The 52,584-nt window shown below is 70.3% G+C and carries 58 protein-coding genes and 4 pseudogenes (1 of these 62 only partly in view); 28 read left to right on the top strand and 34 right to left on the bottom strand.

Going from position 1 to position 52,584, the window contains the following annotated elements:
* Positions 1-387: 387 nt before the first annotated feature.
* The 4 genes from ACFWUZ_RS29995 to ACFWUZ_RS30010 form a co-directional block, all read right to left on the bottom strand.
* A complete protein-coding gene (locus ACFWUZ_RS29995) occupies positions 388-2,625 on the bottom strand; it encodes a catalase (protein WP_384379755.1) in 2,238 nt (745 codons plus the stop codon).
* 132 nt (positions 2,626-2,757) lie between these two features.
* Complete coding sequence (locus tag ACFWUZ_RS30000) at positions 2,758-3,168, bottom strand: SDR family oxidoreductase (protein ID WP_384379758.1); 411 nt, start codon at positions 3,166-3,168, stop codon at positions 2,758-2,760.
* Positions 3,169-3,338: 170 nt separating this feature from the next.
* A complete protein-coding gene (locus ACFWUZ_RS30005) occupies positions 3,339-3,962 on the bottom strand; it encodes a flavodoxin family protein (protein WP_384379761.1) in 624 nt (207 codons plus the stop codon).
* Positions 3,963-4,223: 261 nt separating this feature from the next.
* Positions 4,224-4,637: a DUF4190 domain-containing protein gene (locus tag ACFWUZ_RS30010; protein WP_384379764.1), complete on the bottom strand. Its 414-nt coding sequence runs from the start codon at positions 4,635-4,637 to the stop codon at positions 4,224-4,226.
* A gap of 278 nt (positions 4,638-4,915) precedes the next feature.
* Here ACFWUZ_RS30010 and ACFWUZ_RS30015 point away from each other — a divergent pair, with 278 nt between their 5' ends.
* The 4 genes from ACFWUZ_RS30015 to ACFWUZ_RS30030 all read left to right on the top strand — a co-directional run bounded on the left by ACFWUZ_RS30015 (position 4,916) and on the right by ACFWUZ_RS30030 (position 7,538).
* Positions 4,916-5,104: a DUF6381 family protein gene (locus ACFWUZ_RS30015; RefSeq protein WP_384379767.1), complete on the top strand. Its 189-nt coding sequence runs from the start codon at positions 4,916-4,918 to the stop codon at positions 5,102-5,104.
* A gap of 163 nt (positions 5,105-5,267) precedes the next feature.
* Positions 5,268-6,059 carry a TIGR04222 domain-containing membrane protein gene (locus ACFWUZ_RS30020; protein ID WP_384379770.1) on the top strand — a complete coding sequence of 264 codons (792 nt, stop codon included), beginning with the start codon at positions 5,268-5,270 and terminating at the stop codon, positions 6,057-6,059.
* Positions 6,060-6,395: 336 nt separating this feature from the next.
* A complete protein-coding gene (locus tag ACFWUZ_RS30025) occupies positions 6,396-6,854 on the top strand; it encodes a hypothetical protein (protein WP_384379773.1) in 459 nt (152 codons plus the stop codon).
* Between the two features lie 180 nt (positions 6,855-7,034).
* Positions 7,035-7,538, top strand: coding sequence for an N-acetyltransferase (locus ACFWUZ_RS30030; RefSeq protein ID WP_384379776.1), 504 nt, complete (start codon positions 7,035-7,037; stop codon positions 7,536-7,538).
* A 165-nt stretch (positions 7,539-7,703) separates the two neighbouring features.
* Here the strand turns inward: ACFWUZ_RS30030 and ACFWUZ_RS30035 are convergent, their stop codons facing one another.
* Positions 7,704-8,654 carry a hypothetical protein gene (locus ACFWUZ_RS30035; protein ID WP_384379779.1) on the bottom strand — a complete coding sequence of 317 codons (951 nt, stop codon included), beginning with the start codon at positions 8,652-8,654 and terminating at the stop codon, positions 7,704-7,706.
* A 296-nt stretch (positions 8,655-8,950) separates the two neighbouring features.
* On the opposite strand from ACFWUZ_RS30035, the gene ACFWUZ_RS30040 reads away from it, so the two are divergent.
* The 4 genes from ACFWUZ_RS30040 (at position 8,951) to ACFWUZ_RS30055 (ending at position 10,048) form a co-directional block, all read left to right on the top strand.
* Complete coding sequence (locus ACFWUZ_RS30040; RefSeq protein ID WP_384379782.1) at positions 8,951-9,115, top strand: hypothetical protein; 165 nt, start codon at positions 8,951-8,953, stop codon at positions 9,113-9,115.
* A gap of 10 nt (positions 9,116-9,125) precedes the next feature.
* Entirely contained in the window at positions 9,126-9,269 is a 144-nt protein-coding gene (locus ACFWUZ_RS30045) for a hypothetical protein (protein WP_384379785.1), read from the top strand.
* A gap of 282 nt (positions 9,270-9,551) precedes the next feature.
* Positions 9,552-9,818 (top strand): hypothetical protein, encoded by a 267-nt coding sequence (locus ACFWUZ_RS30050; RefSeq protein WP_384379788.1) that lies wholly within the window; start codon positions 9,552-9,554, stop codon positions 9,816-9,818.
* 20 nt (positions 9,819-9,838) lie between these two features.
* Complete coding sequence (locus tag ACFWUZ_RS30055; protein ID WP_384379791.1) at positions 9,839-10,048, top strand: hypothetical protein; 210 nt, start codon at positions 9,839-9,841, stop codon at positions 10,046-10,048.
* Between the two features lie 178 nt (positions 10,049-10,226).
* On the opposite strand, the gene ACFWUZ_RS30060 is transcribed toward ACFWUZ_RS30055, so the two are convergent.
* Positions 10,227-10,454, bottom strand: coding sequence for a hypothetical protein (locus ACFWUZ_RS30060; protein ID WP_384379794.1), 228 nt, complete (start codon positions 10,452-10,454; stop codon positions 10,227-10,229).
* Positions 10,455-10,977: 523 nt separating this feature from the next.
* A complete protein-coding gene (locus ACFWUZ_RS30065) occupies positions 10,978-11,475 on the bottom strand; it encodes a carboxylesterase family protein (RefSeq protein WP_384379797.1) in 498 nt (165 codons plus the stop codon).
* A gap of 380 nt (positions 11,476-11,855) precedes the next feature.
* On the opposite strand from ACFWUZ_RS30065, the gene ACFWUZ_RS30070 reads away from it, so the two are divergent.
* Together ACFWUZ_RS30070 and ACFWUZ_RS30075 are read left to right on the top strand one after the other, a co-directional pair.
* Positions 11,856-12,380 (top strand): helix-turn-helix domain-containing protein, encoded by a 525-nt coding sequence (locus ACFWUZ_RS30070; protein ID WP_384379800.1) that lies wholly within the window; start codon positions 11,856-11,858, stop codon positions 12,378-12,380.
* 381 nt (positions 12,381-12,761) lie between these two features.
* The gene (locus ACFWUZ_RS30075; RefSeq protein ID WP_384379803.1) at positions 12,762-15,107 is read left to right on the top strand and encodes an Orn/Lys/Arg decarboxylase N-terminal domain-containing protein; all 2,346 of its coding nucleotides are present in this window, start codon (positions 12,762-12,764) and stop codon (positions 15,105-15,107) included.
* A 37-nt stretch (positions 15,108-15,144) separates the two neighbouring features.
* Here ACFWUZ_RS30075 and ACFWUZ_RS30080 read toward each other — a convergent pair whose 3' ends face one another.
* Positions 15,145-15,438 carry a hypothetical protein gene (locus tag ACFWUZ_RS30080; RefSeq protein ID WP_384379805.1) on the bottom strand — a complete coding sequence of 98 codons (294 nt, stop codon included), beginning with the start codon at positions 15,436-15,438 and terminating at the stop codon, positions 15,145-15,147.
* Between the two features lie 555 nt (positions 15,439-15,993).
* Between ACFWUZ_RS30080 and ACFWUZ_RS30085 the strand changes: the two genes are divergently transcribed.
* Positions 15,994-16,584, top strand: coding sequence for a hypothetical protein (locus tag ACFWUZ_RS30085; RefSeq protein WP_384379808.1), 591 nt, complete (start codon positions 15,994-15,996; stop codon positions 16,582-16,584).
* A 582-nt stretch (positions 16,585-17,166) separates the two neighbouring features.
* Here the strand turns inward: ACFWUZ_RS30085 and ACFWUZ_RS30090 are convergent.
* The 3 genes from ACFWUZ_RS30090 to ACFWUZ_RS30100 all read right to left on the bottom strand — a co-directional run bounded on the left by ACFWUZ_RS30090 (position 17,167) and on the right by ACFWUZ_RS30100 (position 20,535).
* Positions 17,167-18,276 carry a mechanosensitive ion channel family protein gene (locus ACFWUZ_RS30090; protein WP_384379811.1) on the bottom strand — a complete coding sequence of 370 codons (1,110 nt, stop codon included), beginning with the start codon at positions 18,274-18,276 and terminating at the stop codon, positions 17,167-17,169.
* A 445-nt stretch (positions 18,277-18,721) separates the two neighbouring features.
* Positions 18,722-19,978: an MFS transporter gene (locus ACFWUZ_RS30095; RefSeq protein WP_384379997.1), complete on the bottom strand. Its 1,257-nt coding sequence runs from the start codon at positions 19,976-19,978 to the stop codon at positions 18,722-18,724.
* A 17-nt stretch (positions 19,979-19,995) separates the two neighbouring features.
* Positions 19,996-20,535, bottom strand: coding sequence for an ArsR/SmtB family transcription factor (locus ACFWUZ_RS30100; protein ID WP_384380000.1), 540 nt, complete (start codon positions 20,533-20,535; stop codon positions 19,996-19,998).
* A gap of 490 nt (positions 20,536-21,025) precedes the next feature.
* On the opposite strand from ACFWUZ_RS30100, the gene ACFWUZ_RS30105 reads away from it, so the two are divergent.
* A complete protein-coding gene (locus ACFWUZ_RS30105) occupies positions 21,026-21,208 on the top strand; it encodes a hypothetical protein (protein WP_384379814.1) in 183 nt (60 codons plus the stop codon).
* A 15-nt stretch (positions 21,209-21,223) separates the two neighbouring features.
* Here ACFWUZ_RS30105 and ACFWUZ_RS30110 read toward each other — a convergent pair whose 3' ends face one another.
* On the bottom strand, positions 21,224-21,847 hold the full coding sequence (locus ACFWUZ_RS30110) for a TetR family transcriptional regulator (protein WP_384379816.1): 624 nt from the start codon (positions 21,845-21,847) through the stop codon (positions 21,224-21,226).
* A 99-nt stretch (positions 21,848-21,946) separates the two neighbouring features.
* On the opposite strand from ACFWUZ_RS30110, the gene ACFWUZ_RS30115 reads away from it, so the two are divergent.
* Both ACFWUZ_RS30115 and ACFWUZ_RS30120 read left to right on the top strand, forming a co-directional pair.
* Positions 21,947-22,138: a hypothetical protein gene (locus ACFWUZ_RS30115; RefSeq protein ID WP_384379819.1), complete on the top strand. Its 192-nt coding sequence runs from the start codon at positions 21,947-21,949 to the stop codon at positions 22,136-22,138.
* A complete protein-coding gene (locus tag ACFWUZ_RS30120) occupies positions 22,135-22,488 on the top strand; it encodes a hypothetical protein (RefSeq protein WP_384379822.1) in 354 nt (117 codons plus the stop codon). The genes ACFWUZ_RS30115 and ACFWUZ_RS30120 overlap by 4 nt, the downstream gene beginning before the upstream one ends.
* 67 nt (positions 22,489-22,555) lie before the next feature.
* On the opposite strand, the gene ACFWUZ_RS30125 is transcribed toward ACFWUZ_RS30120, so the two are convergent.
* The 3 genes from ACFWUZ_RS30125 to ACFWUZ_RS30135 all read right to left on the bottom strand — a co-directional run bounded on the left by ACFWUZ_RS30125 (position 22,556) and on the right by ACFWUZ_RS30135 (position 25,203).
* A complete protein-coding gene (locus ACFWUZ_RS30125; RefSeq protein ID WP_384379825.1) occupies positions 22,556-22,795 on the bottom strand; it encodes a hypothetical protein in 240 nt (79 codons plus the stop codon).
* Between the two features lie 886 nt (positions 22,796-23,681).
* Positions 23,682-24,422: a nucleotidyltransferase domain-containing protein gene (locus ACFWUZ_RS30130; protein WP_384379828.1), complete on the bottom strand. Its 741-nt coding sequence runs from the start codon at positions 24,420-24,422 to the stop codon at positions 23,682-23,684.
* A 280-nt stretch (positions 24,423-24,702) separates the two neighbouring features.
* The gene (locus ACFWUZ_RS30135) at positions 24,703-25,203 is read right to left on the bottom strand and encodes a hypothetical protein (protein ID WP_384379831.1); all 501 of its coding nucleotides are present in this window, start codon (positions 25,201-25,203) and stop codon (positions 24,703-24,705) included.
* Positions 25,204-25,351: 148 nt separating this feature from the next.
* Between ACFWUZ_RS30135 and ACFWUZ_RS30140 the strand changes: the two genes are divergently transcribed.
* Positions 25,352-25,825, top strand: a complete 474-nt coding sequence (locus ACFWUZ_RS30140) for an SPW repeat protein (RefSeq protein ID WP_384379834.1) — start codon at positions 25,352-25,354, stop codon at positions 25,823-25,825.
* A gap of 177 nt (positions 25,826-26,002) precedes the next feature.
* Here ACFWUZ_RS30140 and ACFWUZ_RS30145 read toward each other — a convergent pair whose 3' ends face one another.
* Positions 26,003-26,398, bottom strand: coding sequence for an ATP-binding protein (locus ACFWUZ_RS30145; protein WP_384379837.1), 396 nt, complete (start codon positions 26,396-26,398; stop codon positions 26,003-26,005).
* A 675-nt stretch (positions 26,399-27,073) separates the two neighbouring features.
* Positions 27,074-28,324: a PP2C family protein-serine/threonine phosphatase gene (locus ACFWUZ_RS30150; RefSeq protein ID WP_384379840.1), complete on the bottom strand. Its 1,251-nt coding sequence runs from the start codon at positions 28,322-28,324 to the stop codon at positions 27,074-27,076.
* Positions 28,325-29,447: 1,123 nt separating this feature from the next.
* Here ACFWUZ_RS30150 and ACFWUZ_RS30155 point away from each other — a divergent pair.
* From ACFWUZ_RS30155 to ACFWUZ_RS30175, 5 genes and pseudogenes are all read left to right on the top strand, one after another.
* Entirely contained in the window at positions 29,448-29,798 is a 351-nt protein-coding gene (locus ACFWUZ_RS30155) for a MerR family transcriptional regulator (protein ID WP_384379843.1), read from the top strand.
* Positions 29,799-30,043: 245 nt separating this feature from the next.
* Entirely contained in the window at positions 30,044-30,247 is a 204-nt protein-coding gene (locus tag ACFWUZ_RS30160; RefSeq protein WP_065965692.1) for a cold-shock protein, read from the top strand.
* Between the two features lie 261 nt (positions 30,248-30,508).
* Positions 30,509-30,922 (top strand): ATP-binding protein, encoded by a 414-nt coding sequence (locus ACFWUZ_RS30165; protein WP_384379847.1) that lies wholly within the window; start codon positions 30,509-30,511, stop codon positions 30,920-30,922.
* Between the two features lie 335 nt (positions 30,923-31,257).
* Positions 31,258-31,602, top strand: coding sequence for an STAS domain-containing protein (locus ACFWUZ_RS30170; RefSeq protein WP_384379850.1), 345 nt, complete (start codon positions 31,258-31,260; stop codon positions 31,600-31,602).
* Positions 31,574-31,741 (top strand): annotated as a pseudogene (locus ACFWUZ_RS30175) (HTH domain-containing protein); the annotation flags it as partial. The gene ACFWUZ_RS30170 and the pseudogene ACFWUZ_RS30175, both read left to right, overlap by 29 nt.
* A gap of 61 nt (positions 31,742-31,802) precedes the next feature.
* Here ACFWUZ_RS30175 and ACFWUZ_RS30180 read toward each other — a convergent pair.
* Together ACFWUZ_RS30180 and ACFWUZ_RS30185 are read right to left on the bottom strand one after the other, a co-directional pair.
* Positions 31,803-32,156 (bottom strand): annotated as a pseudogene (locus ACFWUZ_RS30180) (transposase); the annotation flags it as partial.
* A 168-nt stretch (positions 32,157-32,324) separates the two neighbouring features.
* The gene (locus ACFWUZ_RS30185; RefSeq protein ID WP_384379853.1) at positions 32,325-32,663 is read right to left on the bottom strand and encodes a hypothetical protein; all 339 of its coding nucleotides are present in this window, start codon (positions 32,661-32,663) and stop codon (positions 32,325-32,327) included.
* Positions 32,664-33,580: 917 nt separating this feature from the next.
* Between ACFWUZ_RS30185 and ACFWUZ_RS30190 the strand changes: the two genes are divergently transcribed.
* The 5 genes from ACFWUZ_RS30190 to ACFWUZ_RS30210 all read left to right on the top strand — a co-directional run bounded on the left by ACFWUZ_RS30190 (position 33,581) and on the right by ACFWUZ_RS30210 (position 36,596).
* Entirely contained in the window at positions 33,581-34,030 is a 450-nt protein-coding gene (locus tag ACFWUZ_RS30190; protein WP_384379856.1) for an SRPBCC family protein, read from the top strand.
* Between the two features lie 467 nt (positions 34,031-34,497).
* Positions 34,498-34,860 carry a hypothetical protein gene (locus ACFWUZ_RS30195; RefSeq protein WP_384379859.1) on the top strand — a complete coding sequence of 121 codons (363 nt, stop codon included), beginning with the start codon at positions 34,498-34,500 and terminating at the stop codon, positions 34,858-34,860.
* Positions 34,861-35,064: 204 nt separating this feature from the next.
* Positions 35,065-35,289: a hypothetical protein gene (locus ACFWUZ_RS30200; RefSeq protein WP_384379862.1), complete on the top strand. Its 225-nt coding sequence runs from the start codon at positions 35,065-35,067 to the stop codon at positions 35,287-35,289.
* 245 nt (positions 35,290-35,534) lie between these two features.
* A complete protein-coding gene (locus ACFWUZ_RS30205) occupies positions 35,535-35,756 on the top strand; it encodes a hypothetical protein (protein ID WP_384379865.1) in 222 nt (73 codons plus the stop codon).
* Between the two features lie 396 nt (positions 35,757-36,152).
* Positions 36,153-36,596 carry a hypothetical protein gene (locus ACFWUZ_RS30210; RefSeq protein ID WP_384379868.1) on the top strand — a complete coding sequence of 148 codons (444 nt, stop codon included), beginning with the start codon at positions 36,153-36,155 and terminating at the stop codon, positions 36,594-36,596.
* A gap of 209 nt (positions 36,597-36,805) precedes the next feature.
* Here the strand turns inward: ACFWUZ_RS30210 and ACFWUZ_RS30215 are convergent, their stop codons facing one another.
* Positions 36,806-37,447, bottom strand: coding sequence for an NADPH-dependent F420 reductase (locus ACFWUZ_RS30215; RefSeq protein WP_384379871.1), 642 nt, complete (start codon positions 37,445-37,447; stop codon positions 36,806-36,808).
* Between the two features lie 111 nt (positions 37,448-37,558).
* On the opposite strand from ACFWUZ_RS30215, the gene ACFWUZ_RS30220 reads away from it, so the two are divergent.
* Entirely contained in the window at positions 37,559-37,945 is a 387-nt protein-coding gene (locus tag ACFWUZ_RS30220) for a winged helix-turn-helix transcriptional regulator (protein WP_384379874.1), read from the top strand.
* A gap of 292 nt (positions 37,946-38,237) precedes the next feature.
* On the opposite strand, the gene ACFWUZ_RS30225 is transcribed toward ACFWUZ_RS30220, so the two are convergent.
* Complete coding sequence (locus ACFWUZ_RS30225) at positions 38,238-38,543, bottom strand: transposase (protein WP_384379876.1); 306 nt, start codon at positions 38,541-38,543, stop codon at positions 38,238-38,240.
* 293 nt (positions 38,544-38,836) lie between these two features.
* Between ACFWUZ_RS30225 and ACFWUZ_RS30230 the strand changes: the two genes are divergently transcribed.
* Positions 38,837-39,688, top strand: coding sequence for a GNAT family N-acetyltransferase (locus ACFWUZ_RS30230; RefSeq protein ID WP_384379879.1), 852 nt, complete (start codon positions 38,837-38,839; stop codon positions 39,686-39,688).
* 34 nt (positions 39,689-39,722) lie between these two features.
* Here the strand turns inward: ACFWUZ_RS30230 and ACFWUZ_RS30235 are convergent.
* From ACFWUZ_RS30235 to ACFWUZ_RS30255, 5 genes and pseudogenes are all read right to left on the bottom strand, one after another.
* Positions 39,723-39,830: pseudogene (locus ACFWUZ_RS30235) on the bottom strand (IS630 family transposase); the annotation flags it as partial.
* Positions 39,831-40,380: 550 nt separating this feature from the next.
* Positions 40,381-41,100 carry a transcriptional regulator gene (locus tag ACFWUZ_RS30240; RefSeq protein WP_384379882.1) on the bottom strand — a complete coding sequence of 240 codons (720 nt, stop codon included), beginning with the start codon at positions 41,098-41,100 and terminating at the stop codon, positions 40,381-40,383.
* Between the two features lie 24 nt (positions 41,101-41,124).
* On the bottom strand, positions 41,125-42,276 hold the full coding sequence (locus ACFWUZ_RS30245; RefSeq protein WP_384379885.1) for a pyridoxal-phosphate dependent enzyme: 1,152 nt from the start codon (positions 42,274-42,276) through the stop codon (positions 41,125-41,127).
* A 416-nt stretch (positions 42,277-42,692) separates the two neighbouring features.
* Positions 42,693-43,133, bottom strand: a complete 441-nt coding sequence (locus tag ACFWUZ_RS30250) for a pyridoxamine 5'-phosphate oxidase family protein (protein ID WP_384379887.1) — start codon at positions 43,131-43,133, stop codon at positions 42,693-42,695.
* A gap of 191 nt (positions 43,134-43,324) precedes the next feature.
* Complete coding sequence (locus ACFWUZ_RS30255) at positions 43,325-43,774, bottom strand: VOC family protein (protein ID WP_384379890.1); 450 nt, start codon at positions 43,772-43,774, stop codon at positions 43,325-43,327.
* 96 nt (positions 43,775-43,870) lie between these two features.
* On the opposite strand from ACFWUZ_RS30255, the gene ACFWUZ_RS30260 reads away from it, so the two are divergent.
* Entirely contained in the window at positions 43,871-44,491 is a 621-nt protein-coding gene (locus ACFWUZ_RS30260) for a TetR/AcrR family transcriptional regulator (protein ID WP_384379893.1), read from the top strand.
* On the opposite strand, the gene ACFWUZ_RS30265 is transcribed toward ACFWUZ_RS30260, so the two are convergent.
* The 8 genes and pseudogenes from ACFWUZ_RS30265 to ACFWUZ_RS30300 form a co-directional block, all read right to left on the bottom strand.
* Positions 44,461-45,378, bottom strand: a complete 918-nt coding sequence (locus tag ACFWUZ_RS30265) for an RCC1 domain-containing protein (RefSeq protein WP_384379896.1) — start codon at positions 45,376-45,378, stop codon at positions 44,461-44,463. The two genes, ACFWUZ_RS30260 and ACFWUZ_RS30265, sit on opposite strands and share 31 nt — an antisense overlap.
* 61 nt (positions 45,379-45,439) lie before the next feature.
* Positions 45,440-46,168, bottom strand: a pseudogene (locus tag ACFWUZ_RS30270) (IS5 family transposase).
* A gap of 384 nt (positions 46,169-46,552) precedes the next feature.
* The gene (locus ACFWUZ_RS30275; RefSeq protein ID WP_384379899.1) at positions 46,553-47,080 is read right to left on the bottom strand and encodes a GNAT family N-acetyltransferase; all 528 of its coding nucleotides are present in this window, start codon (positions 47,078-47,080) and stop codon (positions 46,553-46,555) included.
* Between the two features lie 70 nt (positions 47,081-47,150).
* Positions 47,151-47,957, bottom strand: a complete 807-nt coding sequence (locus ACFWUZ_RS30280; protein ID WP_384379903.1) for a CmcI family methyltransferase — start codon at positions 47,955-47,957, stop codon at positions 47,151-47,153.
* Positions 47,958-47,960: 3 nt separating this feature from the next.
* The gene (locus ACFWUZ_RS30285) at positions 47,961-49,079 is read right to left on the bottom strand and encodes a JmjC domain-containing protein (protein WP_384379906.1); all 1,119 of its coding nucleotides are present in this window, start codon (positions 49,077-49,079) and stop codon (positions 47,961-47,963) included.
* Position 49,080: 1 nt separating this feature from the next.
* A complete protein-coding gene (locus ACFWUZ_RS30290; protein ID WP_384379909.1) occupies positions 49,081-49,755 on the bottom strand; it encodes a TfuA-like protein in 675 nt (224 codons plus the stop codon).
* Positions 49,752-51,035 carry a YcaO-like family protein gene (locus tag ACFWUZ_RS30295; protein WP_384379912.1) on the bottom strand — a complete coding sequence of 428 codons (1,284 nt, stop codon included), beginning with the start codon at positions 51,033-51,035 and terminating at the stop codon, positions 49,752-49,754. The genes ACFWUZ_RS30290 and ACFWUZ_RS30295 overlap by 4 nt, the downstream gene beginning before the upstream one ends.
* A protein-coding gene (locus tag ACFWUZ_RS30300; protein ID WP_384379915.1) for an alpha/beta hydrolase family protein crosses the window boundary here: on the bottom strand, positions 51,032-52,584 show its 3' portion. Its footprint extends 301 nt past the window's final position; the window shows 1,553 of its 1,854 coding nt (coding positions 302-1,854); the start codon falls outside the window, past its right edge; it ends in the stop codon at positions 51,032-51,034. The genes ACFWUZ_RS30295 and ACFWUZ_RS30300 overlap by 4 nt, the downstream gene beginning before the upstream one ends.

Here is a 52,584-nt window from a genome sequence, read left to right on the forward strand (position 1 = left end):
TTCCCCGCCCCCGGGCGGGGGGCCCCCCCCGGGGGGGCGGGCGGGTACCCCTCTACCGGGCCCCCACCGCACGGCATGCGCGACAACCCCCCTTGGCAAAGACAGGGGGGTTGTCGCGCATGCCGTGCGGGGTGGGGCGGAGGCCCCAGTCGATCCGGTCCTGCGTGATGACCTGGATTCCGTTGGTCCCGGTCGGGGACACTCACGCCGTTGCACGCGCCGTGTACCCCAGCGGAGGGCGTAGGCGTGTAGTGCATCCTGGCCCATCCCTTCACCGGACTCGGCGAGCACGTGGAGGCGGCGAGGAAGACGGCTCCGGGCGAGCCCTCACCGCCCGCCCACGGGCTCGCGGGCGGGCGGTGAGGGCGGGCGGGATCGACGACGGCGTCAGAGCTTGGCGGGGAAACGGTCCCATGCGCGGTGCGCGCCCAGCGCCCGCGTCAGCTCCTCCACCAGCGCCGTGCTGGTCCGGCCGGTGGCGATGCCCGGTTCGTCCGCGGTGATGCCGGCGGATTCGAGGAGTCGCTCCGCTCCGTTCCAGCCGCCGATGGCCTTGCCGTGGCGGTACGCCTCGGTGAGGAGCAGCAGGACGCGCGGGTCGACGGCGTGCGGGGGCTGAGCGGTTCCGGCCTTGGCGTCGCGGGCGTCATAGGCATCGGCACCCGCCTGGGGCTCACCCGCCACGAGGAGAGCGTCGAATTCGACGGAGCGGGCGGTGGCGTAGGTCCGCTGGATGGCGATCGGGTCGCCGTCAGGGTCGAGAGTGCCGCCGGTCGGGGCGATGACGAGCGGCACCATGCCGGCGTCCAGGATGGCCTGCCGGGCCGTGCGCACGCCGTCCAGGTCCGCCTCCGCGTCGGCGATGATGCCGATCACGCGTCCGTCGGTCGGCCAGGTCCTGCCCATCTGGGAGAGAGACGGGCTGGGTTCGGGCTCGGCGAGCGGCTCGGTGGCCGCGGGGGCCGGCAGGCCGAGTCCGGCGGCGACCTCCTCGCACAGTTCTGTGTCGATATGCGCGAGGACCTGGAGGGTCCGTTCCTTGATGGCCTGCTCGTAACACTTGTTCAGTTCGAAGGTGTAGGCGGCGATGATGTGTTCACGCTCGGGCGGGGTCATGCTGAGCCAGAAGAGCCGCGGTTGGGTGAAGTGGTCCGAGAACGAGGAGGGTGCCTCGCGGACCTTGCTCGCCGCCGGAACCTTCACGGGTGTCTCGGTGAAGGCGCTCATGTCGGCGCCGGCGAGGAAGGGGCAGCCGGCGTCGAGGCTGTTGGGGTGATAGGGGGCCACGCCGGTGTGGACGGCGGTCTGGTGCATGCCGTCGCGGAGCATGTCGTTGACGGGCGCGTGCGGACGGTTGATCGGGATCTGCCCGAAGTTGGGGCCGCCGAGCCGGCTGATCTGCGTATCGAGGTAGGAGAAGAGCCGCCCGGCGAGCAGGGGGTCGTCGGTGACGTCGATGCCGGGGACCAGGTGGCCGGGGTGGAAGGCGACCTGCTCGGTCTCGGCGAAGTAGTTCTTGGTGTTCGCGTTCAGTGTCATCAGCCCGATCGGCTGGACCGGCGAGAGCTCCTCCGGCACGAACTTCGTCGGGTCGAGGAGGTCGATCCCCTCGAACATCTGGTCCGGGGTGTCGGGGAAGACCTGGATGCCCAGCTCCCACTGCGGGAACGCACCTGATTCGATGGCGTCGAAAAGGTCCCGGCGGTGGAAGTCGGGATCCATCCCATTGATCAGCTGTGCTTCCTCCCAGACCAGCGAGTGGACGCCCAGCTTCGGCTTCCAGTGGAACTTCACCAGAACGCTCTCCTCGGCCGCGTTCACCAGCCGGAAGGTGTGGACTCCGAAGCCCTCCATCATCCGGTAGGACCGTGGGATCCCGCGGTCGGACATGTTCCAGAGGGTGTGGTGGGTGGCCTCGGTGTGCAGCGAGACGAAGTCCCAGAAGGTGTCGTGGGCGCTCTGCGCCTGGGGGATCTCCCGGTCCGGATGCGGCTTCGCGGCGTGGACGACGTCGGGGAACTTGATCGCGTCCTGAATGAAGAACACCGGGATGTTGTTGCCGACCAGGTCGAAGGTGCCCTCCTCTGTGTAGAACTTCGTTGCGAACCCGCGGGTATCACGCACCGTGTCCGCCGAGCCCCGCGAGCCGAGGACGGTGGAGAACCTGACGAACACCGGCGTCTCCACGTCCTTGGCCAGGAACGCCGCCTTGGACACCTCGCCCGCCGTGCCGTACCCCTGGAAGACACCGTGGGCAGCTGCACCCCGGGCGTGGACCACTCGCTCCGGGATCCGCTCATGGTCGAAATGCGTGATCTTCTCGCGCAGATGATGGTCCTGCAGGAGTACCGGGCCGCGCGCGCCGGCCTTGAGCGAGTGATCGGTGTCAGCCAGACGAGCCCCCTGGGCCGTGGTCAGATACGCGCCGCTCTGCGCCACGCGCGCCTGGTCCGCTCCGGTGGGCTGCCCCGTGGGGCTCACCGTCTCAGGGCCGTCCTGGTCCTGCTTCGGCGGCAGCGGTTCCCCCGGTTGCATGGGCTCGGCCACGGGCGGGGGTACCGGGCCCGGCCGGCCCGGCAGTTCGTTCCTGGAGGCGTCTGCTGCCGACTGCTGGTGCTTCGTCATCGTCATTCTCCTTAGGGGCGCAGGCGTGGTGCGGGGCCATGGCAATGCCCCGATGCGGCCAGCGGGCTCTGCTCTCCTGACCGCGGACGGGGACTGCGTGCAAGCGGGACATGTGCATCCGAGCGCAGCAGGTCACGGGAGGGGGGTGCCGCCGGTGGCGTTGACGATCTCCTCGGTGACGTAGCCGGCTCGGGGTGAGGCCTGGAAGACGTAGGCAGGAGCCATCTCCGCCGGCTGGGCCACTCGGCCCGGGGGCGACTGCTCGCCGAACTCCGTGACGTCGGGCATGGCCGCCGGGATCAGGAGCGTCCGGACCGGCCCGGGGGCGACGGCGTTCACGCGGATGCCGCGCTCGGGCGAGCATCTGCGCCAGCCCCTGGGTGAAGGAGATGACCGCCGACTTCGCCATCGCGTGTCGAGCAGGTGGGGGCTGGGCCGGTAGCCCTGCACCGAGGCGGTGTTGATGATCGAGCCGCCACGCGGAATGTGGGCCAGGGCCGCGCGGGAGAGCCAGAACATCCCGTACAGGTTGGTCTTCATCATCCCCACGTGACCACGGCTGTCCGGTCCAGGAGTACGTCGTGCCCCTGGTAGGAATCCTCGCCGTGATCGGGGCGGCGTGGGTGGCGGGTGACGGGGTCGGAAACGCCGGGTGCTTTCTGGGACGACATTCGTTTCTCGGTCTCCGGGTCTCGCAGGGGCGGGGCCGTGGGTCACCTCGCCGGATAGGGGGCAGCCTTGAGGTGGCGGGCGAGGTGGGCGGTATTCGCGGCCAGGGTGGCTGTGGCGGCGGCGGTCTTGTCAGGGGTCTTGTCGAGGTCCTGGTAGTCGGTGCCCTGCATGGCTTCGCCGACCCAGTAGGTGACGGCGTTCGGGGCGAGGGTGAAGCCGGCGTCGTCGAGGCCCTGGAAGAGGTCGGCGCTGACCTTGTGGGCGCCGTCCTCGTTGCCGACGACGCAGACCGCGGCGACCTTGCCGTAGGTGAGCATGCGGCCTTCGTCGTCGGTCTCGGAGATCTCGGCGTTCAGCCGCTCCAGTACCCGCTGCGCGATGCTGGACGGGTGGCCGAGCCAGATGGGGGTGGACAAGATGAGGATGTCGGCGCCCAGGATCGTGTCCCGGATCTCTGGCCAGGCGTCCCCGTCGCCCATGTCGGTCTTCACCCCGGGCTTCACGTCGTGGTCGGCGATCCGGATCGTCCTGCCCGTGACGCCGTGCTCGGCGAGCGCGGCCATCGTCTGTTCGGCCAGCAGCTGGGAGCTCGAGGGGGCGGGGGAGGGCGAGAGGGTGCAGACGAGGGCGACAGCACGGAGCGGGGTGTGAGGGTTGGGGTCCATGATGTCCGGCTACCCGCACACCCCGCTTTGATGTGGCAAGCGGCCCCATTCATCCGTTTTGGCTCGTTCAGCCGGAGTGTCTGTGGGACACCAGGACGCCAGGACCCCGAGCCAGAGCTGGTGGTCTGTGGTCGGTGATGGCCGGATTGATGGTGGACCCCTCGTCGGCGGGGACGTTCGGCATGATCAGGGACTGCCCGGAGGCCACCCCGTGGACCGGGGCACGGTCGTGCTGTGCCCCGGGGCCCCGCGTCGTGGACGTCAGTTGCTGACGTCGTTGTTGAAGCGCTTCGAGCAGTCCTGCTGCGCCTGCTGTGTCTGCGCCTTGTTGAGGCAGGCCTGCAGGTCCTTGCCCTCGTCGGAGCTGAGGACGGATATGCCGACGGCGATGAGGATTCCCGCGATGACGACCGTCACGGCACCCAGGGTGATGCCGGTGATGGCCATGCCGCGGCCGCCGGCGGCGCCGCTGCGGGCTCTGCGGAGGGCGGCTATGCCCAGACCGATGGCCACCAGCGCCAGCGGAATGCCCACGAACCACAGCCACAGCAGCAGCAGGGATGCGATGCCGGTGACCAGCGCGGCCACGGCCAGGCCGTTGCCGGCCCTGGCCGGGGCGGAGGCGGCAGGGGACTGGGAGCCGGTTTGTTCGGGGGAGCGGTAGGCGTCGGACATGAGGCAGGGCCTTTCGTGTGACGGCTGATGGGCAACTTGCCGTGCAGGTACCGATGTTCAGCCCGTCTGCCACGGACTGGCAGGCGCAAACCCACCCGGCGGCTCGCCTGTACCCGCGGTCCTGTTCCACCCCCGAGGATCGGGCGGGGGGGTTCATTGAGCGCCCTCACCTCCGTGTCAGCTCTGCGATGGCGGGGGTAGGCGGGCCAAGATGGGACCGCTGTGCGCCGGCATACCGTCGGCGAACGGATGACCACTACACGCGCAGGAGGACGAACGTGAACGGTGACGAGCAGGCGAGCGAGGAAGTCCGGAAGATGCGGCAGGAGGCCGAGGAACTGGAACTGGAAGCACAGCGCTCCAGTGATCCCGCCGAGCGGGAGCAGCTGATGGAGAAGGCCGTGGGCATCCGCGCGAAGTGCGAGGAGAGGGGTGGCCCGGAGAGCGCCACCATGGACCCCATGTAGGCGTGTGACGGATGAGCAGCTGACGGGGCGGGACCTGCCGGGCCGGATCAGCTGGGGACCGTCCTGGCCACGTGGCCGGTGACCAGGACCGGAAGTCCCGAGTGCGAAGGCAACCGGGTGGCGGACAAAACGGTGTGGCGCCGGTGTGACGGCAAGAGGAGAGGTGGCCGTGCTCGTGAACTACACGGGGGCGACAGGAGCCGCGTGGCTCCTGTTGCTGATCGCCGCCGCTCTACGCCTTCGCCCCGGCCGGCCACTGGTGCCCGCCCCGCTCGGCCGGCGGCTCTCTCCCGTCGAGACGGGCCTGCTGCGCGGGGGCGGACGAGGTGCGGTGCAGACCGGGCTGGTCGAGTTGTATCTGGCCGGTTCGGTCGAGGCCGGATGGCGGCAGACCGTCCAACCCGGCAAGGCCCGGCTGCCGCGCGGCTGCTCCGAAGTGGCCCGCGCCCAGTACCACGTGCTCTACCGACCCTTGCACCCGCGCCACCTGGAAGGTACGGAGCGGGTGCAACGTGCCGTCCAGGGGGTGTCCACGGAACTGGAGCGCGCACGGCTGGTCGTGTCCCGCAAGCGCGTGCGGGTCGTACGGAGCCTGCTGCTGGCGGTCCTCGCCGCCGCCCTGCTCGGAGCCGTAACGGGCGGCCAGACCGCGGTGTGGCTGCTGCTCGACCTCCTCGCCGCCGCCGGCGCGGTGGCCTTGTGGGTATGGCCCCGGCGCACCCTGCGCGGCACGAAGCTGCTCGCCCAGCTGCGCCGCGACCACACGGGAGTCCGCCGGGCGACCGGGAACCGGCCGGACGAGCTGCTGCTGAGCGTCGCGCTGTTCGGCGTCCCGGCGCTCCGCTCCCAGCTCCCCCGGTTCGCCGAGGAGAGCGGCCTTTTGACCCGCGCCCCGAAGGAGCCCATGGACCGGGGCGGCGGGTCCGGCGACGCGTACTCGAGTTGTGGGGGCTGAGAGATGGTTTGTTGCAGCCGGTCCACCGATACGTGCGGCCGCCACCGGACCGCCGCCCGCATTCCCGCGGACGAGGTCTACGGAACGTCAAGCATGGTTGAGGGTGCACCTATGAGCAGCGCGGGTCGATGACGCCTGTGCGCCCATGCGAGAGACCACGGGACCCCACGCCTCCGTGTCGCCCGCCGCGCCGGACGGTACGGGGTCGTTGACCGTGCCGCGTCCTCAAGCAATCCTCTGAAGGCTGTCCAGTCGATGGACAACCAGTTGATCTGTTGCCTGGTTTCGATGCCTGATCATCCGCCGATCCGGCGGGGAACACGGGGGAGTTGAACCATGACGAGCTTGTCTCGGACGGCTGTGGGCGTGCTGGGTGCAGCCGGAATCGTTGCTTCATCACTGATCACGGCCCCCACCGCGCAAGCCGCGAGCGGTGGCGGCTGTGCCCAGTACTCGGAGGGTTACCAGCGGGCCACCTACGTGGACTGGAAGTCCTGCCTCAGCGCACCACGGCCGGGCATCGGACGGCCCGACGCCTACGTCACGCTGCGCTCCGGACACCCCGCCTGCAAGATCGTCGTCCGGGTGTTGCGGACAGGCGACTCGAAGGTGATGTCGCTGAAGACCTACGACTGTCCCTCGGGCGGAATTCGGATGCAGCGCTTCGCCGCACCGGACTTCCGCGGAGACAATGCTGTGCCCGGCAGGGCGTACGCGACCTACACGTCCATCATGTGGACCGGCAGCCAGACGGCCACCCTGCCCCTGAAGAGTCCCTGGCTGAAGCTTCCGTAGAGCGGGTCGACCAGGGCCGTACCGTGACGTGCCGTTGCCATACCGATCATGGAGTCTGTCGATCGAACGGGAGTCTCGATCGGGTGATCGCGGGCACTGCCCGGCGTGAGAGCAGGACCTGGCGGTACGCGGGGAAAATCCAGGGGAGCGGACGGCCGCGCGCTGCTACGGTCGGGCGCTATGAGCTGGCTTCCCGATGACTTCGTCCATCCCGTCCTGGTACCGCTGCCGGGCAGTGGTCATCACCTGCGGCCGATCCGGGAGGCGGACACCCCGCTCGACTATCCGGCTGTGATGGGTTCGCGCGAGCGGCTGTGGACCATCTTCGGCCCAGCCTGGGGCTGGCCCGCAGCCACCATGACCTACGAGGCCGACCAGGCCGACCTGTTGCGGCACGAGAAGGAGATCGCCGCACACCAGTCTTTCAACTACGCGCTGTTCGACGCGGCGGAGACTGCTCTGCTCGGCTGCGTCTACATCGACCCACCGGAGAGGGCCGGCGCGGACGGCGAGATCTCCTGGTGGGTGGTGGACGAGCTGGTGGACAGCAAGGTCGAGCAGGCCCTCGACGAGCTGGTGCCGCGGTGGATCGCCGCCGACTGGCCGTTCGAGCAGCCGCGCTTCCTCGGCCGAGAGATCTCCTGGTCGGACTGGCTCGCCCTGCCGGAGCACCCCGACGCGTAAGTAGCTTTTGTCGCAATGCTCGGGGGGCCCGGAAACGTACTGCCACCGGGCGATGCTGACGCGATCGGCCATCTCGTGGACAACGGCATCAAGTGGCGGGCGATGCCAGCCGACTTCCCGCCGGGGGACCGGGTCCATGCGTTTGTCCGCACCACCTCTGACGCGTCAGCATCCGGGGTCGTAGAGCGCCCGCAGCCACGGTTCCCGGACGGCGGGCATCCGCGCGAGCGTGTACCGGAACGCCTCCCAGGACGGCTGGAACGGGTAGTACGGGTGCGGCGGCAGCGGGTCGTCCCGCTCCACGCCAGCCGGCAGCCCGCCGACCACCGGCAGCCGGGTCCGGTGTGGAGGGAAGGCGAGCTCGGCCCAGAGCGCGGCATCCATAGGGACCGGCACCGCCCCGGCACGTGGCTGCCACATGTCTCCGGTCTGTGGATGGATGGGCACCAGCACCAGGTCAGTGGCCTCCTGGCCGAACCCCGGCCCCGCCAGGCCCAGCTGCTTCGCACCTTTCCCGGCGGGCAGCAGCGCGCCGAGTGCCAGGCCGAGGAGCTCAGCAACCGGCCCGGGCGCCACCTCGACCGGCGCGCCCCCGGCGGCCACCACCACCTGGGCGAGAGCCGCACCCGCCGGGATGTCCCGGTACGCGCTCAGCCGGTGCCGCAGCGCTCCGGTGGCGAGCAGTTCCGCCCACTCCATGATCGGCCGCTCCGGTGGACCGGGCAGCCGCACCACCGCCTGCGGGACGAGCCGGACGACCTGCCAGCACCCGCAGTCGTCCATCCTCGTACCCACCGGCAGATCGCAGCCCGAGCAGGCGAGGTTCGGCCCGTCCCTCCCGTCGATCCCCATGCAGTAGCCCCCGGCCCGCTCGAGGATCAGCTCGGTGCCACGCATGTCGCCGGGCGCGAGGAGGACGGTGTCCAACGGTCCGTTGGACCGCGCGCCGAACGGCGCGAAAAGCCCCCGCTCCGCCGCCTCGCGGGCCCCGGCCTCGTCCCACTGCCCCCACGGGGGCCCGTACGGCGCGGGGTCGACGGCGTAGGACCCGGCCTCCAGCAGCGGCGGGTGCAGCCTCTCCCAGTGGGTGCCGGCCAGCTGGATCGGCAATGCCACCTCCGACACCGCCGCTGTCAGGACCGCACCGCAGCCCGCACAACCGAACACCGCCAAGTCGGCCCCTCCCGCCGTTGGAACCCCTGCATCCCACCAAGCGGGCGGACCGGGCAGCAAGGGGTTTTCAGACGACGCCGAACGTCCCACCGACAGGCAGAGCGGGCCTCGCCGTCCCGGTCGCAGCCTCGGAAAGGCCGGCAGCCGCGCCGGACTGCGTCGCTGCACGTGATTCTTTCCGTCGGTCAGGCGTCCATGGTGTGGCCTGTGCCGACGAGACACTGCAGCGTCGGGGGGAGGTGAAGACGGACGATGTCCCGGACCAGCACGATCGGGCCGCCGAGCTGGATGCGGGCGCGGACGACCAGCTCACGGCCGCCCCCCAGCCGAAGCGCTTCGGTGCGAAGCAGAGTCACATCACCGGCTGCGAGGACGCGTACTCCGCGCTCCGCACGAGGAAGTAGAACCCACCCCATGACCACACCCCCGCAGCGGACCGCCAGGCCCGGTCGCAAGACGACAGCCGCCGCCCTCACCGCCGCAGCCGCTCTCGGCGGCCTGCACCTGTGGCTGAACACCAACGCGTTCGGCAACTCGGCCCCAGCGGGGGCATGGTGACTGCGGAGTCCGCCGAGGCGGTACTCCCGGAGCCCGGCAGGCTCTCCGACCGCAAAGGCCCGAGGTCCGGCGCCGACGACGGAAACACCCAGTTCGACTGTGTCATCGAGCGCAAGGCGGCGGCCCTTCCGGGCTCCGGCACACAGACCCTCCACATCCAGGGAACCAGCGAGCGCGGCGACTTCGCCTTCACAGGCACGCACTGGCCCGATCCTCGGCAGTCTCCTTCTTCCCGGGCGGCGGCGCCGCCTCCGGCCGTGCCTGGGTTCTCCTCCCGCGGACATGTACGGACCGCCAGGCCGGGCCGGTCTGGTCGAGGCATACGCACCGGACAACGCGGACGCCACTCAGCTGGTCAGGCTGCTGACCGGCACAGCCAGCCAGCCAGCCAGCCAGGCCAGCGACCGCGCCGGGAAGGCCACCTACTTCGCCATGGAGCCGGGCGTCCGGTACAACGAAGCGTTTGCATCCGGTGCACCCGCCCCGAATGACCTGTTCAACGCGTTCACCAAGGAGGCAAGAACCAAGTTCGGCTGCCGCACACCGTGACCGGGAGGGACGGGGCTCACGTGGAAGGGGAGCCTGAAGAAGCCTTGGCGGAGCTGGAGAGGCGGGCGCGCGCCTACACACCGGAGCACCCGAGGAGCCCCGAGCGGCGCCGTCTCTTCCACGACGGCGACGGTTTTCTGCTGGTCGTCGACGGCGCGTACCAGTCCTACGCCACCTGCTTCTCCGCTGCCGAACTCCTGGACGACACAGACCGCCCTCCATCGCCGTAGCCCCCGCCCCTGCCGCCGGCCCCGGCTCCGCCGTCGGTGGAGCCGGGGCCGGCGTACCGGTGAGACCAGCCTGGCGGGGACGCAGCGACCTCCCTTGACAGGAAGATGCGGCGGGGCGGCGCAGGTCGCATTGCTGGATCGCGACCGGCGCCGTCACCACCGTGGCCTGCAGGTGGGGCTACGCGGGGGTAGGTCCGGGGGAGTGGGCGGGCAGGGCGAGGCGGGATCCTAGACGGAGGCGCATCTCTTCGGCGGCCTGGCGTACCTCTCCGGAGCGGCCCTCTTCTTCGAGCGCGCCGAGAAGCATCATGATCGCTCGTGCTTCGTCTCCGGTGATCAGCTTCAGCCGGGTCTCGGCCGAGGCGTCCAGGAGTACGCCGAGGAAGTCTTCGTCGTCCATGTCCATGCCGGGACAACGCGATACCGCTCCCGCCGGTCACCTTCGCCCCTGCCGGGCTCCGATGCCAGAGGTGGCCCGTAGTGTCGAGAGGAGAGGTCCCGAACCGACCGGCCCCCGGGCAGAAGAGGCAGGCGATGGGCGAGATCAGCATGGACAGAGAGCACTTTCACCGCCTCCTCCCCGACACCACCCCAACCCCAGTGCCGCCGTGATGCTCCGTCAGCGGGGTGTGCGAAGTGGAACGGCCTTGGTGACGGTGTCGAAGTACATGGTGGTGCGTGATTGCTCGTCGTACCGGTCCCAGTGAGGCGTGCCAGGGTGGTTGGGGTCGCCGGTGCGTATGAACGAGATCCATGCCCGGTGCATGGTCGCGGCGAGACCGGCCCTGCCAGGCGGTCGTCGTGCGCGGGGGTGGGGAAGCCGAACTCGTACGCCCAGACCGGGCGACCTCGTGCCGCCCGCGCTTCCGCGAACGCCAGGGTGGGCTTCGCGAACGCTTCGTCGCTCGTCAGGTCGATGAGAACGTCGATCACTCGAAGTGGAGCAGGCCGAGCGGTCCGAGCCGGTGGTTGGGGTTCACCACCACGAGGTCACCGTCGCGAGCGAAGGTCTCGCCCGAGTAGTGGGGCATCGCGGCGGACCCGGAGATGAAGGCGCCGCCGTGGATCCAGACGAGGACCGGTCGGCCCGCGTCGTCCGTGCCGGGCGTCCACACGTTGAGCGTCAGGCAGTCCTCGTCGAAGGGCGGGAGGCCGTGGCTGCCGAGGACAGGGTCGCCCTCGCGGACGGCTTGCGGGGCACTCGGGCTGTACGCGGTCGCGTCAAGCGTGCCGTTACACCCTGGATGCGGCTGTGCGGGCAGCCAGCGGAGGGATCCGACGGGCGGAGCGGCGTAGGGGATGCCCTGAACACGGTGAGGCCGCTTTCGGTGACGCCTCGGATGGGGCCGGAGCGGGTCGTCACCACGGGCGCGGTGGAGCGCTGAGCGGGAGCCATCCGGTGGTTCCTTCCAGGACGGTGCTGTCACTCCGCGAAGCTATTGCGCATCTATGTCGATCGTCAATATTATGCAATCCGATGACTTTCGTGCCGAGGAGGGCGCGGGCGTCCGCGGCGGCCCGGTTGACGTACGGCAGCATCCGCACTCCCGGTTCGCGGGCCGTGACGCTGTCATCCCAGGACCGGTAGGAGTTCCGGGTCGTCCTGCACGGTGCCGCTCACCGTCCTGGAGGGCAGCGGCGGGACGGAGCTGGCTGCCGTGGGCGTCGACTTCCCAGGGGCGCCAAGGGAGGCCTTCGTCTGAAGTGGCATCAGCAAGCGTTCCGTGGGCGGAACGTTCTGTTTGTGGAACGATAGGGCCTCGCGGGGAGTGGGAGCCACCGATCCCCGGCCAAGGGAAAGGGCGCCATGGATCTGGCCGTTCGCGTCGGCCTGCGTGTGCGGGAGTTGCGCGAAGCGCAGGGGATGTCATTGTCCGAACTGGCTCGCCGGTCCGGCATCGGCAAGGGGACGCTCTCCGAACTGGAGAGCGGCCGGCGCAACCCCACCCTGGAGACGCTCTACGCCCTCACGACGGCGCTCAAGGTGCCCCTGAGCACCGCGCTGCTCGATCTCACGTCCCCTGCCACGATCTCCGGGCACGCCGTGGACGCTGTCCTCGTCGAGCGGTTCGAAGCCGAGGCCGACGACTCGGTGGCGGAGACCTACCGGATCCGCATCCGCGCCGGAACGAGGCAGGAGTCCGCCGCCCACGCCATCGGCACGGTGGAGCACCTCGTCGTCTTCGCCGGCACGGCACGCGTCGGCACGCTCTCGGCGCCCGCCCTGATCGGCCCCGGCATGCACGGAAGCTGGCCCGCGGACGTCCCGCACCTGTACGAGGCACCCGCCGGAGACGTCGAGGCGCTGCTCATCGTGCACCACCCGCAATGACGCACAGAGGCTTCGGTACACCCGTCTCGGACCTTGGGGCGCAGAGCCCGGCCCGGACTTCGAGGCGGCCCCGGCGGGGGTACCCGTACAGCCTTCTTCACTCCCAGCTCGCCGAGCCTTCGCTGCTGCGCATCGTTCAGCCGGCTGACATCCCGCCGCCGGGAGTCGAGCCGGCGCCCGACGTCCTCACCGTGCCGGGTCACCCCCGGCATCGCGTCAGCCAGCCGGGTTCGCCCGCGAGGAGCTGGGCGGGTGCGGCGGATGACCTGCTGGCCAGGGCGAGTTCTCGTATGGGTGATGCTGCCGTATTCCGCCCTGGTCCGTGGCATTTGCACTCGATACTTGGTGCATCAGCTGGGGCCGCCGCAGGTGGGGAGTGTCATGTCGAACGGTAGTGTCCTTTTGGCTTTGCGCGAGGACCCCATGGGCGGGGGTGTCGGTGGTGACCAGTTGCGCCGGATCGGCAAAGAGCTGGAGAACCGTGGGCTGCAAGTGAGGTGGGCGCGGACGGTCGAGGGCGCCCGTGCCGCCCTGCGTACGGAGGCGGGCCTCACAGCTGCGGTCGTCGCCTGGGACCTGCCGTCCGAGAAGGGGGACGACGCCGCCGGCGGGGGAGGGGAGGTCCTGCGGCAGATCACCAGCCGGTTCACCGCCCTGCCCGTCTTCGTCGTCATGAGCGAGGAGTCCGACCACGGCCTGGAACGGCTGCCCCTGTGGGTGGCCGAGACCGCCGTCGGCTACATCTGGCCCTTGGAGGACACGCCGTCCTTCATCGCCGGCCGTGTCTTCAACGCGGCACGCACCTACGGTGATTCCGTCCTGCCGCCGTTCTTCAAGGCGCTGCGCCGGTTCGACGACGCCCACGAGTACTCCTGGCACACCCCGGCGCACTCCGGAGGGGTGGCGTTCCTGAAGTCTCCCGTGGGTCGTGCGTTCTTCGACTACTACGGTGAGCGGCTCTTCCGCACCGACCTGTCGATCTCGGTGGAGGAGCTGGGTTCCCTCTTCGAGCACAGCGGTCCCATCGGGGACGCCGAGCGCAATGCTGCCCGCGTCTTCGGCGCCGACCGGACGTACTTCGTACTGCACGGCGACTCCACGGCCGACCGTATGGTCGGCCACTACTGCGTCACGGCCGACGAGATCGCGCTGGTGGACCGCAACTGCCACAAGTCGGTGCTGCACGGGTTGGTGATCTCCGGTGCGCGCCCGGTCTACCTCGTCCCGACCCGCAACGGATACGGCCTCGCCGGCCCTCTGCCTGCCCGCGAGACCCAGCCCGCCGCAGTGGCCGCCAGGATCGCCGCCCACCCGCTGACACCAGGCGCCGTATCCCCCCGCGCCCAGTACGCGGTGATCACCAACTCCACCTACGACGGCCTGTGTTACGACACCGTCCAGACCGCTCGGGCCCTGGCCCCCAGCACTCCCCGTCTGCACTTCGACGAAGCCTGGTTCGCCTACGCCCGCTTCCACCCCCTCTACGCGGGCCGCTACGGCATGGCCGTGGGCCCGGACACGTTCGCGAGCGAGGAGCGCCCCACCGTCTTCGCCACCCAGTCCACACACAAGCTCCTGGCCGCCCTCTCGCAGAGCGCCATGGTGCACGTGAAGTCATCACCCAGGGCGCCGGTCGAGCACCACCGGTTCAACGAGGCGTTCATGATGCACGGCACCACCTCAGCCCTGTACCCGGTCATCGCTTCGCTGGATGTGGCTGCGGCGATGATGGACGGCCCACAGGGAGAGTGGCTCGTCAACGAGGCGGTCACGGAGGCGATCCGCTTCCGGCAGGCCGTCGTCCGAACCGGGCGCCGCATCGCGGACGCAGGCGACCGGCTGCCGTGGTTCTTCGGAGTCTGGCAGCCCGATACCGTCACCGACCCCGCCGACGGGACCGCCATCCCCTTCGCCGACGCCTCCCCCGCGCTGCTGGCCGGCGACCCCCGCTGCTGGGTGCTCGACCCCGACGCGGACTGGCACGGCTTCCCCGGCCTCGCCCAGGGGCAGTGCCTGCTGGATCCCATCAAGGTGACGCTGACCTGCCCGGGCGTCAACGCGCGCGGAGAGTCGGACTCGTGGGGGATCCCGGCCCGAATTCTCACCGCCTACCTCGCCCAACGCGGCATCGTGGTGGAAAAGACCGACACCTACACGACGCTCGTCCTGTTCTCCATGGGGATCACCAAGGGGAAATGGGGCACCCTGATGGACGCCCTCATGGATTTCAAAGCCCTCCACGACGCCGATGCTCCCCTGCGGCAGGTACTGCCCCACCTGGTCGAACGCCACCCGCAGCGCTACACCGGCACGACCTTGCGCGGACTGTGCCAGGAGATGCACGAGCACCTCACCAGGGCCGAGCTGATCGACGCGCTGGACACCGCCTTCCAGGACCTTCCCGAACCGGTCGTACCACCCCAGAGCTGCTACCAGCAGCTCATCCGCGGCGGTACCGAACGCCTTCCCCTCGCCCGAGCCGCCGGCAGGGTGGCCGCCGCCATGGTCACCGTGACCCCGCCCGGGATCCCCGTCCTGATGCCCGGAGAAGCACTGGGCGCCCCCGATGGCCCGGTCCTGCGCTACCTCGGAGCACTGGAAACGTTCGACCGTGCCTTCCCCGGCTTCCACAGCGAAGCGCACGGCGTCACGATCGACCCCGACACCGGCGACTACCTCATCGAATGCGTCCGCCAGGACCACCTTCCCGGCGCAACCGGGTCGTGATCGCGCCCCGCCGGGCTGACGGGAGGGCACCCCCGATTCAGCCGGGACAGCTCCGGGGCAGGCCGGACACGGCGAGCAGCTCCGTGTTGTCCTCGCTCCCAGGGGCGCGGACCAGGAACTGGAGGTCCTCCAGCCGAATCTGCTCGATGTGGCCGCGGGCGAACAGGTCGCTGTACGGCTTCCCGTTCGGCGAACAGAAGCCGTCACCCTCGTTACGGGCCTTCACGGCTGCCGCCGCCTGCTGCCCGGCGGGCTCCGCATGCGGCTTGCCGTAGGGCGACAGGCCGCCCGGTTCGCCCGCGAGGCAGCAGCCGCCGGCGGCCTCGCCCACCCGAACATCGTCAACGTGCACGACTTCGGGCCATGCCGTTGCGAGGGAGCCAGGGCAGGGACGCCCACCCCGCGCGGGTCGAACCGGCCCTGCGGGGGCAGGGCTAGGATGCCTGGGTTCGACCGGGCAGGACATCGGGGGTACGGGGCATGAGCGGTTACGGCAGCGGTGGGTACGGTGACCCGGCGGGCGGTGGCGCCGCGAACCCGCCGCAGGGACACCCCTACGCTCCACCCGTCCCCCCGCAGGGATACCCGTACGCACAGTCCGGTCCGCCGCAGGGCTACCCTCACGCTCCACCGGTCCCCCCGCAGCGATACCCGTACGCACAGTCCGGTCCGCCGCAGGGCTACCCCTACGCGTCCACCTACCCGCCGGTCCCGCCTCCGCGCGCAGAGCCGTCGCGGGCCCGGAACATCCTGCGCGGCCTCTACAACCCCCTGTACGCCGCCCAGCGGACCTTCCGTCCCTCACGCCCCGGGATCGTCCACGACCGGGAGGTCCGCAAGCCAGCTGTGGCGGACCGGGCTGGGACTCCTCGCCTGGGTGGGCCTGATGGTGACCTACAACGCCATCGCGAGCGCGACCGACGTCCAGGGCGTGGCGAGCGAACGCCTCAACCAGAGCTGGTCCAGCGTCCTGGTGCTCGTCTGCACCTTCCCCGTGGTCGTCGGCGCCTTCGTGGCAGCCGCGCGGGACGGGATGCGCCGGGTGTACCTGCGCCGGGCCCTGCGCCCACTCGGCTCGGTACTGGCCATCATGGCGTCCATGGGCACCGCCGCCCTCGCCATGGCGCCGGAGTTGGCGGGCCTGCGGGATGCCGTGGGGCTGCCCGGCAAGATCGCCCTCGTCGTGCTGTGCCTGTGGTCGATCGGCTTCGCCCTCTACGGCATCGGACTGTCGCTGGTGCACGTCTTCCGCACCGCCGACATCCACGAAGTGCTGCCGCCGATGCTCGCCGGCGTACTGGTGTGGGAGATGGCGCTCCTGGACGTGATCACCGGGACCTACGACCAGGTCCCGGCGGGTGCCCGGGCGGTCTTCATCCTCGGCGCCCCCGTCACGGTGACGGCCCTGTCCTGCTGGGAGCTGTACCGGCTGCGACGCCACCACGGACTCACCCTCCGTACGGCTCTGCGACGCTGACACCCTCCCGCCGTCCGCCGTCCGTCCGCGCCGCGTGGACGTTCACGGGGCACGACCCGGATACGCCCCCCACGGGTTCCACCAGCTCAGGCTGCTGCCCGAACCTCTACCAGAAGCGGCCGAGGGGGTGTCCGCACAGTGGGTCGCCCGTCACTCCGTTCGTGGTGCGACGACATGCAAGGACTGATCAGCCTTGACGGTCATCGACCCGCCGCTGGTCGGCGGACGGAACCTGGGACAGGCTCCTGACCCGCGTCCCGCGGTCATGTCGCGGCGGGGGCCAGGTGCCCGCCGGTCTACCGGGGCTTTCGGGCGCAGCGGGATCGTGCGGGTGCGGGTGCGCTCAATGGTGAACTCGTGTCCGTCCGCGGCCAGGCCGGACCTTGCGTCGGGAAGGGCTCCAGCCGGTAGCCGGGGTCGGCCATGCCGCGGACGAGGAACCGATACGCAAGGCCTCGTGATGCGCGCGCCCTGGGACGGACAAGAGCGCAGGGAGACGAGCGCAGCTGACCGGGTCCCTGACTGCGGGGCCACCGCGGCTCCGCCCAGGACAGGACCGGGGCGGCGCCGGGATCCCGGGAGTCAGCGCCGGTACCCCGCATCGGCGGGCACGTCCGCGCCCCCGGCCCCGGACCCCACCCTGTCAGCGTCGGACGGGACAGCGGCGGGGGCGGTGGTGATCCGCGGCAGACCGTACGGGTGCTCCTCCGCGAGCCAGGCCACCAGCGCCTCCCGGACCGCACAGCGCGTCGTCCACAGGTCGTCCGCGTCCTTGGCGGTGACGATGGCCCGCACCGTGATGGTGCTGGGCGTGGTGTCGGTGACGGCCAGGTCCCAGGCCCGGCCGTCCCAGGTCGGGCATCCGCGCAGGACCTCGTACAGCTTTTTGCGCATGAGCTCGACGGGCGCGCTGTGCGCGCAGTGGATGAAGACGGTGCCCGTCATCTGGATGCCGCCGCGGGACCAGTTCTCGAAGGGGCGGGCGGTGAAGTAGGACACCGGCATGGTGAGGCGGCGCTCGTCCCAGGTGCGCACGGCCAGGAAGGTGAGCGTGACCTCCTCGACCACGCCCCACTCGCCGTCCACGACGACGGTGTCACCGATACGGACCATGTCGCCGAAGGCGATCTGGAAGCCCGCGAAAAGGTTGCCGAGCGTGGACTGGGCCGCTATACCGGCCACGATGCCGATGATGCCGGCCGAAGCCAGTACGGATGTGCCCAGGGTGCGGAACGAGGGGAAAGTGAGCAGCATCGCCGCAATGGCCACCACCGCGACGACGGCCGTCACGACCCGCATGATCAGCGTCACCTGGGTGCGTACGCGCCGGAGCCGGGCGGGGTCGCGCGTCCCGGCCGCGTAGCGGGCGTAGCTGGACTCGACGGCGGCGGACGCGATGTGCACGACGAGCCACGCACCCGCGCCGATGAGGACGAGCGACAGGACGTGACCGACACCGGCCTCGCGCTCCTCCAACGGCCGCCAGTCGACTTGTCGGTACGCCCCGCGCAACAGTGCCGCGAACAGCACGATCCGCAGGGCGAGCCGACATCGGCGCAGCAGGTTCCAAAGCGGCGTTTCCGGGTGCCGCGCGTCCATCCGGCGCAGCAGCAGGTGGACCAGCCAGCTCACCGTGAAGGTGAGCAGGGCTGAGCCGGCCAGAACGGACAACAGACGAAGAACGCTGTTCATATCTCCTCGGCAGTGTGGTCGGTAGGCATGACCAGTCGCCCCTGCCCACCCCGCCGCAGCTGACACAACCGACCCCGGCGCGAAGCGAACAGCGCCTGCCCGGAGGCGCCCGGCTGCTCTCCGTAGCGGTGGTGCTGCCGCCCTGCGGGTAGGCCGGCTGCCGGTACGTCGCACTCACTGCCCCGGTCGGCGGTACCCATCCCGGCTGAGGACACTCACCGAGCGACGCGCGACGACGGCCGTAGGACTGCCAAGTGGTTACGGCGGGTGAAGTCACGTAGCCGCTCGGGAGGTGCGGGCCAGGGTGTCTTGGTCGAGTGATTCCCTTGGCCAAGAGGTGCTGCTGGGGCGTGTGGTCTTCACCCGTGGCCGATGGCACCGGGGGTGATCAGGCATGGCCGCAGGGTGCCTGCCTACCCGGTTCGTGACACCTTCCGCGAAAGCGTCACAGCGATTCGGATGCATCCTCCCGCACGGGACCTGGACGGTCCACAGGGGCAGCGCCGCGCAGTGCTGCCTCGACGCGGCGGTTGCTGGTCATGGTCGCAGTGACGGCCGTCATGGTGAGCAGGAGGCCGGCGGCGGCGTAGAGCGGGGTGCGTACGTCGTACGTGGTGGCCAGCCAGCCGCCGAGGAAAGCACCGAACGGAGCGGCGCACATGGCGAGCATCCGGGAGGTGGAGGCCACCCGGCCCATCAGGTGGGCGGGGACGATCGCCTGCCGCAGGGAGGGCCCGAGGACCATCGTGGCGCCCATGCCGGCCCCGCAGACGGCGAGCGCGAGCCCGGCCGCGTACGGGTTCGGTGCGGCGGCAAGCCCCAGGATGGCCAGCCCCTCGATCGTGGCCGTGCAGGTCAGCGCGGTGCCGGTGCCGAGTCGTCGGCCCAGGAAGGAGGCGGTCGCTGCGCCGAGCAGGCCGCCGGTGGCCTCGGCCGTGAGGAGCAGGCCGAAGCCGAAGGTGTCGATGCCGAGACGGTCGTGCGCGAAGAGGGCGAGTACGGTCTCCACGGCGAGGAAGGCGATGTTGCCGACCGCCGGACGGAGCGCCAGTCCGAGCAGCAACCGGTCCCGGAAGACGTAGGCGGCCCCGGCCCGCGCCTGGCGAAGCAGCGACTCCTGGGCCTGCGGCCCGGGCCGGGGCGCGGCGGGCAGCGACCGTACGAGCAGGGCGGAGAGCGCGAACGACACCGCGTCGGCGAGCAGCGGAACGGCCCGTCCGAGCGTGAGCAGTGCACTGCCCGCGGGCGGCCCCGCGAAGCCGGACATGGCGGTCTGGGCGCCGCGCAGTCGGGAGTTGGCGCGCTCCAGCAGCGCGGGGTCGCGGCCGAGCAGGTCCGGCAAGTAGGCCGTAGCGGCGGTGTCGAAGAAGAGTCCACCGAGGCCGAGCAGGAAAGCGACGGCCGCGAGCAGCGCAATGCTCAGCACGTCGAGCGCTGCGGCCGCCGCTGGTATCGCGAGCAGCACCGCACGCGCCGCGTCCGCCACCCACATGGTGCGCCGGCGGTCCCAGCGGTCCACCAGCGCACCGCCGAGCACCCCGAACAGCAGCCACGGCAGCGTCCCGGCGGCGGTGACGACGGCGAGCGCCATCGGATCCCGCGTCAACGTCAGCGCGAGCAGCGGCAGCGCGGCATGCAGGACCCCGTCACCGAGGGAGGACACCGTCTGCGCGGTCCACAGCCGTCCGAATCCGGTCGGCAGCTCCCTTGTCTGTGAGGTCACTTGGCGTCCCCCTCCGCCTGTTGGCGCGGTGCCGGGTGGAACAGCGCGAAGACGAGGGACGCGTCCGGCAGCGACGGATCGGACAGCTCCCGGTACTCGTCCGCCAGTGCCTCCAGCCGCGCCCCCAGCTCCGCGAACTGCTCCTCCGTGAGCCGCAGATGCGCCATCCGTACGTGCCGATCGCTTTCCGCCGGCGCTGCCTCCAGGTCGGCCACCGCATGCCGCATCAGCACATCCGGCCCTCCCTCACCCGGATCCGGCAGCACGATCCCCCGCGCGGCCATGGCGTAGTACCGCTCGGTGACCCCCCGCACCTTCCGCGTCCGCACCACCTTCACCAGGCCGGCCCGCTCCAGCAGCCGCACGTGATAGCTGGAACTCCCCTTGGCAAGGCCCACCCGCTCGGCGATCTGCGTAATCGTCGCGGGCTCGAAGCGGAGCACGGCCATGATCCGGTGACGCGTGAGATTGGAAACGGCTCGTAGCTGTTCGTCAGTGGTGACGTGGAACGTCTCGGGGAGATCATCGGTAGACATGCCCTCAATGGTCAACACTTCTTGACCATTGTGCAAGGGGGATTCGGGGCGCGGGCAGCCCGTGCCGATCTGGCGTGCGGGGGTAGTGCCCGACGCCCGGATGTGCTCTGGGGGCAGCAGTACGCCGGGCCGCGCCAACACCCGCCCCGTGGACGGCCTGTACGCGCGCGGTGCCACCGTGGTGGGCCTGCACTGCTCCACGGGCTGGCGGTCACCGCGCGCGTGGCCGTGACCCTGGAGGCCGGCCCGTCCTGGGACCGGATGGTCGCCGCCGTCGCGGCCCTCGGCGCGTGTGCCTCGGATCGGCCTCCCGCCTTCTGACCAACCGTCAGTCGCCGTACCGGCCGAAGTGAAAGTCTTCTATGCGGGCCCGGTACCGTCCCCGCCACAGGGGGGTGTGTCGCTACGCGGGCCGTGTCAGGGTGCATGGGACCCGCAGCCCGGGGCACAGGGTGGGTAAAGACGGTCCTTCGCTCAGGAGGTGGTGGCGGTGCGCGGTACGAAGGTGCTGGATTCCTTTCCCGCCGGTGACCCGTACGGGAGTTGGCCCGCCGAGGAGTACGCGGCCCGGTGCCGGGAACGGGGTCAACGGGCGACCGTCGTGATGGACCTGGACCGTGACGCCTTCCTCGTCGTGGCGCCCGAGACGGACGTGGTGCGACAGGCCGCGTAGCGGCGCTCCGCCCGGTCAGGACGGCCAGTTCACGCGCCCGAGATGGATCAGGCGGAGCTGGGCACGGGCCGTCCCGGTGGTGGCCGACCAGTCCTCCCCCCGGAGCGAGGCGGCCAGGAACGCCGAGGCCGTCATGAACATGTGATCCACCTGCAGCCGGGAAAGCATCGTCACGTCGTCGGCCTCCCAGCCCGCACTGACGGGATCGGCAGCGAGCGCAACGCCTATCTCCTCGGCAAGGACGTCGAGTTGCCCTGCGATCGCCTCGCGCACCGCGGCCACCCCGCCGTGGCGCTCGCGAACCAGGAATCGGACGTGCGCGGGTCGGCTGCGTACCAGTTCGGCGACGAGTTCCACCGCCGCGTCGCCGCGCTGGGCGGCATCTTCGGTCGCCGCAAGGATGCTCCGCACCGTCTCCTGCAGACTGGCCAGCGCCTCCTCGACCAGCGCGGTCCCCAACTCGTCCATGCCCCGGAAGTGCCGGTAGAAGGCGGTGGGGGCGATTCCAGCGGCCCGGGTCACCTCCCTGAGGCCGAGGCTGCCGAGGCTGCGCTCCTCCAACTCCGCCAAGGCCGCGTCGAGGAGGGCGCGTCGGGTACGGCGGCGCTGGGTCTCACGAAAGCCGGGGTGCGAAGTCATGGCGCAAAGTCAACCGCGTCACACCTGTACGCCGCCAGCATGAGGCAAACTGAACTGGGTAGTCAGTGAACAACTGTTACCTGAATGGAAGGACGTCTCATGCTCTTCCTCGTAGGTGCGTTGCTGGTGCTCGGCGTCGTCCTCGGTGCCGTGGCCCACCTTCCCGTACCCGTCAGTGTGGTCGCCGGTCTCGCCATCGCCCTCTGGCTCGCCCTCTTCGCCGCACGCGAGCGCGTCTCGGGCCACCGCCGGGCCGGACACCTCGACCACGAACGGGGAGGACTGCGATGACCCCGCAGACCGGTTCGCGCAACCCGGCCCGGACCCCTGCCCACACCCCGGCCCACACCCCGGCCAGTGCCGGAGCCAGTGCCGGAGCCAGTGCCGGAGCCCTGCCCCCGGCCCGCACCCGTGACGCCGACGCCATGGCCGTCACCGCGTTCGTCCTCGGCCTGGTGGGGCTGCTCGTGATGAACCTGTTCCTCGGTCCGACCGCCGTCGTTCTCGGCGCCCTCGCCCTGCGGCGGAACACGACCAGGCCCGGCCGGGCCCGCTTGGGCATCGCCCTCGGCCTTGCCGACCTGGTGGTCCTCGCCTGCCTCGTCACCGCGGACGGGACGTGGTCGTGGAGCCTGACCTGATCGCCCCGTCCCCGTCCCCGCTCTCAGCCGACGTCGAACTGTGTGCCGACGTCCAGAGCCTGTTCTTTCAGAGGCGCCGGCGACTGGTGCGTTCCGCGGCGGCATGCCACCGGCCGGGCGGAGACACACCGATCACCTTGGCGTTGGTCTGGCCGGGGTGAAGCCCGAGCCGCGGCAGCGCGTCGGCGTGGACGCGTATGCCGAACCGGGCCGCGCCAGGGGCCGTCAGGGCCGACACCGCAGGCCGGATCGTGTGGATCTCGCCCGGGTCGAGGGGCGTCCAGTCGGCGCCGCGTCGCGCAGTCAAGCGCGGACGGCCGCCATCGGGGGAGGCGGCCCGGCAGATTCTCGTAGGCCACGATGTCGATCCAGGCAGCGTGGGGCGTGTCCATGGCCTCCAGGGCGCCTGGCACGCGTACGCGGCGAGCACCTCGGACTTGCCCGCCCGCCCGCCCGCCCGCCCGTCGCTCGGCCGGCCCCCTTTGCGGGGGCGCAGCCTTGCGGGCCGCGGACCGAACTCTTGGGCGCCCAGTGCGCGTACCGATCAGCGCAAGGCCGAACGTGGTGCCGACCTCCGCAACGATGGCAACATCGCGGAAGTCGGACTGGCTGTGCAGTCGGACGGATGCCGTGCTGTCGGCTTTACTCCTTCCCCTTCCGCCACGGGAGCCGAGCCCCGCTCCAGGTGAGCGGCGAACCAGGTCGCCGCCTCGTGCCGGGGACTGCTGGGTCTGGGTCCACAGGGCCGTCGAATGTTCCCTCGCATGGTTGCGAATCGCCCGTACGGCCTTCGCGTCACCGGGGAGCGCCCGGCGTACGGCAAGGCCGTCGTGGAGGCCGGCGGAAAGGGATGCCGGACACGTCCCCTGGCCCTTCCACCCCAGGCCGCGTCCGGTGGGGGTCCGACGAGCAGGGCAATGCCGCCTACTTCCTGACGCTGAACCGGATCCCGGCGACTGGCGCGTCGCCGTCCAGGACTGATGCGGCAGCTGCTTCGGAACCGTCGGCCCCCTTCACCGACTCTCTCCTGCACCGCGCCGACCGCCCACCGTTCGTCGACCGTCACCCGTGCGTATGGCATGAAAGAGACCGGGGCCCGGATGCGGGACGTCACCGTCGGAACCCCTCCGAAGCCGACTCCGCAGCAGGGCTGACCGGATCCGGCGGCACTCAAGCGCCCCGTGACGCATCCGTCAGCCCCGCGCGGCAACCGAGTCGATGGTGCCGTGCCAGGTCCTGCGGTATCCCTCGCGGAGAGGGCCGCCGACGAGGTCGAGCACCTGCGACGCTGCGTTGACCAGTGCTGCGGGGTCGCCTGACCCGCACAAGCGGTGGTGTCCTTCGAGAAGGGCGGCTCCGCGCTGAGGGTCGGCTTCCAGCAGGCGGCGGGGCAGCCATTTCCCGCCGCCGATCCACGCGTGATGGTGATCGCAGAGCAGATCGGCGGCGGCATTGACCACGTACCCGGCCACGGCCAGACGCTCGATGGGGTCACTCGCGTCAGCGAGGTCGTCCAGTGCGTCCGTCAGACCGTACCGCTTTGTATCGACGGTCTCCCGTGCCAGCGCAGGCGGACCTGCACGAAGGTCCGCCTCGGCCAGGGCGCGAGCGCGCCCGGCCTCGCCATGGAAATCGACCAGGACGAGACCGGAGGCATACATGTTCTGAAGGACCGCGCGCCGTGCGGCGACATCGGCAGCGAAGAGCTCCAGCAGACCGGTACGGGTGTGGACGAAGAGTTCGACGACACGTTCCTCGAACCGGATCGTCTCCCGGCAGGTTATGCCGCCGTCCTCGATGAGCACCGCGATGTCCAGGTCACTGCTGGCGGTGACTCGTCCGGTAGCTGTGGAGCCGGCGAGAACCACGGAGAGGGCATCGGGAAATCGGCTGCGGACGAGACGTTGCGCCTGGTCGATGGGGTCTGCACGCATGAGGGGCAGAGTGCCAGGATCCTTGATCAGAGGCGAGTCGATTCCGCACGGCGCGGTCTGACGTCATCGGATGGTGTGGAGGCGGGCTGCTGAATCGGTCGAGCGGTCCCGATCTCGAGGTCGGCCGAGCGGAGTGCGTGCGGCATGACGCGGGCCGTGTCCGCGATGGCGAACGCGTCGCGGGCCTGGGGACGGCAGCGATCCCAGCCAGCAGCTTGGCGACATCTACGCGGCTTGCCTGCGACGGTCGGGGAGGCGGGGCGCTGAGACTCTCGCCTTGTCACCCACCGTCGACATCCGCACCGGCCGTGTGCAGGCACCTGCTGCTGGGCGTAGGCGCAGGGGTAGGCGTGACGCGGCTCAGGCGGTGCAGGAGGTTGCGCGTGCTGTGCCCGGCCGTGGTGTCGTGCCAGGTGAGGTGGGGGTGGCGGAACCGCAGGTGGGAGAGGACGCGGGTGTTCAGGCGTGGCCTGCTGGAGTGGTAAGGCTCGTCGATGTCGACGGCGGTGATCACGCCTTCCGCGCATGCGGTGCAGGTCCGGTAGGAGATCTGTCCGACGACCTTGCGGACGTGGACCAGGAGCAGGCACTCCTCGGTTACGTCCCCGGCGCCGGGGACGTAAGGGGACAGGATGTCGATGTCGCGCTGGGCGCGGATCCTGCGCTGCAGCCGTGCGCGGAAACCTGCGCGTCGTCCCCGCCTGGCCTCGAACGAAGGATCCGCGGGGGAGTGTGCGGGCCGTGTGAACGGGTTCTTGGGACGTGAGAGGACTTCGGACATGGCACTCCCGTGCCCGCCTGGCTGTTCCGGACTCGGGTCTTGACCGTTTCGACACGCAACCCCGCCATATTTGTCTATCTTTCCATCGATTTATGTCGGCTTTATGGGTAGGTGTTGGGCGGTAACCACTCCTCTTCTGGAGGTCATCATGGCGTCAACCCACCGCGCTCCGATCGAAGAGCACCCGGACCTGATGGAGCTGCGCGCCCGGCACGACCGCGCAGCCGCGACCCCGCGTGCACAGATGGTCGAGGCTCTGGCCCTGCTGACCGGTCTCTACCTCGCCGCGTCGCCGTGGATCGCCGGCTTCAACGGCTTCACCACCCTGGCTGTCACCAACCTGATCGCCGGCATCGCCTACATGCTCCTGCTCGGCGGGCTCGGCAATTCCTACGAGCGCACTCACTCGATGGCCTGGGCGGCGGCGGCCATCGGCATCTGGACCTGCGTAGCGCCCTGGGTCGTCGCCGGGGACGTCGCCCACACCCGGTCGATCACCAGCAACCTCATCACCGGTGTCATCGCGACCGTCCTCGCCCTCGCGGCCGCCTCGGCCGCCCGCGACACCGATACCAACCGCCACGGCCCCGGCACACGCCGACCCATGTCTGGCAGCCACTGATCTCCCGCGCAGCTGCTCGACGCGAGCTGCGCGGCTGAGGGCTCCCGGTGCCGTCGAAACAGACGGCTGCGGGAGCTTTCTCGGGGAGGCACCCTGTCCGGGCGGGTTCGTTCCGCGCGGGCAGAGCGCCCTGGTGACGCCTTGTGCTCCCCGAGAGACGACGCCAAGCCGCGGGTGCTACCAGGGGCTGTGGGCGCAGATGGTCTTGCCGCCGCCGGGGGCGGGTTCGATGCGGACGCGGGTGGTGAGGTGGTTGATCAGCAGCCATCCCCATCCGCCGGTTCCGTCGGTGTGAGGTCGGCGTGGCCGGGGCGGGTGGGGGCTGGTGTCGGTGACGCAGATTTCGAGGTGATCCCTGTGCAGTTCCAGGTGCAGGGTGCAGGGCCCGTCGGTGTGCCGGATCGCGTTGGTGACGAGTTCGGCCACGACCAGGAGGACGCCGTCGGCGTTCTCGGGCCGGGCAGGGGGCCTGACCTGGGTGGCTCGGTGGAGGAAGCCGCGGGTGGCGTCGCGGGCTGCTGTTGCGGGGTGGCCGGTGCGGGGCACAGGCTGGTTGAGGGCGGTTGTGGCCATTGCGCCTCCTTCCGGTGGTGGACTTGTCAGGCGCCTGCCCCCTTGGCGCCCGCTTGCCCCCTCTGAGGCCGAAAACTTTGTGTTGTCCCGGTATGCCGGCTTTGTTCGTGAGTGCGCTGGGCCGGGGTGGCTGCGGCGGTTCGGCGCAGCCGGTACGGAGGCGGGTGAGGGTGGTTGCTGGGCGGGCACCGGTACCGGCACATTGTGGCGGTCTCTGTCAGGAGTCCCCATGTCTGAACGCCACACCGTCCTGCGCAGCATGCACGATGGGGGCCTGGCCGCATGGTGCGGAGGGTCGTTGATGGGCGTGGTCGGCCTCAACGGCGAGGTCAAGGGCACAGTGCCAGCTGGCGTGACAACGCCCGGATCGCCAGCTTCGGCTGGGCGAAGTGGACTCCCGCCAATGCCGCGGCGATCGGCGCCCATCGCGTCGGCACCAGCGGCCTGCTCGCCGTGAACGCGTCCCGGGTCGCGACCCAGCAGGGGGTAGCCGCCTCGACCCTGACGGCGGCCTGCTGATCCTGGGTGCGCTGCACGGAGAGCAGCGGCGTCCGGCCGAACGGGCGCGGGGCATGTGGCAGCGTGCGCGCGACCTGTCGCCGCACATGCCGTCCGGCGACCACTGGCACCACCAAGGCGACTGAGGGCAGCTCTCCTGCGCTCCCCCCGACCGGGTCATCGTCCGGGAGCGGGTGGTCCTGTCCTTGAGGGTTGTGAGGCGTCGGTGAGGTCGGCGCCGTGGGCAGCGTCGCGCTGGGAGTTGTGGGCGCCGTGCCAGTCCAGGCACATGACGGTTGCGTCGTCGTCGAGGTGGCCGTCGCCGGCGTCGACGATCGCCTTGATGAGGGTGCGGGCGGCTTCGCGGGGGTGCAGTGCGCGGGTGCGGATGATCAGGTCCTGCAGGTCGAGGTACTCGGCGTTGCGCTCGAGCATGCCGTCGGTCAGCATGACCAGCCGATCACCCGGGCGCAGGTCCAGCGTCTGCACGCGGTAGGTGTTGGCCTGCGGTGCGCGGGCATTGAGGCCGAAGGGGAGATCGACGGTCGGAACGATCTCCTGGACTTCTCCGTCCCGCATGCGCAGTGGCCAGGGGTGCCCGGCGTTGACGAACTCCGTCTTGCCGTCGATCAGGCTGATGCGCAGCAGCTGGCCGGTGACGTAGCCGGTGCGGCCGTGAACGCGCATGGCCCGGTCGGCTTGGTGGGCCTGTTCGGCGAGGTCGGCACCCTCTCTCCGGGCCCGTCGCAGGGCGCCCACCACCAGGGTGGCGAGCAGTGCGGCATCGACGTCGTGGCCCATGGCGTCGGTGACCGACAGCTGGACCGTGTCCCGGTCGATCACATAGTCGAAGGTGTCGCCCCCGACGTGGTCGGCGGGTTCCAGTGCCCCGGCGACCGCGAACTGTGCCGCCTCGCACGCGAGCGACGCCGGAAGCAGCCGGTGCTGGATCTCCGCGGCCAAACTCAGCGGCTTGGTACGCCGGCCCCACTGGTACACGTCGGTGTGGGACCGGTTCGCGATGACGATGTACGCCAGCGCGTGCGCGGTCTCGCCGATCTCCCGCATCGCCTCCGCGCCCGGCGCCGCGGGCAGGAACAGTTCGAGGAGTCCGATGGCGTCCCCGCGGTTGGTCACCGGGGCGACGACGCGCACCAGCCGGCTCTCGCCGCGGTGCTCCACCTGGGGCTGTTGGCTGCGGATCACGTCGTCGTAGAGAGTGCCGCGCAGCGGGATCCGCCGGGCCGGCTCGCCGGTCTCGACGCTGTCCGCCGCCCCCAGCCGTACGACCGAGCTACCGGTGAAGTCGGTGATCAGGAACGACACCGACGCCGCCCCGAGGTGTTCCTTGAGCATGCGGGCGACCACGTCGAGCGACTCCACGGGCGCCGCGGCCTCCGCCGCCTCCAGCGCTCCCGCCAACGTCATCGCCCTACCCCCGTAGCTTCCGCCCGCGGGCGGGCGAGGCTTCCGCCCGTCGTCTGGCTCTCCTGCGGTCACAGGCTCCCCTTGCTGCTCGATGCCGCCCGCACCGGGACCTTCGACGCCGATGTGCGAAGGTCCGCCGCCGAGGGGCGGTGCCGGACACGCCCATTGCACCATGAGGATCTGAGGCCCCGCAGGTTTCCGCCGACCGTTGGCCCCTCTGCGGTCATGCGCGGATGGGCTGCCGGGCGTGGGCTCAGTCGGCCCGGTTGGACACCACCCCCGCCCCTGTTGATTACCTCAAAGCCCGACGCCTGAAAATCTATGACGGCCGGAGTAGACATTGGGTGGCGATCTAGGTATGGTTTCTCTCGTAGCCCAGAGAGACCGAAGGGCCCGGCAGAGACGAACTGCCGGGCAGCAGTATCCGCAGTACAGGTAGTTGCAGTCAGCAGGACGGTGCGGTGGTGGAGTTCCGGAGCCAGGGTTGTTGCAGGACGGCGACGGGGCTGACGACCGGACCGGGTGGCCCGCAGTGATCAGGGGCCGCCACCAGCAGTACCGCAGTTCAACGCAGTGGAAGTACCCGCAGTAAGTGCAGTACCCAGCAGTGAAGTCAGTGAGCAGCACCCTCGGTGAAGGCGTCGGCTGCGGGCGCGCGCACCGGGAAGTTCGGCAGTGGGGTTCTAGGCCAGAGCAGATGCAGGATGGGCAACGGGGCTGGCTGCCGAAGCGTGGCGCTTGGTCAGGCCGCGCGTAGGAAAAGCAGTACCGAGCAGTACGCAGTACCAGCAGTACCGAGTGGAGCAGTACCCGCAGTTCGCAGTATCAGCAGTGCAGCAGTTCCTGCAGGTAAGTAGTTGATCACCAGAGGGAAGAACGGAGGGGTTGAGGCGCCATCAGGATCGCCCGGACGCCACGCGAGTCCGGGTACCGCAGGACATCGATAGTGAGGTGGTCTCCGGTCAAGCACCGCGATCCCCGCACCACTCGTCCCCGTTCGGACGGGTAGCGGAAACAGAAGGCCGGCGCAGTTACCAGGGCCGGCAGATGGTGTAGCAGTTCCTTCGGGGCCCTGGTGCCATAGGCACCAGGGCCCCTCCACGCGTTCCACGAAAGAGGTGCGATGACAGCAGAAAGCCCCGCCGGGCCGCTTGGCGGCCACCTGGACGACGACAACTTCCCCGCCTACACCATGGGCCGGGCCGCCGACATGCTCGGGACCACCCAGGGCTTTCTCCGTGCGATCGGCGAAGCGCGCCTGATCACTCCGCTCCGCTCCGCGGGTGGTCACCGGCGTTACTCCCGCTACCAGCTGCGGATCGCCGCCCGTGCCCGCGAGCTCGTCGACCAGGGCACCCCGATCGAGGCTGCCTGCCGCATCGTCATCCTCGAAGACCAGCTGGAAGAAGCCCAGCGGATGAACGCCGAGTACCGCCGTGCCACCGGTTCGGCGAACCCGTCGGCCGCGGCTTGAAACCATGCCCGCGTCCGCCGAGCCGGCGGGCCCGGGACCGTAGTGAGAGTGCGCGTACGAACCCGTTCCCTCTGGTGACACGGCGTGGGGACGTGTAACGTCTGGGTCAGCTGTCGTGGTTCGGAAGTTCCCTTACCCACGCCTTCGGCGTGGGTGTTTTGCTGTGCTGTGCCGCAGGAACCAGGGCGATCACCTCCGCCTGTCGCAGGTTGCGGGAGGCGTTCATCGACTGGAAGGCATGAGACATGGCTACGGGAACTGTGAAGTGGTTCAACGCTGAAAAGGGCTTCGGCTTCATCGCCCAGGACGGCGGCGGCCCGGACGTCTTCGCCCACTACTCCGCGATCAACTCCTCGGGCTTCCGCGAGCTCCAGGAAGGCCAGGCCGTGACGTTCGACGTCACCCAGGGCCAGAAGGGCCCCCAGGCCGAGAACATCAACCTGGCCTGATCTGTTCGCCGTCCGACAGGCGCCCCATCGGTCCGGCTTCCCGGCCAGACGATAGCGGGATGACCCGGACGGACGGCGTTCCGGCGTAAATGGACCCACCCGGTGAGGGCCGCGCGTCTGCGCGCGGCCCTCACCGGCAGGTATCAGCTTTCCCCCCGGGCAACCCCGTGGAGCCCCGTGTGCGGTGGCACGCTGATCACCACTCAGCCGAACGGGTCAGAGGCGGTACGACTCTCCCGACCGAGGGCAGGCGATAACCCTATGAACCCGCCCGCAGCCGACGGCACTCCCGGCTCCGGTCGCCCTGTGGACGGCGACCAGCCGGTCGCCGTCACCCCGGCCGCTGCCCGCCACAGCGTCGCCGCCCTGCTGGAGCGAGCCGGCATCAGCCTCGACAGCGTGATCGCAGCCGATGCGCTCATGGTCACGACGGAACTCGTCACCAACGCAGTACGACACGGCGGCGGCCTCACCCTTTTCCGCGTCGCCATCACGGAAGGCACTCTGCACCTGTCCGTCGGCGACGCCAGCTCGCGCACACCTGCCGCCCGCCCGCGCACCCGCGCCAGTCCGGGCGGATACGGATGGCCCCTCATTCAACAGCTGGCCGACCACATCGCCATCACCCCTCTTCCCGACGGGAAGATCATCAACGCTGCCCTGCGCTTGGCCTGATCCATCCAGGTCGCTTCGCTCCGGCAACCGGGCAGGCCGGGAGGCCCTCCGGAAGACCGCAGGCTGACCCGTTCCGCCAGATGGAGCCGGTTGCGAGCCGGTTGCTGCGGCACGGCTGCCCGTTGCGGAACGATCCTGCGGGACCTCGTCGGCAGGGCGGGTACACAGCCGCCTCAAGGTCACCCCGAGCCCCCCCGGGACGGGCTCCTCACGTCCTGGCGCGAGCCGGCCGTGCTTTCGTCGGCCACGCGTACGCCTTCATCTGCCTTGGAGGTCATCGGCGGCTGGTGAGTGGCTCGCAGGTCGGGCAAGCTGGACGTCAGGATCGGTGTCGTGTGCTGGAGGAGGCGTTGTTGGAGACGAACGTGACGGTCCTGCCCGACCGCGACGGGCTCTGGGTGGTGCAATGTGCGGGCGAATTCGACCTGACCAGCCTTGCTCCCCTGCGCACCGCGTGCGATACGGCTCTCGAGGCCGGCGTCGATCGACTGGTCCTGGACGTCCGCGGTATCACCTTCGGCGACTCCACGTTCTTGCACCTGCTCGTCAGCTGCAACGACAGATGCGACCTGCGACTGGTGGGCCCTTTGCCACGCCAACTGGCTCGTCTGCTCGCTGTGACCGGCACGGACCAGCTGCTCACCGTCGAAAATGACCCCGCCGACGGGCCGGCTGACTAGACCAGCTGAGATGACGGTCAGGGTGCTGCGACTGCTGTCGCTGCTCCAGACACGCCGCGAATGGTACGGCGCGGACCTCGCCGAGCGGCTGAGGGTGACCGTCCGCACGGTTCGCTGGGACATCGACCGGCTGCGTGACTTCCTTGGCCGTGGGCGGACTTACGGCCGTCGGCGTGGCCTCGACGATGGGTGCTGGTTCCGAGGGTGCAGTCATCGGTGTTCCCCCCGGTCAGTACGAAGGCCAGCGGCCGACCCGCACCGCCGCAGGCGAGGTGGATCTTGCTGGTCAGTCCGCCGCGGGACCGGCCGAGGGCCGACTGCGGAACGGGTGTAGAGACTGCCCACGACCCGTATCGCGAGGGCGCGTCCCGCCATGCGGCCCCAGTGCGGAACTTCCCCACGATCCCGTTGAGGATCGTCCGGTCGTCCAGCCGGGGCCGCCCCGGCTGAGGATCGTCCGTCGTGGCCGCCGGGCGGGGAGCCACTCGAGGCGCTGCCCAGGTCCACCGCACGATGCCAGCCACCTCCGACAGGATCCGCACCGCCCTGGACATGCGCCATCGCCGTGCAGGCACTTCTACCTGTCACTGCACCGCATAAGGCCGTGATGGAGGGGCGCAGCAGCCGGGGCGGAGTCGTCCCTGTGCCCGCCCGACCCGGGGGCGGGCACAGGAGGCTGCTGGCCGTCGACGACGTCGACGGCCAGCCTCTCTTGAGCGGGTTTAGACGGGGGTGCTGGGCAGGGGGGTGAAGCCAGGCGCGCATGCAGTCGCCAGGTTCGACGGGGTGAAGGGGACTCCGCCGGTGGTGGTGCAGCGGGTTTCGTAGAGGGCGCCGTCACTTCCCAGGAGGGTGATGAAGAGCCGACCGGGGTTCTGTTCGGTCACGGAGACCGCGGTGTCGAAGGTGCACCTGGGCGCGCCGGGGAGGAGGGCGAGGTTGATCCACACTCCGGGGTTGCGGCTGTCGTTGAGGAAGGCATGGCCCTGCTGGTCGGTCGCGGCGCGGAACACCGTCTCGAACAGGGGGGAACGGTTGGAGTCCACGACCGCGGAACTCACATCACGATTCGTTGTGCAGCGCCGGCTGGAATCATCATCCTCCGCGACGGGCGAAGACTGCGCAGTCATCGCAGGTGCCTTGGGGTCAGGTCCTGCGTGCGCGGCCGCAGACGGGACTGCCAGCGCACCCGCGAGCAGGGCTACCGACATCGCCGCGGCACTGCGTGCAGGCCAAGCGAGCTTCCTCATACGATCTCCTCTTACGTCAGCGCAGGCCGACCGACACGGGAAGTCGTCACACCTGCGTCCCATGCGAAGACAGGAACGCGACCCACGCGCGAGGCAAGGTATGGCATGGGCCAGGGACAACGCGTGGCTCGCAGACTGCTTCGTCTCGGCCCGAAACATCCCACGCCGCCCCCACCTTGGACTGCACACCTTTCCGAATGTTCATACATGTGGGGGGCCGCCTGGAACCAAATGGCGGCATGCCGCAATGTGCGCTGCCGGGACGCCGGATCCAACGCCCCACGCAAGCCCATGGACCCCTATGGGCGCCGGTGGGTCATCCAGTGCCAACACCGCAAGGACGGATGGTCCGGAAACCGGTCGGCACGACCGACCTGCACGTCCTCAACGGAACCGGCCGCCAGGCCCACGGCGGCGATGTGCTGGTCATGCTGACCGGCGCCGGATCACCAGCAACGCGACGGCTTCGCAAAGGAGCAGCGCCGGCACCTGGTGGACCGCAAGGCCCTCGCCGAGTGGGCGGCGGGCTCCCGCCCCCTGTGGGAACTCCTGCGCCAGATGCCCCGGCCCGCCAGCCGTCCTCACTGTCCTGATCCACCCTCTCCACCGCAGGGTGCAGCTGTTCGGGGGTGATAGAGGCGCCGATCGCGGGCACAGGCGCGGGCAGGGGAAAGGCTCCCCGGGTACGGCCGGGCACCGCCCGGCCGGCGAAGAGGAAGGACGCTCCTGTGTCGCAGGTCGAAGAGTCCGTCGAGGTCGATGTCCCCGTGCGCACCGCGTACAACCAGTGGACGCAGTTCGAGTCGTTTCCGCACTTCATGGACGGTGTGGAGCGCATCGAGCAGCGCACCGACACGATGACGCACTGGGTGGCGAAGATCGGCGGGGTGAAGAAGGAGTTCGAGGCGGAGATCACCGAGCAGATCCCCGACGAGCGGGTCGCCTGGACCGCCCTGGGTGGTGACGTGAAGCAGGCCGGCGTGGTCACCTTCCACCACCTCGCGGACAACAAGACCAAGGTGATGCTGCAGCTCGACTACGACCCGGAGGGCTTCGCCGAGAACGTCGGCGACAAGCTCGGCTTCGTCAAACGACAGGTCACCGGCGACCTGAAGCGGTTCAAGGAGTACATCGAGGACCGCGGCCGCGAGACCGGCGCCTGGCGCGGCGAAGTCTGACCTTCTCGCCGGCCTCGTCCGGGGGCCCACCGGCCTCCCCGGCCCTCTCGCAGTGCTCCCGAGCCTCGGACGCGGCGAGAGTGGGTGAACCCCGAGGCGGGGCCTGGTCGGCGGCGGCCGTGCGTGAGCGCGGCGCTGGGCCGTCGCCGGCCAGCAGGTGGTCAGCGCGACGTGGATCGTCGTTGCCGTGGGCCTTCAGGACGGGCGCAGCAGCTCGCGGGGCTGCCAGCGCAGCCTGAAGCCGTCAGGCCGGAATGAAGGAACAGCCCATCGGAGCCGTTCTCGGCCGGGCCGGAACCTCGGTCGTCAGCAGCTACGCCCGTCGCGATCAGCTCAAGATCCCGTTCGACCTACCCACCCTCAAGGAGCGTCGGCCATGCGGGCTACCCGCCCAGGCAGGGTTCCGATCTCTCGAACCGCTCCCCCCGCGACCATGGCGTAGCCGGCCGGTCGGGCTGCGCAGCCCCATGCGGACGCTCACCCTGGGCGACTCCGACCCGGCGCCGCCGCCACTGACCGTGGCGCAGGCCCGGGCAGTGACGGCCGGGCTGCGCGAAGCGATGGACGACGTCCGGCGCTCCGTCGCGGTGCTCGCCGCACGGGTTCGTGACGCCCACGCCGTCCGCGTCCGGGTCCCCCTGGGCCTGCCCAGCTGGGAGACCTATTGCGACGCGGAGTTCGGCCTCAGCCGCGCGCACGCGTACCAGTTGCTCGACATCGCCCGCGCCCTGGCCGCGATCCACGACGCCGTCGATGCCGGCCCGGACCGTCTCGCGTGCGAGACACCGACCCCGTCACGCTCGACTACGGTCTGTCCCAGTGCGCCCTGATCGGCGTCTCCGGCCGCGCCAGCGACGGCGCGCAGCTCATCAGCCGCCGCCTCGTCACGCTCGCCCGCAGCGGCAATCCAGCCCTCGATGAGCCGACCGTACGCGCGGTGGTGCGCCAGGCCGTCCACGACATCCGCGCCTCCCGGACCGGTCCGCACCCGTGCGGGCCCGGCCGGGTGCTGCCGGAGTCGGCAGGCGGAGGCTTTGCGCAGGGCCGCAGAGCTGATCGTCCGTCCGCCGGACGAAGAGGGCCGGCGCCGGGTCCGCTACGACGGCGTCGCCATCGGATTCGGGCGCCGCCCGGCCGACCTGCGTGTTTTCCTCGCGGCGGCCGGGCTCGAGGACGCCGAGGACGTCGACCTCACAGATCCCGCCTTCGTGGAGTGGCGGGGCACCGGGCCCGAAGCATGGGACCCGTCCCGCTGGTGAGCTGACGGTGCCGACAGCAGCTGAACGAGCAGGCAGCGACGCTGCTACCGGGGGAGCGCCGCGCAGGTGGACCTGCCGCCTTCCGGCACCGGCTTGATGTCGCTCGGACGCGGCCGTTCTCCTCCAGCCGTCGGCACCTGCCCCCTCTCCTCACGGCAGAGTTCAAATCCGGGGCAAGGCGGGTATAACGCCCGTCCGATACGCGACCTGCCGCGGGTCGAATCCGCGCTACAAGGCGGTGACCAATGTCCCAATGCAAGATCCCTGACTACCGCACCGGCCGACGTGGCCGCCACTGGACGCACGCCCTGCGCAGTGCGCAGAAGGCCGGGGCCGTCATCGTCACCGACGACACAGGCGAACCAGTCATCTACACCCACGACCATACGACGCCCGCACGTTTCCGCCCCTGGATCACCGCCGCCGGGGTCCGCTACGACAGCCACGACGTACACCCCGAATGGTGACCGCCGTCGGACACGGCACTGCCGGGCCCTCGGCCAGGCGCCCCCCTGGTGCAGAGCTTCTCCCGCCTGCACGCGCTGAGGCCTGCCTCCCGTCCGCGTGGACTCAATGCCGCTCACGCACGTCGGCGGCGGAGGGGCTTTACGTGGCATCGACGACGCGCGTCTAGAAGGAGGGCTGGGGCGCGGTCCCGGAGCAATGGCGCGGCGCACCGCGCCCCAGTTTGTCGACGCCGGCCGACTACTCGACCAGCTCCACGGCCCGGAGGATCAGCCCGGGCCCGTCGCCCAGCACCCGGTGTCCCCCCGGCGGGTTCTGTAACGATCTCGGGCGACTCGGGCATCCCGGGCGGGGGTGTTTGCGCAGCTGCCGGGTAGGCGCCCCGCAAGGAGGACGTTATGGCCATCTACCACCCGCACCACACTGCGGTCCCCCCGGCCCAGGCGCACGCCTTCCGGCAGGGCATACACGACCAGGTCCTCGGGGTCGTCATGTTCATCGCCTCCGCCGCCCTATGGATCTTTCCGATGGTGACTCATGACGGAGCCAAGGATGCACAGGTCAACGAGGCGATGGTCGGGGCCTTCCTCATGTTCGTCGTCGGCCTGCGGCTGTACCGGGGCAGCAGCTGGCGCTCCGATGCAATCATCGGCCTCGCGGGCCTGTGGATGATCGCCTCGCCCTACGTCTTGGGGTTGCAGGAGACCGCGGTCGACAACGGCAGCCGGGTCCTCGACATTGCTGTCGGTTGCGTACTCGTGACGGCATCGCTGGTCTCGTTGCTGATCGTGCGCGCCGACCGCCGAGCAGAAGCCGCCGAGGCGAGGCCTCGCAACACCTGAACATAGCTTCGCTATTGCAAAGTGCGCCGCCACGTCCCGGACCTTCCCGAGTGGGTACCGCGTGTCATCGGTACCCGGGTGAAGATCCCGTGCCGTGTGGACCTGGTACTAACCAGCTCCCGCAGAGACGACGGGACCGTGGCTTCGATCCCGCGCCCCGGAGTAGGCGCGGAAGGTCCGGGACGAGCAGCCAGCCGGGTCCGCGGGCCTCAGGCGGCCCTCGGGGGTTCCGGGAAGGCCAGGGCGGGCGAGCCGCCCGCCCACCACACGCCAATCACGAATGCGGCCGTGGCCTCCACGTACGCCGCCCGGTCCAGCCCGCCCGCGGGCATCGGGCTCCACCCCATTCCGGTGATCAGCTCCGTGACGTGCCCGGCAGCCCCCGGGTCGTCCGCGCAGAACGGCACCGCGGGCGGGGTCGCGCCGAAGGCGCCCGCAGGGTGGTTCCACATGCTTGCGTGGGCCAGGTTGAAGGCCTTCACCACGTGTACGCCTGGCGCCGCCGCCCCGATCAGGCCGGCCACACTCTCCCCGGCGCCGGTCGTCAGCATCACCCCGCCGGGCCCGGGGGCGAGGGGGTTCGTGCAGTCCAGGACCGTCCGCCCGGCAAGTGCCCCGGCGTGCTCCCGGGCGAGCGCCGGCGCGACTCCGGCCGGTACGGCGAGCAACACCACCTCCCCATACCCCGCCGCCTGCGCGGGCGTCCCGTGTCCGGCCGCCCCGATCCGCCCGGCGAGCGCCTCCGCAGCGGCCGCGTCCCGCCCGCCGATGAACACCTCGTGCCCGGCCCGCGCCCACGCGCCGCCCAGTGCCGCCGCCATGTCCCCCGTACCCAGTACGCCTATACGCATGGTCGTGTTCCCTCTCGTCCTGTCTCGTCCTGCTCGTTCCGTTCGGTGGCTGACGCTACGGACGCCGACGCGCACCGTTCGGTATCCATCGGCGGAGGCAGGATGGGCGGCATGGAAAATCTGACCGATCCGGCCGCGGGCCTGCCGGACCTCGCGTACACGGCGGACTGTCGGGCGCGCGTCGCCTTCGAGGTGCTGGCGAACCGCTGGGACAGTGTCGTGGTCTTCACGCTCGGGGTGACCGGCCCGATGCGGCCGCGCGCGCTGGTGGCGCGGATCGGCGGGATCAGCCCGAAGGTTCTGAACGAGGCGCTGCGACGGCTCGAGTACAACGGCCTCGTCGAACGCCACGCCTACGCCGAGGCCCCGCCCCGCGTGGACTACGCCCTGACCGAGGCCGGCACGGCGTTGCTCACGCCGATGCGGATGATGGGCGCGTGGGCGGCGCGCTACGCGGACGACGTGCTCGAAGCGCAGGACCGGTACGAGACCCGCTGAGCCCGCGTACTACGGGGAGCGGTCCGTGGCGGCGGGTCTGCGGGGTGGGAGTGCACACGGCGGCAGGGCGTCAGCCTCGCCCTGCACTCACCGGCCCTCGAGGCCCGGCGGGGACACAGCTCCGGCCGGACCTTGCGGCCACTGGGCCGACGCCCAGTGGGCCCGCATCGAGCCGTTGCTGCCGGACCGGACTCCTCAGCGGAGTGGGCGGTGGCGTGATCACCCGCAGGTGATCCACGCGAGCCGCCCGACCATGCCCTCGGATGCTCCTGCGGCGGACCGACCACGCAGGTCATCTCGCCGCCGACAGCCGCTGCAGGCCGCTGACCTTCGTGCTCACGCCAGGCTGCCACCTCACGGGATCGGCCTTCGGCGAAGCCGGGTCCCAGGTCTTCGGAAGGAAGAGCCGCCAGTGTGACCGCATCCGAGGCACGGTCGCCGGTTCAGGTGCAGCGACACCCCGGCCTGGCAGTTGGTGATGGGTGACCTCGCCCGCGGTGCCGGTGTACAGCCGCGTCACGTACACCGAGGCGCAGCCGTCCTTGAGGAGCCCCCTGTCATCGGTGATCAGCGCGGTCGGCCTGATGGCCGACTGCATCTTCCACGCGAGGGCGGGCCCGCCCGTGGGCAGAGTGCCTTGGGCTGGACCTGATGAAGTGGCTCGACCGACTTGCGTCCGCCCGTCAGCAACCCGCGCAGGTATACCGAACCCCATCACCGCTGATCCGTACGCGCGAACGGCTCCAACACCGCTGCCGCGAAATCCTTCAACTAGTGCTGTGTGCGGGAAGGTTCGCCGCGTGGGCCGAGTACTGGCCCGGTTCCCAGGTGCTGGGAGCGTTGCCCTCTGGACATCCGGCTCTGGCGGTGCCCCTGTTCTAGGCTGGGCGGATGAACGGGATACAGATCGTGGCGGACCAGGGTGAGTGGCGGGGCGGGTTCGAGGAGCGGGTGTTGGCCGGGTACCGGGCTGCGGGGTGCTCGGAGCCGCTGGCCCGGGCCCTGCTGGGACGGGCAGTGGAGGGTATTGACGGATGGACGGTTGCCAGGGACGGCAGCGGGTGGATCGCGGTTGGGGTAACGGAGGTCAACGGTTCGACCGTGGGCCGGATCCATGACCTGACGGTGCCGCGGGCGCGCGCGTGGGCCGAGCGGTGGTGTGCCGAGCAGGGTGCGCAGCGGGTGGAGGTCCGGCTCACCGGCGGAGCGGGAGCCTTCGCCGACTACCCCGTGCGGGGACAGATCCGGATGCGTGCCGCGGCCGAGCAGCCCGAGCTGCCTCCGGGTCTGACGGTCCGCCGGCTCACCGAGGAGGAGTACCCGGGCTGGTACGCCGCGGAGGAGGCCGCGAACATCGCGGACATCGTCCGGGCCGGAGCCATGACCCCGGAGCAGGCCAAGGAGAAGTCCGACCAGGACTTCGCCCGTTACCTCCCGCAGGGGTACCTGACCCCGGGTCACGCCTTCTACGTGATGGAGGCCGGCGGCCAGGCGGTCGGCACCGGCTGGGTGAACCACGGCTTCCTGCCTGGCGTGACCTTCGGCTTCTCGCTGGAGGTGTACAAGGAGCATCGCGGCAGGGGTTACGGCCGGGCCGCGATGGCTGTCGGCGAGTGGGCCACCCGGCAAGGCGGCGACGAGGCGATGATGTTCAACGTCTTCGGCGGCAACGACGTCGCGATGAGCCTGTACGACAGCACCGGCTTCGCCGTACTGGACGAGTACCGCTCGATCGGCCTTTAGCGCTGCGACGGGCAGGGTGGTTCCGGTTGGGTGGTCAGGCTGCTGTTCGTGGTGGTCGGCCGCCCCATCGGATGTTCCTCTCGCTGCGTATGCGCACTCGTTCGCGTCGTTGGGCCGCGAGGACGCCGGGGTGGCGGGTGGGCCTGTTCCCGGACGGCGGCTTGCCCGCTGCAGCAGGCTTGCCCACCCGCTGTCGGGGATGGTCCGCAGCTCGCGCCCCGTCTTCGACGGCTCGGGCGGCTGCACGAACAACCACTGATCTGTCACTTCGGGGCACCCGCGCAAGAACATGGAGGCCGGCTCAACCACCGTGGCGCGGACGGGAGTAGTCCGTCTGGGGGTGCAAGGTGACAGCCTGGACGTGGGCGACCCTCTCCGGGGCAACGGCGCCCGCGGTGTCCGGTCACCGGTCCAGCACCGTTTTTCGCCGGCCGCCGGGAACTCCCAGACGCGCGGTCGGACCCGTTGCACCCCCGTGCCTTCCCTCGTGAAGGAGGGCCAGCCGCACGAGCCGCTACCCCGCAGGACTGCGGCCCGGGTCGGCCGAACCGGCCGTCGTAGATGCCATTCGGTGGACGATGGCATGTTCGGACCGCTGCCCACGGCGATGTGGACCGGGGCCCGGCTCACTGCCGCCGGCCAGCAGTACCCCCACAGCCCCTCGTGCGCCGCCCCCAGCGCCTGCAGTACGGCTACTTGGTGTAGTTGTAGACGGTTGCCCGGGAGATGCCGAGTCGGTCGGCGATGTGCTGTGCGGAACTTCGGGTCTCGAAGAACCCTTCGCGATGCAGTTGCTGGACCAGTTCGCGCTTCTGGTCGCGGTTGAGGCTTCGTGGGGTGCTGGAGCGATCCGCCGCGAAGGAGTCGATGACCGCACGGAGTTCGCGTTCGGTGCGGTCGCGCAGCGTCTCGAGGCCCTCGTCCCGGTATTCGACGTCTGTGGCGACGAGGTTCGCCAGGGTCAGCGTCAGCGGGGACAGCGTGCTGATGTCGAGGTTCAGGCACAGTGCCGCGACGTAGCGCCCGTCGGCATTCTTGATCCCGATCGAGGTGCTCTTGGCCGGGCGTCCGTCGGGGAACTGGTTGCTGTAGTTCTGGATGACGCTGGGGTAGCTGGGGTCTGCGATTCGGCGTAGCCCCAGTTCGGTGGCGGAGTCACCGACTTGTCGCCCGGACAGGTTGTTCTCGATGACGCGGATGGCGCTGCGAGGCCGACGCAGGTCGTGCAGGACGACCTCGCACAGCCCCGGGAACATGCGCCCAAGGGCGACCGCGATGCGTTCTGCTTCCCGTAGGAGGTGCTCGTCGGCGAGTTCGTCATCGGGTCGGTCACGGAGGGTCTCGGCTGACGGGTCGAGGCTGTCATCGTCAGTGGTATGGCCCTGGTGCGGGGGCTGCGAGGGGCGTGCCATCGCGCTCTTCCTTCTCTTCGGAGGTCAGTTGGAAGGCCCATCGAACACGGAGGCCATCCTCTCGGCGGACTTCAGCCCGGCGCCGGTGAGCACGACCACGGTCGTCTGGTCGGGTGCGATGTCTCCGGTCGCGATGAAGTGATCGAGGGTTGCCGCGGCGACGCTGCTCGTCGGCTCGGCGTAGAGGCCTCGCGCGCTCAGCGCGCGGACCGCGGCATAGATCTCCGCCTCGGGGACGGCGTATGCAGCGCCCTTGGAGCGGCCGATGGCGTCCACCGCCTCGGGCAGTCGGACCGGGTTGGCGATGGATGCACCTTCAGCGATCGTCGGTACCCGCTCGCCGCGGCTGGCCGGGTCGATGCCGTTGTACGTGTCCGCGATGGTCGCCCAGTGCTCCGGTTGCCCGACGAACAGGCGCGGGCGCCTGTCGATCTGACCGGCATCGAGCAGCTCGCCGAACGCGATGTCGCACCCGATGATGTTGCTGCCTGCCCCAGCCACCAGGACGACGTTGTCAGGCGCCGAGAAGCCCAAAGACTCCCACATCTCGTAGGCGATGGTCTTCGTGCCCTGGATGAACATGGGATGCCAGTTGTGGCTGGCGTAGGGAATGTGCGCCGACTGTCGAATCGCCTCCTCCGAGACCTCCTCGCGAGTGCCGCTCACAAGTTCGATCTCGGCTCCGTAGGCGCGGGCCTGGAGTATCTTGGCTGCCGAGGTGGCGGCGGGGGCGATGATCTTGGCGCGGATGCCGACCGCCGCGGCGTAGGCGGCGACCGCAGAACCACCATTTCCGGAACTGTCCTCTAGCACGCGGCGGGCACCGTGTGCTGCGAGGTGGGACATCATGACCGATACGCCGCGGTCCTTGAAGCTGGAGGTCGGGTTGAACCACTCCAGCTTGAAGTGGACCCGTCGACCAGCCCAGTTGGCCGGGATCATCGGTGTCCATCCTTCTCCCAGGCTCACCCGGTGGGTGGCCGGGACGGGCAGTGCCGCGTGGTATCGCCAGATGGACCGTTCGGTCGTGTCGATCTGGTCAGGACGCAGGCCTGGCAGCGAGCTGATGCTGAGGGGGCTGCCGTCCTCGCCTCGCCAGCGGGGGTCGTCCAGGGAGTAGCGGTTCCCGGATCGATCGTGCTGGTCGGGGGCGGGAGCGTGCTGTTCGGCGGTCATGGCCTGTTCCACTTTCTTCTCGTGAAGCGGTCAGCGACCCCCACGGCCGGGATCCAGGATTCGTGGTCCCCTCGGCGCGGGAGCGGGCGAACTGCCGACCGCGACGCCCCTTGCGTTGTCGAGCGTGCTCACGGTCGTTTGACCTCCCTGGACGCACGCAGTTGGTCCGCCAGCCAACTCAGTCGACGGGTCGCCGTAAACGTTAGACGCATTATCTAAAATTATCCAACGCGTCTAACGATCCGCCCCGCACCCCCGGTGTATTCCTGGCGAGGTGGCGCACTCCCCGCGGCAGAACCCGCCGGACCTGAGCTGCGTCCGTCCTCCTCGGCCGAGGCGCCGCGGCACCGGTCACGCGCGAGATCCTCCGCAGCTACCCAAACCCGCCCCCGCCCGCCGCCCGGCATCGACGTTCCTCAGTCCTGGGCGGGGATGTCCAGGGCGGTCCCGTACAGGCGGGAAACCCGGATCAGGATCACCACGCGCCGGTCGGGCAACGGCGTTTCGTCGGGGGCCGCTCCGTCGGCTGGGTCCACTATCTCCGCCTCGCCCTCCGCCACGGCGAACGACCAGACGTCCGGACCGCTGACGTGGAGTGACGTGCGGGGGTTGCGGCGCAGCTGGCGGACCTTGAGACGGTCGGCGGTGGAGGAGACGCGCAGTACGCGCTCCTCGGCGTTCCAGTCGTAGAGGACGGTCGACAGGTGCGGGTGGCCGGTGCTTCTGACGCTCGCAAGTACGCCGAACTGTTGCTGCCGCAACAGCTGGGAGATCTCTTGGGTGGTGAGGGACCGGGGGGCCGGGCCGTCGTTTCTGGTGGTGCCGCTGGTGTTCTCGGTGGTGCTGTTCTCGCTCATGGGGGATCAGCCCTTCGGTGGTCGGGAGAGGGGTGTGGGGCGGGGCAGACGGCGGCGGTGTGGCCCGAGCGGTGTGTCGGTGGCCGGCTCTTGGGCTGCCGGGCGCCCGGCTCCTGGGCGGCCTGCCGCTCCTGATCCGGCAGCTTGGAGAGGTCGGGGGCGCGACCCGGTGCTCTGACCCGGCCCTGGGATCAGGCGTTGGTGTAGTGGGCGGCGTACACCTCGTTGGGCGGGACGACAGTGATGACGTCGATCAGCACGCCGTCGGGGGCGGCGATGACGAAGTGGCGCTGGCCGAACTCCTCGGTGCGCAGGGGCAGTACCGCGGGCAGGCCGGCCTCCACTACGAGCCGCTGGTACTCGGAGTCCACGTGGTCCACCTCGAAGTTCAGCAGCAGACCGCCCTCGAGCGCGGCCCGGTGGCCCTCGGGGACGGTCGGGTGGGCGTGGTCGAGAAGGGCCAGCTCGTACTGCGGTGCGTCGGGGCGGCGCAGGCTGACGTACCAGTCCGCCTCGAAGGTCACCTCGAACCCGAGGTGGCGGGTGTAGAAGTCGCGCGACGCCGCGACATCGCGTGTGGCGAGCACCGGGTAGAAGCCGCCGAGCCCGGTCTTGGGCGCGGTGGTGGGTTCGTTCGTCATGCCAGGGCCTCCCGGTCCATTTCGCATACCCAGGGTATGTGAGCTGTAGTTGTTAGCATACCCCCGGTATGTGAAATGGGAAGGGCGGTACGCGCGATGGCGGTCAACCGGGCGGAGCAGCGGGCGGCCACGCGGCGCGCGCTGCTGGCCGAAGGACAGCGGCGGTTCGCCGCAGACGGCTACCACCACGTGGTGCTGGCCGAGGTGGCGCGGGCCGTCGGGGTCACCAAGGGGGCCGCCTACCACCACTTCGACAGCAAGGCGGGACTCTTCCGAGCCGTCGTCTCGCAGGTCCAGCAGGAGCTGGGGGAGCGGGTCGCGGCTGCCGCCGAACAGCACGAGGACCTCTGGGAGCAGCTCCGAGCCGGCTGCCGGGCCTTCCTGGCCGCGGGGACCGACCCGGCCGTGCGACGGATCCTGCTGGTCGACGCGCCGACCGTGCTGGGCTGGGACGAGTGGCGGACCCTGGACGAGGAGTCCTCGGCCCGGCACCTCACAGAGGCCCTGGCGGCGCTCGCCGCAGCCGGGATCATCGCCGATCAGCCGGTGGAGCCCCTGGCCCGGCTGCTCTCGGGGGCGATGAACGAGGGCGCACTCTGGATCGCGCGGGGCGGGGACCCGCAGGCGGGGGAGCAGGCGCTCGACCGGCTGCTGGCGGGGCTGCGCACCCCGGCTCAGGACTGGGATCAGAATGAGGTCTCTGTGGCTCGCGAATGACGACGTGTCAGTTCGCGTTGGCGCGGCCCGGAGGCCTGTGGAAGCTGGACTCCGGACCAGGCATCGACCTCGCACTGTCTGTCGGCATTGTTCCCTGTGGTCACGACTGTGCCGTTGGCACGCAGGCCAAGGGTGTGCGTTGAACCGGCCGCCACGGCGACAATGTCGCGCCAATCGCCGACTTCGCACTGTCCGTAGCTGTTGTCTCCTGCTGCGAGGACCCGTCCGGACGCAGTGACCCCGACGGTGTGGTAGCTGCCCGCACCGAGCGCCACCACGTCTTCCCACTCATCGACCTCGCACGCCCCGGTTGCCCGGTCTCCGGTCGCTACTGCCCGCCCGTCGGCTCTGAGGCCGACGGTATGGAGATACCCGGCCGAAACGGCGGCTAGGTCACGCCACCCTTCAACGGCACACTGCCGCCGTCGGTTGTTCCCCGTGGCCAGTGCAGAACCGTCCGACCGCACGCCGACCGAGTGCCAGTCACCACACGAGAGGACGACCATCTCGCGCCAGGACTGCACGTCGCACTGTCCTTCTGAACTCCGGCCGACTGCCAGCACGCGGCCATTCGCGAGTAGCCCGAGCGTGCGGCGCCAGCCTGCGGCCACGGCCGTGATGCCTCGCCATCCGGCGACATCACATTGCCCATCGCCATTCCACCCCGTTGCCAGCACCGTACCGTCCGACCGGAGTCCCACCGTATGAGACCTGCCCGTGTTCGTCGCGGTATGGACGTTGCCAGCTGCCACCGCGACGACGTCTTCCCATCGCTCGACACGACATTCAGCGGCTGCGGTATGGCCCACGGCGAGAACGGTTCCATCCCAGCGCCGTCCGACCGAATGACGCCTTCCGGCCGCCAGCGCCGACGGGTGAGCGGGCATTCCGCCTCCTTGTGCTGGCACGAGTTCGCGACATGGGATTCCACCTTACTTTGCACTGGAATCAGAGCGGGGTCCTCAGTCGTCGCCAGCAGATGACGGCACAACCGGGTGTGATGAAGGCCTGGTGGATGTCGTCGCGGATCTCCCAGCGGATGCGTAGGCGGCGGAACCGGTGCAGTAGTGCGATGGCGCCTTCCACGACCCAGTGGTGTACGCCGAGTCCGGAGCCGTGTTCGATGCCGCGCCGGGCGATGTGCGGGGTGATTCCGAACCGCCGGACCTGGTCGCGGTAGCTCTCGTGGTCGTAGCCGCGGTCGGCGCAGAGGGTCAGCGTGGCGGCCAGCGGGATGCCGTGGGCCTCGACGACCACGTGGTGCTTGCCGCCGTCTTGCCCGGCCCACCGGGGACGGGCCGGTGGCCGCACCACCTTTTCTCGCCCGCAGATGGCTCGAGTCGACCGACGCCCGGGACAGATCCAGTATGCCGGCCGCCCCCAGTTCGGCCAGCAGCATCTCGTGCAGGCGCTGCCAGACCCCGGCCTCGTACCACTCCCGCAGTCGCCTCCAGCAGGTCATCGCGGAGCCCAAGCCGAGTTCCTGCGCGAGGTAGCGCCAGGGGAGCCGGTGTAGAGCACGAACAGGATGTCGTACAGAACCCGCCGGTCGTCGAGCCGACGACGCCCCGGGTACCGGAAGCGCCGCTCAGTCACCGGCAACAGCGGCTCGATACGCTCCCACAGCCCATCGTCAGCCGCCCACGGCTTGCGCCCACCAGTCTCGGTCGCAACCACCCCCTCCGGGCCGCATCAACGCGAACTGACACGCCGTCATCTCCGAGCCCCGCAGACCTCATCCTGATTCCCATCCTCAACCTCTCGCGCGACAACACCGCCGCCATGGGCGCCGGCATCTACGCGAACACAGAACCGGTCACCGTCATCTCACTCACAGCGAGGTCAGGTGAACGGACCACCGCCGTCACCCCGAGCGCCGTCCCCACGGGTGGCTCCGGGGACGGCATCGCCCCGGACGTGACTGCGGCCGCTGTCTGCGGCTCCCGCATTCCACCACTGGCAGAGGGCGGGTCGGCGGCTGGTGATGGACGGCTGCGTTGGCCTGGTCTGGTGAGGGTGGTGGTGAGTCCTTCACCCACAGCACCTGCGGTCCGCCTGCCCTCAGTCGCCGAGGATCCGTTCCCACAGCAGGCCGTCCCGCCAGCTCCCGTCGAGGAGGATCGAGGAGTGGGAGACGCCGTACGGGCTGAATCCGTTGCGGCGCAGTACCCGTTGCGATGGCAGGTTCTCCAGGTTGGTCGAGGCCTCGGCGCGGTGCAGGCCGAGTTCGTCCGTCATGATGCGGAGCACGTGGCCGACGGCGCGTCCGGCGTGCCCTTGATTCTGGGCGACAGTGGCGATCCAGTATCCGACGGAGCCGCGGCGCAGGTGTGGCTGCGGCAGGATGCCTCCGACGGTGACCTGTCCGATCACGTGGTCGTCGGCGAGCACCACACCCGGCCAGACGGTGCCGGCCCGGTGTCCGGCGAGCAGGCCGTCAATCCGCTCTGCCTGACCCTCCGGGGTGAAGAAGTCGGCGGGTTGTGCCGGTTCCCACCGCCGGAAGGCCTCGACGTCCCGCATCCGGTGGGCGGCGATCGGGGCGGCGTCGGCGGGCTCGATCAAGCGGATCGCAGTACTGGTGTGCATGGGTCGGTCCTTGTCGCGGTGCATGGGATCAGACGGTCGGGCCAGGGGAGGGCGCACACTTCGGCGCGCCCTACACCCGCCGCAGGATCGAGTCGATCGCGCAGCTCGAGTTCTCGCCGAACAGGTCCAGATACCGGGTGTCGAGCTGGTATCGATGCGGACTGCTGCGGAGGAACTCGCGGAGGGCGCCCCGCTTGGCCAGGCTGTCCTCCACCAAGAGGTAGTCGCCGGAGGTCAACCGGGCATCGAAGAACTCGAGCACGGCCCGGACGTGTGCGTGGGCGTCCTCGATCACCAGCCAGGGCCTGGGCAGGTCATCGGAGTCGGCGAGGACCTCGCCGAGACGTCCGACGTCCCCCGTTCGGAACCGCACCCGGTCGTCCGCCAGGTCCACCGGAGTGCGATCGATCGAGATGATTTCCGGCCGCTGGCCGTGCGCCGCTGCGACGTCGGCCAGCCAGAGCGCGCTCCCGCCGCTGCCGGAGCCGAGTTCGATGATGGTGCCCGGGACCAGCTCCGCGATCAGCATCGGATAACAGGCCAGGTCGAACACCGTCTTGTACAGAGGCCGCCCCGCCCACGTGAGGTGCTCGGTGACGCCCTGCGTGGCGACGAAGTTCTGGACCGGGAATGCGAGGGCCGCGAGCACGTCCCGGTCGGAACGATCGAGGCGCGGCAGCGGATCCCGGTACCGGTCCCCGGTCAGCAGTGCGAGGTACCCGGTCAGTTCGTCGGACCGGCCGGTGCGCCGGGCCTCGGTCACCGCACCCCGGATGTGGTGGTCGTGATAGGTGGAGATGCCGCCCTGCCGCTCGACCTTCGCGGCCACGAGGCGCTCGGCGATCTCGGCGAGGCCGGTGACGTCGACTTCGTCCATGGGTCAGCGTCCCGGGCAGGGTGCGGCACAGACCAGCCTGGCGTCGACCAGGAGGTCGAGCAGTGCCTGGTCCGCGTCCAGCTCCGCCAGGGTGAAGCTGTCGGTCCGGCCCGACACGGCACGCCATAGGGCTTCCTGGCCGGGCTCCAGGGTGATCAGCCGGTCGGCTGTTCGCAACCGGACCCCGTCGGAGTGCAGGACCCCCTCCGGATGGGCATGGAAGCGCACAGCCCGGTCTTCGCCGACCACCGAGGACACCGGACGGGCGGGTAGCGGGGCGAACTGATCCAGCCGCGCACCGACCACCCGGGTCGCGACCGTCTCCGGGACCAGCTTGGTTATCATGTCGGCGATTTCTCCCATCGCATCGGCCACCGTGGCCTCGGTGCGGGTACCGTCCCGGAAGGCGCCCGGGGATAGTTCCCGGGCCAGCCCGGGATCACGCAGAACCTCGGCCAACAGGGCGCGCAGCACGGCATCCAGCTTCGTGGCCCAGACGGTGAAGGTCAGGTGCAGGCTCGGCTCCGAGCCGCTGCTCCCGCTGTGCCACCACCCCCGAGGTATCCACAGCACGTCACCCTCCGCCAGGACCACCTCCAGGTCGGCCGGATCCTTCGCCGGGTCGTGGTCCGGTGCCCACAGTCGCCAAGACTTGCTGCCCGAGACCTGGGTCAGCCAGGCGTGGTAGGGGTCGTGGTGGGCGCCGAAGCCCTGCTCCGTGCGAGGTGTCAGGTAGGCGTTGACGAACACCGGATGCCCGATGTCGGCCGCCAGACGCCGGCAGGTGTCCGCCAGGGGTGGCCAGAACCGCTGCAACCCCTGGAGTACGAGCGTCGCCCCGTCGGCCAGCTCGGCGCCGATCCGGACCGGGTCGGCCAGCCCCTGGACGGCCTGCGACGTGTGCCGTTCCGGCCGGGTCACCAGCTCCGCCGGTAGCAACCGGTGGTCCCGGGCCATCCGGAACGCCGGTGCCTGCAGTCCCTGGTCGTTGAGGATCGTGTCCAGCGCCGACCAGGTCAGTGTGGTCCGCAACTCGGAGGCGCTGCCGACCCGGTGGTAGGGCGCGGCGGGCCAGTCGTCGGTGAACCAGGCCGGGTCGCCGAGCGCGTCGAGGACGCTCATGTCAGTTCTCCTCTCCGAGTACGGCGCGTACCGCTTCGAGCGCGTCGAGCCGCTTGCGATCCCAGGTGTCCCGGCGGTCTTCGGCCAGTTCCGGTTCGAGGACCTCGACCACGGCGGCCGGCAGCCGCTCCTTCCACCGCCGGAGCAGGAGGGAAGGCCGCCGGTCCCGGAAGTGCAGGCCGTGAGCCGCGCGGAGGGCGCTTCGGGCGTCTTCGGCGGACAGCTCCGTTCGGCTCAGCAACCAGCGGACGTTCGCCAACGGCACGGTCACGGGGGAGTAGTCCTCCGGGTCGTACAGGAGGGCCACGTCTCCGTCGGACTCGATGGCGCCGGACAGGTACTGCTCGTACACCCACCCGCTGCCCGTCATGCCCAGGGTCCGGCACTCGACGGCCCGGAGCGCGCCCATCGACGAGGCGCCGGCGAGGGGCTGCCCGGAGGCCAGCACCGAGCGGATCTCGGTGATGCTCACCGCGAGGTTCTGGCCGAACTCGCCGTCCAGGATCAGCACCCGGTCGGTGCCGCCGGCGTCGACCACCTCGACCAGGTCGAGTCGGCGCACCGGGGGCCGCACGTCCAGGTCGTGCCCTGCCCTCGTGGCGAGTGCCCGCAAATCGACCAGGTCGGCGGGGCGCAGGGAGGGTCCGGTGAACAGGATCGTGCTGGTGCGGGTCATCGCGGGGACCTCGCCAACCCGGTCCTGACCATCGCTGCGTGCAGTCTGGTGCCGAGCCGGGCCGGGTCGTTGTGGTGGTTCTCGATGCCGGGCACGATCACTTGGGTCACGGAGAACGGCAGGTCGGGCGGTGCGAGTTCGGTGGCGAACACGAGGTCCAATCCGGCCGTCCCGAGTCCGTCGAGAACCAGTCGGAGGTCTCCCTCCACCCTGCCGGTGGTGTTGTTCGGCAGCTCGCCGAAGTCCAGCTCGGACCGGCCGGCGCTCCAGGTGTGCAGCATCTTGCGCATCTCTTCGTAGGAGGCGTGTCGGCGGTGTACCTGGCCGTTGAGGTCCTCGCGAGCTCCGGAGATCACGTTCAGTCGGGACTGCGCGGCTTCGGTGAGTGCTCGGCTGAGCGCCACGGTGGGGTCGGGATGACAGCCGGCGCCGCCGTTGATCAGGAGGCCGTCCTCCGAGTGGGTGTCGTCGGTCGTGACGAAGACGGTCGGTATGCCGATCTCGTTGACGTAGGCGAAGACCTGTACCTGAATTCCGGCCCCTTCGAACCGGGCGACGAGTTCCTGCGCCTCGGGCGGCAATGTGCCCGAACTGATCCGGTGGCCGCCCCGCAGCGTCTCGCCGAACGCGGTGCAGTCGTGCTCGACAAGTTCCAGCAGGCCGTGCAGCAGTGCCTCGCGCGGGCTGTTGCCCGAGGCCAGGCCGATGGTGTTCGAGGAGAACATCCCGTACTCGTCCGGAAACGGGGTGAACACCGCCAGCGCGGGGATGAGTACCTCGGTGTCGGAGTGCAACTCGCGCGCCGGCCACCAGGACAGCGGCTGCCGCTCGGTCCAGCGGTGGCCCCGCCGGAGGATCAGCCGCCGGGGGTCGAGGGTCGGCCGACCGGCCGCGACGAGTTCGGCGTAGCTCGCGCGGAGCGGCGGTTCGGCGGCCCGGGGCTCGCACCAGGTGCGTTCGATCGCCTCCATCATCGCCGAGACCCGTGCGGCCGTCGCGGTCGTGCCCTTGCCACTGGTGACCGTGTTGAGGCCGGGTGCGGCGTCGGGACGGCAACTGTTGAACACCGGGATGCCGAGCACGTCCAGGTCGGTCACGTCGGCGATCCGGGTGATGCCGCATCGGTCGAGTACCGCGCCGGCCAGTTCCGCGGTCGCCTCCAGGGTGCGGATCCGCAGCGAAGTGCCGCCCGCGGTGGTCGCGTCGGACGGGGTCGTCGGGAGCCAGTGCTCGCGGCCGAGGCTGATCCGCGGGGTGAGCGCGGTCGTGGTGGTCGTCATGCCGCGAGCACCTCCGCGCAGGCCGCGCGGACCCAGTCGTACCAGGCGGTCACGTTGGCCGCACGCTCGATGCTGTGACCTTCGTCGGGAAGCAGCATGAGCCGGACGTCGACCTTCCTGGTGTCCAGTGCCCGGTACATGGCCCGGGCCTCGCCGACCGGGACGTGCTGGTCCGCGCAGCCGTGCGAGAGCAGCACGGTGACTCCCGGATCGATTCCGTCCAGTGCGAGGCTCTCCCTGCGGTATGCCTCGGACTCCTCGACCGGCCCGTACTCCCGAAGCCAGTGCCAGTGCAGATCGCTGGCGCGGGCCACGGCGGCGAAGTCCGACCAGCCGGCGTGACTGGCGACGAGTCGGATCTCGGGCAACCGGGTGGCCAGGGCCAGGGCGAGGTAACCGCCGAAGCTGCCGCCCATCGCGGCGACGCGCCGTGCATCCAGGTCGGGCCGCCGGAGCGCCGCGCGGACCTGTTCGGCGGCGACCGAGGCCACCTCGGAACTCCACCGGCCCCAGCCCCGCTCGACCGTCTCCTGTCCGTACCCCATGGACAGGGGAGGATCAGGCATCAGCACGGCATGGCCCTCGGCGACGAACGGCCACGGATTCCACCGCCACGACCAGTCGATCCAGCTCAACAAGGGGCCGCCATGGCACCAGACGAGTACCGGCAGCGGCTCGGCCGGTTCGTCGGCAGGCAGGCACAGCCAGCTGTGCCACGTCGTGCCGTCCTCGGCGCGATGGCTGAGTCGTTCCATGCGTCCGGTCGGCCGGGCGGCGGCCGCCGGGGTCAGCAGGGTACGCGCGGAGGGTCCGGCCAGGTCCACGGCGACCACTTCGGGGGGCAGGTCCACTCGGGACTGTACGACCAATGCCTCGGCCGCCGTGACGGTGACGGACCCCACGGATCCTGACAGCTCGACCGGCTCGGGACGGTCGCCTTCCGGCTCCACCGTGTACAGACGCCGTCGGCCGTGGTCCTCGCCGACGCAGAGCAGGGTGTGCCCGCACCAGGCCCTCGGCTGGAGCCAGTGCGGGTGACGGGCGGCGGGCCGCGACAGTCGGGAGCCGTCCGACGCCACCAGCACCACGCCCTGGCGCGGTCCGAGCCCCGGAGTGGCCACCCGCTCTGCCGTACAGGCGAACCAGGCACCGTCCGGGGACGGTACGGCGTCCCGCAGGTCTTCGTCCGGCCACACCGCCTGCGCGGCGGTCGGGTCCGCCACGGGGATGAGCAGCAGGCCGTGACGGCGGTGGCCGCCGGGCAGGAAGCGGACCACGCCGGCCGCGCACCGGCTGCCGTCCGGGGTCAGTGACAGCAGTCCTGTGAGCCGTTCGTTCGGAGCCAGCGTGACGTCGAGTGGTTCCGGCACCCCGGCTTCGAGGGATGTCAGAAGCAGGCCGAGCACCTCGCCGGCGGCCTGGTAGCCGGAGCGCGGCCAGAGGTCGCCGTCCAGGAGGACGGCGGTCCGGTGCGGATCAGCCCGGTCGACGGGCACCCAGGCCGCCGCGACGATCACGGAGCCGCCGGCGGCGTAGGACACCACGTCGC

This window comes from Streptomyces sp. NPDC058646, assembly GCF_042716875.1.
In the GTDB taxonomy this organism is placed as follows: Bacteria; Actinomycetota; Actinomycetes; order Streptomycetales; family Streptomycetaceae; genus Streptomyces.

What these genes read in the sequence shown, in the direction of transcription:
- ACFWUZ_RS29995 (WP_384379755.1), bottom strand. Translation starts at nt 2,625, where the DNA reads ATGACGAAGCACCAGCAGTCGGCAGCAGACGCCTCCAGGAACGAACTG.
- ACFWUZ_RS30000 (WP_384379758.1), bottom strand. Translation starts at nt 3,168, where the DNA reads ATGATGAAGACCAACCTGTACGGGATGTTCTGGCTCTCCCGCGCGGCC.
- ACFWUZ_RS30005 (WP_384379761.1), bottom strand. Translation starts at nt 3,962, where the DNA reads ATGGACCCCAACCCTCACACCCCGCTCCGTGCTGTCGCCCTCGTCTGC.
- ACFWUZ_RS30010 (WP_384379764.1), bottom strand. Translation starts at nt 4,637, where the DNA reads ATGTCCGACGCCTACCGCTCCCCCGAACAAACCGGCTCCCAGTCCCCT.
- ACFWUZ_RS30025 (WP_384379773.1), top strand. Translation starts at nt 6,396, where the DNA reads ATGACGAGCTTGTCTCGGACGGCTGTGGGCGTGCTGGGTGCAGCCGGA.
- ACFWUZ_RS30030 (WP_384379776.1), top strand. Translation starts at nt 7,035, where the DNA reads ATGAGCTGGCTTCCCGATGACTTCGTCCATCCCGTCCTGGTACCGCTG.
- ACFWUZ_RS30045 (WP_384379785.1), top strand. Translation starts at nt 9,126, where the DNA reads ATGACCACACCCCCGCAGCGGACCGCCAGGCCCGGTCGCAAGACGACA.
- ACFWUZ_RS30050 (WP_384379788.1), top strand. Translation starts at nt 9,552, where the DNA reads ATGTACGGACCGCCAGGCCGGGCCGGTCTGGTCGAGGCATACGCACCG.
- ACFWUZ_RS30060 (WP_384379794.1), bottom strand. Translation starts at nt 10,454, where the DNA reads ATGGACATGGACGACGAAGACTTCCTCGGCGTACTCCTGGACGCCTCG.
- ACFWUZ_RS30070 (WP_384379800.1), top strand. Translation starts at nt 11,856, where the DNA reads ATGGATCTGGCCGTTCGCGTCGGCCTGCGTGTGCGGGAGTTGCGCGAA.
- ACFWUZ_RS30075 (WP_384379803.1), top strand. Translation starts at nt 12,762, where the DNA reads ATGTCGAACGGTAGTGTCCTTTTGGCTTTGCGCGAGGACCCCATGGGC.
- ACFWUZ_RS30085 (WP_384379808.1), top strand. Translation starts at nt 15,994, where the DNA reads ATGGTGACCTACAACGCCATCGCGAGCGCGACCGACGTCCAGGGCGTG.
- ACFWUZ_RS30090 (WP_384379811.1), bottom strand. Translation starts at nt 18,276, where the DNA reads ATGAACAGCGTTCTTCGTCTGTTGTCCGTTCTGGCCGGCTCAGCCCTG.
- ACFWUZ_RS30100 (WP_384380000.1), bottom strand. Translation starts at nt 20,535, where the DNA reads ATGTCTACCGATGATCTCCCCGAGACGTTCCACGTCACCACTGACGAA.
- ACFWUZ_RS30110 (WP_384379816.1), bottom strand. Translation starts at nt 21,847, where the DNA reads ATGACTTCGCACCCCGGCTTTCGTGAGACCCAGCGCCGCCGTACCCGA.
- ACFWUZ_RS30115 (WP_384379819.1), top strand. Translation starts at nt 21,947, where the DNA reads ATGCTCTTCCTCGTAGGTGCGTTGCTGGTGCTCGGCGTCGTCCTCGGT.
- ACFWUZ_RS30120 (WP_384379822.1), top strand. Translation starts at nt 22,135, where the DNA reads ATGACCCCGCAGACCGGTTCGCGCAACCCGGCCCGGACCCCTGCCCAC.
- ACFWUZ_RS30130 (WP_384379828.1), bottom strand. Translation starts at nt 24,422, where the DNA reads ATGCGTGCAGACCCCATCGACCAGGCGCAACGTCTCGTCCGCAGCCGA.
- ACFWUZ_RS30135 (WP_384379831.1), bottom strand. Translation starts at nt 25,203, where the DNA reads ATGTCCGAAGTCCTCTCACGTCCCAAGAACCCGTTCACACGGCCCGCA.
- ACFWUZ_RS30140 (WP_384379834.1), top strand. Translation starts at nt 25,352, where the DNA reads ATGGCGTCAACCCACCGCGCTCCGATCGAAGAGCACCCGGACCTGATG.
- ACFWUZ_RS30145 (WP_384379837.1), bottom strand. Translation starts at nt 26,398, where the DNA reads ATGGCCACAACCGCCCTCAACCAGCCTGTGCCCCGCACCGGCCACCCC.
- ACFWUZ_RS30150 (WP_384379840.1), bottom strand. Translation starts at nt 28,324, where the DNA reads ATGACGTTGGCGGGAGCGCTGGAGGCGGCGGAGGCCGCGGCGCCCGTG.
- ACFWUZ_RS30155 (WP_384379843.1), top strand. Translation starts at nt 29,448, where the DNA reads ATGACAGCAGAAAGCCCCGCCGGGCCGCTTGGCGGCCACCTGGACGAC.
- ACFWUZ_RS30160 (WP_065965692.1), top strand. Translation starts at nt 30,044, where the DNA reads ATGGCTACGGGAACTGTGAAGTGGTTCAACGCTGAAAAGGGCTTCGGC.
- ACFWUZ_RS30165 (WP_384379847.1), top strand. Translation starts at nt 30,509, where the DNA reads ATGAACCCGCCCGCAGCCGACGGCACTCCCGGCTCCGGTCGCCCTGTG.
- ACFWUZ_RS30195 (WP_384379859.1), top strand. Translation starts at nt 34,498, where the DNA reads ATGCGGACGCTCACCCTGGGCGACTCCGACCCGGCGCCGCCGCCACTG.
- ACFWUZ_RS30205 (WP_384379865.1), top strand. Translation starts at nt 35,535, where the DNA reads ATGTCCCAATGCAAGATCCCTGACTACCGCACCGGCCGACGTGGCCGC.
- ACFWUZ_RS30210 (WP_384379868.1), top strand. Translation starts at nt 36,153, where the DNA reads ATGGCCATCTACCACCCGCACCACACTGCGGTCCCCCCGGCCCAGGCG.
- ACFWUZ_RS30215 (WP_384379871.1), bottom strand. Translation starts at nt 37,447, where the DNA reads ATGCGTATAGGCGTACTGGGTACGGGGGACATGGCGGCGGCACTGGGC.
- ACFWUZ_RS30220 (WP_384379874.1), top strand. Translation starts at nt 37,559, where the DNA reads ATGGAAAATCTGACCGATCCGGCCGCGGGCCTGCCGGACCTCGCGTAC.
- ACFWUZ_RS30225 (WP_384379876.1), bottom strand. Translation starts at nt 38,543, where the DNA reads ATGCAGTCGGCCATCAGGCCGACCGCGCTGATCACCGATGACAGGGGG.
- ACFWUZ_RS30230 (WP_384379879.1), top strand. Translation starts at nt 38,837, where the DNA reads ATGAACGGGATACAGATCGTGGCGGACCAGGGTGAGTGGCGGGGCGGG.
- ACFWUZ_RS30240 (WP_384379882.1), bottom strand. Translation starts at nt 41,100, where the DNA reads ATGGCACGCCCCTCGCAGCCCCCGCACCAGGGCCATACCACTGACGAT.
- ACFWUZ_RS30245 (WP_384379885.1), bottom strand. Translation starts at nt 42,276, where the DNA reads ATGACCGCCGAACAGCACGCTCCCGCCCCCGACCAGCACGATCGATCC.
- ACFWUZ_RS30250 (WP_384379887.1), bottom strand. Translation starts at nt 43,133, where the DNA reads ATGAGCGAGAACAGCACCACCGAGAACACCAGCGGCACCACCAGAAAC.
- ACFWUZ_RS30255 (WP_384379890.1), bottom strand. Translation starts at nt 43,774, where the DNA reads ATGACGAACGAACCCACCACCGCGCCCAAGACCGGGCTCGGCGGCTTC.
- ACFWUZ_RS30260 (WP_384379893.1), top strand. Translation starts at nt 43,871, where the DNA reads ATGGCGGTCAACCGGGCGGAGCAGCGGGCGGCCACGCGGCGCGCGCTG.
- ACFWUZ_RS30265 (WP_384379896.1), bottom strand. Translation starts at nt 45,378, where the DNA reads ATGCCCGCTCACCCGTCGGCGCTGGCGGCCGGAAGGCGTCATTCGGTC.
- ACFWUZ_RS30275 (WP_384379899.1), bottom strand. Translation starts at nt 47,080, where the DNA reads ATGCACACCAGTACTGCGATCCGCTTGATCGAGCCCGCCGACGCCGCC.
- ACFWUZ_RS30280 (WP_384379903.1), bottom strand. Translation starts at nt 47,957, where the DNA reads ATGGACGAAGTCGACGTCACCGGCCTCGCCGAGATCGCCGAGCGCCTC.
- ACFWUZ_RS30285 (WP_384379906.1), bottom strand. Translation starts at nt 49,079, where the DNA reads ATGAGCGTCCTCGACGCGCTCGGCGACCCGGCCTGGTTCACCGACGAC.
- ACFWUZ_RS30290 (WP_384379909.1), bottom strand. Translation starts at nt 49,755, where the DNA reads ATGACCCGCACCAGCACGATCCTGTTCACCGGACCCTCCCTGCGCCCC.
- ACFWUZ_RS30295 (WP_384379912.1), bottom strand. Translation starts at nt 51,035, where the DNA reads ATGACGACCACCACGACCGCGCTCACCCCGCGGATCAGCCTCGGCCGC.